At 73.0% G+C, this 56,129-nt stretch carries 52 protein-coding genes (2 of these 52 only partly in view); 27 read left to right on the forward strand and 25 right to left on the reverse strand.

Features of this window, described 5'->3' with window-relative positions:
• Nucleotides 1-760: the 3' portion of an SDR family NAD(P)-dependent oxidoreductase gene (locus EV284_RS02295; RefSeq protein ID WP_130329703.1), read on the forward strand. 155 nt of this gene lie to the left of the window's left edge; the window shows 760 of its 915 coding nt (coding positions 156-915); its start codon lies off the left edge, out of view; its stop codon occupies nucleotides 758-760.
• A gap of 52 nt (nucleotides 761-812) precedes the next feature.
• On the opposite strand, the gene EV284_RS02300 is transcribed toward EV284_RS02295, so the two are convergent.
• The gene (locus EV284_RS02300; RefSeq protein ID WP_242625528.1) at nucleotides 813-1,319 is read right to left on the reverse strand and encodes a MarR family winged helix-turn-helix transcriptional regulator; all 507 of its coding nucleotides are present in this window, start codon (nucleotides 1,317-1,319) and stop codon (nucleotides 813-815) included.
• A 134-nt stretch (nucleotides 1,320-1,453) separates the two neighbouring features.
• On the opposite strand from EV284_RS02300, the gene EV284_RS02305 reads away from it, so the two are divergent.
• From EV284_RS02305 to EV284_RS02320, 4 genes are all read left to right on the forward strand, one after another.
• A complete protein-coding gene (locus tag EV284_RS02305) occupies nucleotides 1,454-2,206 on the forward strand; it encodes an SDR family oxidoreductase (RefSeq protein ID WP_130329707.1) in 753 nt (250 codons plus the stop codon).
• Between the two features lie 12 nt (nucleotides 2,207-2,218).
• A complete protein-coding gene (locus EV284_RS02310; protein WP_130329709.1) occupies nucleotides 2,219-3,127 on the forward strand; it encodes an NAD-dependent epimerase/dehydratase family protein in 909 nt (302 codons plus the stop codon).
• 121 nt (nucleotides 3,128-3,248) lie between these two features.
• Nucleotides 3,249-4,106, forward strand: coding sequence for an alpha/beta hydrolase (locus tag EV284_RS02315; protein WP_130329711.1), 858 nt, complete (start codon nucleotides 3,249-3,251; stop codon nucleotides 4,104-4,106).
• A gap of 73 nt (nucleotides 4,107-4,179) precedes the next feature.
• Entirely contained in the window at nucleotides 4,180-4,551 is a 372-nt protein-coding gene (locus EV284_RS02320; protein ID WP_130329713.1) for a DoxX family protein, read from the forward strand.
• A gap of 157 nt (nucleotides 4,552-4,708) precedes the next feature.
• Here the strand turns inward: EV284_RS02320 and gndA are convergent, their stop codons facing one another.
• Nucleotides 4,709-6,148 (reverse strand): NADP-dependent phosphogluconate dehydrogenase, encoded by a 1,440-nt coding sequence (gndA, locus tag EV284_RS02325; protein WP_130329715.1) that lies wholly within the window; start codon nucleotides 6,146-6,148, stop codon nucleotides 4,709-4,711.
• A gap of 284 nt (nucleotides 6,149-6,432) precedes the next feature.
• Between gndA and EV284_RS02330 the strand changes: the two genes are divergently transcribed.
• Nucleotides 6,433-7,626, forward strand: coding sequence for a transglycosylase family protein (locus EV284_RS02330; RefSeq protein ID WP_130329717.1), 1,194 nt, complete (start codon nucleotides 6,433-6,435; stop codon nucleotides 7,624-7,626).
• A gap of 3 nt (nucleotides 7,627-7,629) precedes the next feature.
• Here the strand turns inward: EV284_RS02330 and EV284_RS02335 are convergent, their stop codons facing one another.
• Complete coding sequence (locus EV284_RS02335; protein WP_207228889.1) at nucleotides 7,630-8,631, reverse strand: DMT family transporter; 1,002 nt, start codon at nucleotides 8,629-8,631, stop codon at nucleotides 7,630-7,632.
• A 203-nt stretch (nucleotides 8,632-8,834) separates the two neighbouring features.
• Here EV284_RS02335 and EV284_RS02340 point away from each other — a divergent pair, with 203 nt between their 5' ends.
• The 8 genes from EV284_RS02340 (at nucleotide 8,835) to EV284_RS02380 (ending at nucleotide 18,609) form a co-directional block, all read left to right on the forward strand.
• Nucleotides 8,835-9,572 carry a (2Fe-2S)-binding protein gene (locus EV284_RS02340; RefSeq protein WP_130329719.1) on the forward strand — a complete coding sequence of 246 codons (738 nt, stop codon included), beginning with the start codon at nucleotides 8,835-8,837 and terminating at the stop codon, nucleotides 9,570-9,572.
• 40 nt (nucleotides 9,573-9,612) lie between these two features.
• Nucleotides 9,613-10,764, forward strand: a complete 1,152-nt coding sequence (glgA, locus tag EV284_RS02345) for a glycogen synthase (RefSeq protein WP_130329721.1) — start codon at nucleotides 9,613-9,615, stop codon at nucleotides 10,762-10,764.
• A 51-nt stretch (nucleotides 10,765-10,815) separates the two neighbouring features.
• Nucleotides 10,816-12,036, forward strand: coding sequence for a glucose-1-phosphate adenylyltransferase (gene glgC / locus EV284_RS02350; RefSeq protein WP_130329723.1), 1,221 nt, complete (start codon nucleotides 10,816-10,818; stop codon nucleotides 12,034-12,036).
• A gap of 124 nt (nucleotides 12,037-12,160) precedes the next feature.
• Complete coding sequence (locus tag EV284_RS02355) at nucleotides 12,161-14,479, forward strand: GH92 family glycosyl hydrolase (protein ID WP_130329725.1); 2,319 nt, start codon at nucleotides 12,161-12,163, stop codon at nucleotides 14,477-14,479.
• 146 nt (nucleotides 14,480-14,625) lie between these two features.
• Entirely contained in the window at nucleotides 14,626-15,957 is a 1,332-nt protein-coding gene (locus EV284_RS02365) for a wax ester/triacylglycerol synthase family O-acyltransferase (RefSeq protein ID WP_130329727.1), read from the forward strand.
• A 136-nt stretch (nucleotides 15,958-16,093) separates the two neighbouring features.
• The gene (locus tag EV284_RS02370; protein WP_130329729.1) at nucleotides 16,094-17,602 is read left to right on the forward strand and encodes an SDR family NAD(P)-dependent oxidoreductase; all 1,509 of its coding nucleotides are present in this window, start codon (nucleotides 16,094-16,096) and stop codon (nucleotides 17,600-17,602) included.
• 297 nt (nucleotides 17,603-17,899) lie between these two features.
• Nucleotides 17,900-18,073, forward strand: a complete 174-nt coding sequence (locus EV284_RS02375) for a hypothetical protein (RefSeq protein ID WP_130329731.1) — start codon at nucleotides 17,900-17,902, stop codon at nucleotides 18,071-18,073.
• A 53-nt stretch (nucleotides 18,074-18,126) separates the two neighbouring features.
• On the forward strand, nucleotides 18,127-18,609 hold the full coding sequence (locus tag EV284_RS02380; RefSeq protein WP_130329733.1) for a GNAT family N-acetyltransferase: 483 nt from the start codon (nucleotides 18,127-18,129) through the stop codon (nucleotides 18,607-18,609).
• Nucleotides 18,610-18,619: 10 nt separating this feature from the next.
• On the opposite strand, the gene EV284_RS02385 is transcribed toward EV284_RS02380, so the two are convergent.
• Nucleotides 18,620-19,963 (reverse strand): amidase family protein, encoded by a 1,344-nt coding sequence (locus EV284_RS02385; protein ID WP_130329735.1) that lies wholly within the window; start codon nucleotides 19,961-19,963, stop codon nucleotides 18,620-18,622.
• An 87-nt stretch (nucleotides 19,964-20,050) separates the two neighbouring features.
• Complete coding sequence (locus tag EV284_RS02390; protein WP_130329737.1) at nucleotides 20,051-21,463, reverse strand: lipase maturation factor family protein; 1,413 nt, start codon at nucleotides 21,461-21,463, stop codon at nucleotides 20,051-20,053.
• 177 nt (nucleotides 21,464-21,640) lie between these two features.
• Here EV284_RS02390 and EV284_RS02395 point away from each other — a divergent pair, with 177 nt between their 5' ends.
• The gene (locus EV284_RS02395; RefSeq protein ID WP_130329739.1) at nucleotides 21,641-23,716 is read left to right on the forward strand and encodes a SpoIIE family protein phosphatase; all 2,076 of its coding nucleotides are present in this window, start codon (nucleotides 21,641-21,643) and stop codon (nucleotides 23,714-23,716) included.
• 42 nt (nucleotides 23,717-23,758) lie between these two features.
• Nucleotides 23,759-24,622 carry a DNA-formamidopyrimidine glycosylase family protein gene (locus EV284_RS02400; protein ID WP_130329741.1) on the forward strand — a complete coding sequence of 288 codons (864 nt, stop codon included), beginning with the start codon at nucleotides 23,759-23,761 and terminating at the stop codon, nucleotides 24,620-24,622.
• Nucleotides 24,623-24,632: 10 nt separating this feature from the next.
• Here the strand turns inward: EV284_RS02400 and EV284_RS02405 are convergent, their stop codons facing one another.
• From EV284_RS02405 to EV284_RS02415, 3 genes are all read right to left on the reverse strand, one after another.
• On the reverse strand, nucleotides 24,633-25,286 hold the full coding sequence (locus EV284_RS02405) for a zf-HC2 domain-containing protein (RefSeq protein WP_130329743.1): 654 nt from the start codon (nucleotides 25,284-25,286) through the stop codon (nucleotides 24,633-24,635).
• Between the two features lie 183 nt (nucleotides 25,287-25,469).
• Complete coding sequence (locus tag EV284_RS02410) at nucleotides 25,470-25,985, reverse strand: hypothetical protein (RefSeq protein ID WP_130329745.1); 516 nt, start codon at nucleotides 25,983-25,985, stop codon at nucleotides 25,470-25,472.
• Nucleotides 25,986-26,120: 135 nt separating this feature from the next.
• Nucleotides 26,121-26,666, reverse strand: coding sequence for a sigma-70 family RNA polymerase sigma factor (locus EV284_RS02415; RefSeq protein ID WP_130329747.1), 546 nt, complete (start codon nucleotides 26,664-26,666; stop codon nucleotides 26,121-26,123).
• 227 nt (nucleotides 26,667-26,893) lie between these two features.
• Between EV284_RS02415 and EV284_RS02420 the strand changes: the two genes are divergently transcribed.
• Nucleotides 26,894-27,994 (forward strand): CapA family protein, encoded by a 1,101-nt coding sequence (locus EV284_RS02420; RefSeq protein WP_130329749.1) that lies wholly within the window; start codon nucleotides 26,894-26,896, stop codon nucleotides 27,992-27,994.
• On the opposite strand, the gene EV284_RS02425 is transcribed toward EV284_RS02420, so the two are convergent.
• Nucleotides 27,995-29,416, reverse strand: a complete 1,422-nt coding sequence (locus EV284_RS02425) for an amino acid permease (protein WP_130329751.1) — start codon at nucleotides 29,414-29,416, stop codon at nucleotides 27,995-27,997.
• Between the two features lie 90 nt (nucleotides 29,417-29,506).
• Complete coding sequence (locus tag EV284_RS02430; RefSeq protein ID WP_130329753.1) at nucleotides 29,507-30,439, reverse strand: LysR family transcriptional regulator; 933 nt, start codon at nucleotides 30,437-30,439, stop codon at nucleotides 29,507-29,509.
• A gap of 110 nt (nucleotides 30,440-30,549) precedes the next feature.
• Here EV284_RS02430 and EV284_RS02435 point away from each other — a divergent pair, with 110 nt between their 5' ends.
• Complete coding sequence (locus EV284_RS02435) at nucleotides 30,550-31,806, forward strand: MFS transporter (protein WP_130329755.1); 1,257 nt, start codon at nucleotides 30,550-30,552, stop codon at nucleotides 31,804-31,806.
• On the opposite strand, the gene EV284_RS02440 is transcribed toward EV284_RS02435, so the two are convergent.
• Nucleotides 31,742-32,215: a universal stress protein gene (locus EV284_RS02440; RefSeq protein ID WP_130329757.1), complete on the reverse strand. Its 474-nt coding sequence runs from the start codon at nucleotides 32,213-32,215 to the stop codon at nucleotides 31,742-31,744. The two genes, EV284_RS02435 and EV284_RS02440, sit on opposite strands and share 65 nt — an antisense overlap.
• A 152-nt stretch (nucleotides 32,216-32,367) precedes the next feature.
• Between EV284_RS02440 and EV284_RS02445 the strand changes: the two genes are divergently transcribed.
• Entirely contained in the window at nucleotides 32,368-33,204 is an 837-nt protein-coding gene (locus EV284_RS02445) for a polysaccharide deacetylase family protein (RefSeq protein WP_130329759.1), read from the forward strand.
• Between the two features lie 25 nt (nucleotides 33,205-33,229).
• On the opposite strand, the gene EV284_RS02450 is transcribed toward EV284_RS02445, so the two are convergent.
• Nucleotides 33,230-33,919 (reverse strand): class F sortase, encoded by a 690-nt coding sequence (locus EV284_RS02450; RefSeq protein ID WP_130329761.1) that lies wholly within the window; start codon nucleotides 33,917-33,919, stop codon nucleotides 33,230-33,232.
• A gap of 333 nt (nucleotides 33,920-34,252) precedes the next feature.
• Here EV284_RS02450 and EV284_RS02455 point away from each other — a divergent pair, with 333 nt between their 5' ends.
• The gene (locus EV284_RS02455) at nucleotides 34,253-35,065 is read left to right on the forward strand and encodes a hypothetical protein (RefSeq protein WP_130330991.1); all 813 of its coding nucleotides are present in this window, start codon (nucleotides 34,253-34,255) and stop codon (nucleotides 35,063-35,065) included.
• A 92-nt stretch (nucleotides 35,066-35,157) separates the two neighbouring features.
• Here the strand turns inward: EV284_RS02455 and EV284_RS02460 are convergent, their stop codons facing one another.
• The gene (locus tag EV284_RS02460) at nucleotides 35,158-35,916 is read right to left on the reverse strand and encodes a DUF4239 domain-containing protein (RefSeq protein ID WP_130329763.1); all 759 of its coding nucleotides are present in this window, start codon (nucleotides 35,914-35,916) and stop codon (nucleotides 35,158-35,160) included.
• Between the two features lie 30 nt (nucleotides 35,917-35,946).
• Entirely contained in the window at nucleotides 35,947-36,075 is a 129-nt protein-coding gene (locus tag EV284_RS33490; RefSeq protein ID WP_278045803.1) for a hypothetical protein, read from the reverse strand.
• Between the two features lie 832 nt (nucleotides 36,076-36,907).
• On the opposite strand from EV284_RS33490, the gene EV284_RS02470 reads away from it, so the two are divergent.
• The 3 genes from EV284_RS02470 to EV284_RS02480 all read left to right on the forward strand — a co-directional run bounded on the left by EV284_RS02470 (nucleotide 36,908) and on the right by EV284_RS02480 (nucleotide 41,024).
• On the forward strand, nucleotides 36,908-37,855 hold the full coding sequence (locus tag EV284_RS02470) for an SCO0930 family lipoprotein (protein WP_130329767.1): 948 nt from the start codon (nucleotides 36,908-36,910) through the stop codon (nucleotides 37,853-37,855).
• A gap of 230 nt (nucleotides 37,856-38,085) precedes the next feature.
• Complete coding sequence (locus EV284_RS02475; RefSeq protein ID WP_130329769.1) at nucleotides 38,086-38,898, forward strand: SAM-dependent methyltransferase; 813 nt, start codon at nucleotides 38,086-38,088, stop codon at nucleotides 38,896-38,898.
• Nucleotides 38,895-41,024, forward strand: coding sequence for an EAL domain-containing protein (locus tag EV284_RS02480; protein ID WP_130329771.1), 2,130 nt, complete (start codon nucleotides 38,895-38,897; stop codon nucleotides 41,022-41,024). The genes EV284_RS02475 and EV284_RS02480 overlap by 4 nt, the downstream gene beginning before the upstream one ends.
• A gap of 42 nt (nucleotides 41,025-41,066) precedes the next feature.
• On the opposite strand, the gene EV284_RS02485 is transcribed toward EV284_RS02480, so the two are convergent.
• The gene (locus tag EV284_RS02485; RefSeq protein WP_242625529.1) at nucleotides 41,067-42,368 is read right to left on the reverse strand and encodes a hypothetical protein; all 1,302 of its coding nucleotides are present in this window, start codon (nucleotides 42,366-42,368) and stop codon (nucleotides 41,067-41,069) included.
• Nucleotides 42,369-42,390: 22 nt separating this feature from the next.
• Nucleotides 42,391-43,275: a LysR family transcriptional regulator gene (locus EV284_RS02490; protein ID WP_130329773.1), complete on the reverse strand. Its 885-nt coding sequence runs from the start codon at nucleotides 43,273-43,275 to the stop codon at nucleotides 42,391-42,393.
• A 119-nt stretch (nucleotides 43,276-43,394) separates the two neighbouring features.
• On the opposite strand from EV284_RS02490, the gene EV284_RS02495 reads away from it, so the two are divergent.
• From EV284_RS02495 to EV284_RS02505, 3 genes are read left to right on the forward strand one after another with little or no spacing between them, the layout of a single operon-like run.
• Nucleotides 43,395-44,066, forward strand: a complete 672-nt coding sequence (locus EV284_RS02495) for a succinate dehydrogenase (RefSeq protein ID WP_130330996.1) — start codon at nucleotides 43,395-43,397, stop codon at nucleotides 44,064-44,066.
• A 2-nt stretch (nucleotides 44,067-44,068) separates the two neighbouring features.
• Nucleotides 44,069-46,015, forward strand: a complete 1,947-nt coding sequence (locus EV284_RS02500) for a fumarate reductase/succinate dehydrogenase flavoprotein subunit (RefSeq protein ID WP_130329775.1) — start codon at nucleotides 44,069-44,071, stop codon at nucleotides 46,013-46,015.
• Entirely contained in the window at nucleotides 46,012-46,761 is a 750-nt protein-coding gene (locus EV284_RS02505) for a succinate dehydrogenase/fumarate reductase iron-sulfur subunit (protein WP_130329777.1), read from the forward strand. The genes EV284_RS02500 and EV284_RS02505 overlap by 4 nt, the downstream gene beginning before the upstream one ends.
• 88 nt (nucleotides 46,762-46,849) lie before the next feature.
• Here the strand turns inward: EV284_RS02505 and EV284_RS02510 are convergent, their stop codons facing one another.
• Together EV284_RS02510 and EV284_RS02515 are read right to left on the reverse strand one after the other, a co-directional pair.
• Nucleotides 46,850-48,604 carry an NlpC/P60 family protein gene (locus EV284_RS02510; RefSeq protein ID WP_130329779.1) on the reverse strand — a complete coding sequence of 585 codons (1,755 nt, stop codon included), beginning with the start codon at nucleotides 48,602-48,604 and terminating at the stop codon, nucleotides 46,850-46,852.
• A 134-nt stretch (nucleotides 48,605-48,738) separates the two neighbouring features.
• Entirely contained in the window at nucleotides 48,739-48,933 is a 195-nt protein-coding gene (locus tag EV284_RS02515; RefSeq protein WP_086694295.1) for an antitoxin, read from the reverse strand.
• A gap of 104 nt (nucleotides 48,934-49,037) precedes the next feature.
• Here EV284_RS02515 and EV284_RS02520 point away from each other — a divergent pair, with 104 nt between their 5' ends.
• On the forward strand, nucleotides 49,038-49,529 hold the full coding sequence (locus EV284_RS02520; protein ID WP_130329781.1) for a hypothetical protein: 492 nt from the start codon (nucleotides 49,038-49,040) through the stop codon (nucleotides 49,527-49,529).
• Between the two features lie 41 nt (nucleotides 49,530-49,570).
• Here EV284_RS02520 and EV284_RS02525 read toward each other — a convergent pair whose 3' ends face one another.
• The 7 genes from EV284_RS02525 to EV284_RS02555 form a co-directional block, all read right to left on the reverse strand.
• The gene (locus tag EV284_RS02525; protein WP_086694297.1) at nucleotides 49,571-49,783 is read right to left on the reverse strand and encodes a dodecin; all 213 of its coding nucleotides are present in this window, start codon (nucleotides 49,781-49,783) and stop codon (nucleotides 49,571-49,573) included.
• 159 nt (nucleotides 49,784-49,942) lie between these two features.
• On the reverse strand, nucleotides 49,943-50,902 hold the full coding sequence (gene egtD / locus EV284_RS02530) for an L-histidine N(alpha)-methyltransferase (RefSeq protein ID WP_130329783.1): 960 nt from the start codon (nucleotides 50,900-50,902) through the stop codon (nucleotides 49,943-49,945).
• On the reverse strand, nucleotides 50,899-51,678 hold the full coding sequence (egtC, locus tag EV284_RS02535) for an ergothioneine biosynthesis protein EgtC (protein WP_130329785.1): 780 nt from the start codon (nucleotides 51,676-51,678) through the stop codon (nucleotides 50,899-50,901). The genes egtD and egtC overlap by 4 nt, the downstream gene beginning before the upstream one ends.
• Complete coding sequence (egtB, locus tag EV284_RS02540) at nucleotides 51,678-53,012, reverse strand: ergothioneine biosynthesis protein EgtB (RefSeq protein ID WP_130329787.1); 1,335 nt, start codon at nucleotides 53,010-53,012, stop codon at nucleotides 51,678-51,680. The genes egtC and egtB overlap by 1 nt, the downstream gene beginning before the upstream one ends.
• Nucleotides 53,009-54,346: an ergothioneine biosynthesis glutamate--cysteine ligase EgtA gene (gene egtA, locus EV284_RS02545; RefSeq protein WP_130329789.1), complete on the reverse strand. Its 1,338-nt coding sequence runs from the start codon at nucleotides 54,344-54,346 to the stop codon at nucleotides 53,009-53,011. Before egtA ends, egtB begins: the two co-directional genes overlap by 4 nt.
• A gap of 375 nt (nucleotides 54,347-54,721) precedes the next feature.
• A complete protein-coding gene (locus tag EV284_RS02550; protein WP_130329792.1) occupies nucleotides 54,722-55,168 on the reverse strand; it encodes a type II toxin-antitoxin system PemK/MazF family toxin in 447 nt (148 codons plus the stop codon).
• A 30-nt stretch (nucleotides 55,169-55,198) separates the two neighbouring features.
• On the reverse strand, nucleotides 55,199-56,129 hold the 3' portion of the coding sequence (locus tag EV284_RS02555; protein WP_130329794.1) for an alpha/beta hydrolase. 71 nt of this gene lie beyond the right edge of the window; the window shows 931 of its 1,002 coding nt (coding positions 72-1,002); its start codon lies off the right edge, out of view; it ends in the stop codon at nucleotides 55,199-55,201.

The following is a 56,129-nucleotide window of genomic DNA, read 5'->3' on the forward strand; positions in this document are numbered from 1 at the left end:
GATCCGTGCGCGGGTGCCCGGCGCGCGGGTGCGTTCGGTCGCCTTGGACCTCGCCGACCTCGGCTCGCTGCGGGGAACCGCGGAGTCCCTGGAGACAGAGCACCTCGACGCGGTCGTCCTCAACGCCGGCGTCCTGCGCGAAGGACTGGAGCGGACGGAGACCCGGGACGGCAACGAGGTGCATTTCGGCACGAACCACCTCGGGCACTTCGCGCTCACCCACTGGCTGCTGCCCCTGCTGGAGGCCGCGCCGAGCGCTCGCGTCGTGACCGTCGGCAGCTTCGCCGCCAAGTCCGAGCGGCTCGACCTGGACGATCCGCAGTCCCGGGCCGGCTACCGGGCCAAGCGCGTCTACGCCCGGTCGAAGCTGGCCCAGATGTACTTCGGCCTGGAACTCGACCGCCGGCTGCGGGCCGGGGGCAGCACGGTGTCGAGCGTGGTGGTCCATCCCGGCGGTGCGCTGGACTCGCTCACCCCGTCCCGGCCGCCGGTCCATGTCCGCAGGGCCGGGACGGTGCTGCGCGGGGCGGCCGCCGCACTCGTCCTCCAGGGCAAGCACGCGGGTGCCCGGCCCGCGGTCCGGGCGGTACTCGACCCCCGCGTCGCCGGAGGTGAGCTGTGGGGCCCGCGCGTCTTCGGACTGCGGGGCAGGCCGCGCCGCGAGCGGCTGTGGGCGCAGCTGGAGGACGCCGATACGGCACGTCGGCTGTGGGAGGCGAGCGCGGAGCTGACCGGCGTCGCGCCGGCCTGCGGGGTGTGACTCGGCACGCCGAGCAGCGGGTCGGTACCGGTGCCGGCGTCCGCCCGCGTGGCTAGCACGCTCCTTCGCCGGGGGCGACGACTTCGCGCTGCGCGGTCTGTGCGACGCGGGCGAGCAGCGTCCGCAGCTGCTCGGTGTCCTCGGGGCCGAGGTCGGCCAGGAGGCGCGCTTCCGCGGCGCCGAGGCTTTCGCGTGCCTGCGCGAGGCGGGCGCGTCCGGTGTCGGTGACGAGGACCTGGCGGGCGCGCCGGTCGCGGGGGTCCGGCCTGCGGGTCACCAGACCGTGGGCTTCGAGGTCGTCGAGGAGGTAGGTCATCACGGTGCGGTCGAGACTCACCTCCTTGGCCAGGGCGAGCTGCGACGGCGGCTCGCCGCCGCCGGCCAGGGCGACCAGGACCAGATAGCCGCGTGCTCCGCCGGGCAGGTCCGCGACCGAGTCGGTGGCGACCCGGCGGAACGCCGTGGAGACCATGCGGATCGCCCAGCCCAGGTCGGTGTCGAGCGCCAGGGACTCCGCCCCGGTGCGCGGCTTCTTGTTCTGGGGCGCGGATGCAGTCACCCGCACATCGTACTGCATGTGCAAGGTGACAGATGTTCTTGCGAACAGAACATCTGCGATGCATAGTGAATGCGGGAAGGGTGCCGGCGAGATCCGTGCCAGGCGCCGAACGCATCACGGCAAGGAAGATCACCATGAGCGCCAGCACCGCTTTGCAGGGCCGCACCGCACTCGTGACCGGAGCCACTTCGGGCATCGGCAAGGCCATCGCGCAGAACCTGGCCGCCCAGGGCGCCGAAGTCGTCCTGCACGGCCGTGATCAGGCCAGGGGGGAAGCCCTGGTCAAGCAGATCGCGGCAGAGGGCGGCCGTGCCCGCTTCGTCGCCGCGGACCTCACCGACGCCGAGGACACGCTGCGCCTGGCAGCCGCGGCCGGAGCGGTGGACATCCTGGTCAACAGCGCGGGCCTGTACGAGTTCGCCCCGACCGCGATGACCGACGCCGCGAGCTTCGACCGGCAGGTCGCGGTCAACGCTCGGGCCCCGTTCCTCCTGGCCGGCGCGCTCGCGCCCGGTATGGCCGAGCGCGGCCGGGGCTCGATCGTGATCGTCGGTTCCAGCGCGGCCCGTATGCCCGCCCCCGTCGGCGCCGCCTACGGCGCCTCCAAGGCGGCCGTCGAGATCCTCACCCGCTACTGGGCGACCGAGTTCGGCCCGTCCGGCGTGCGGGTCAACACCGTCTCGCCCGGCCCCGTGCACACCGAGGGCACCAAGGCCATGCTCGGCGAGCACGCCGCGATGCTGGACCAGGCCACCGCCCGTGGCCGCGCCGGAGACCCCGGCGAGATCGCTGAGATCGTCTCCTTCCTGGTGAGCCCGGCCAGCTCCTACGTCAACGGCGCCGTCCTGTTCGCCGACGGCGGCGAGCTCAGCGCCCTGCCCTCCTGACGGAGCCTCACCATGAAGGTATTCGTCATCGGCGCCACCGGCTTCGTCGGCGGCGCCCTCGCCCGGCACCTGTCCGCCGAAGGCCACACGGTCACCGGCCTGGCCCGCACCGAGGGCGCCGCCGCCGCCCTCGCCTCCCAGGGCGTCACCGCCGTGGCAGGCGACCTGGACGAGCGCCGCCCCATCGTCATCGAGGCGGCCCGGGCCGCCGACACGGTCGTCTACGCCGCCCAGGCCGGACCGGAACAGGAGACCGCGACCGTCCGGGAGCTCATCCGCGCCCTGACCGGCACGGACACGACACTGCTCTTCCTGTCCGGCAACGGAGTGCTGGTACAGCGCACCGCCGGCGCCTGGAGCCCGGACGTCTTCGCCGAGGACGACCCGGTCACGCCCGAACCCCTGGCCGCCTACCGCAAGGCCGCCGAGGACACCGTCCGGGCCGCCGCACAGGACGGCCTGCGCGCGATGGTCATCCGGCCCGGTCTGATCTGGGGGCCCGGCGATCACGGCCATGTGCCGCTGGTCTACCGGTCGGTCGCCGTGACAGGGGCGGCCTGCTACATCGGCGAGGGGCTGAACACCTACAGCCACGTCCACATCGACGATGTGACCCGCCTGTTCTCCCTCGCCCTGGACAAGGGCCGGCCCGGCGGGCTGTACCACGCCGTGGCCGGAGAGACCCCCAACCGCTGGATCGCGGAACGTGTCGCCGCCGACCTCGGCGTCGAGGCACGCAGCCTCACCCTCCAGGAAGCAGCCGACGTGTGGGGCGAGTTCGGCGCCCTCGTCATGGCCGTCTCCGGCCGCATCCGCGCCGTCCGCGCACAGCGGGACCTCGGCTGGCAGCCCCGGCACACCGACATGCTGACCATGATCGGCGAAGAGCGCCTGCGCCGCCTGGCCGTCCCCGCCAGGTAACCGCGACTCCGTCACCGCCGCACGCCACGCGCGGTCGGGAGCCCTCCGCCGCTGAGCACCGCCACACGGGCTTCCCCCAGCACACCCGCTCCGGCCAACTCCTCGACGAAAGGGCCCCGTCATGATCACCGCCGACTGGCTTCCCGACGGCTTCACCGTGCGGCAGGTCGACACCAACCACACCCGCCTCTCGGTCGCCGTCGGCGGCAGCGGACCGGTACTGATCCTGCTCCACGGCTGGCCCCAGACCTCGCGCGCCTGGGCCCGCGTCATGCCCGGCCTCGCCCGGAACCACACCGTCGTCGCTCCCGATCTGCGCGGTACCGGCGACAGCGACCGGCCCGAGGGCGGCTACGCCAAGAGCAACCAGGCCGACGACATACGAGGCGTCCTCACCGCCCTGCACCTCAACGGCCCCGTGGCGGTGGCCGGCCACGACATCGGCTCCATGATCGCCTTCGCCTGGGCCGCCGCCCACCCCGAAGACCTCTCCCACCTGATCCTCATCGACGCCCTCCTGCCCGGCCTCGACCTGGAGGAGGCGATGAACGTCGCCGAGGGCGGCATGTGGCACTTCGGCCTCTTCATGACCCCCCGCATCCCCGAGATGCTCTTCGACGGCCACGAACTGGAGTTCTTCACCGCCACGTTCACCGCCATGTCCAACCCCGGCACCTTCGGCGACCACGACCTCGCCGCCTACGCCCAGGCATACACGGGCCGCGAACGACTCCGCGGCGGCTTCGAGCACTACCGCACCCTGCTGGCCGACGGCCGTGAGAACCTCGCCCTGCTCGCCGAGCGCAAGCTGCCCATGCCGGTCCTCGCCATCGGCTCCGCCCGATCCGGCACCACCAGCGCCCAGGCCCTGGCCCCCCACGCCGACTACGTGCGGGGCGCGGTCGCCCCGACCGGCCACTTCGTCGCGGAGGAGGACCCCGACTGGTTCACCAGGACGGTGACCGGCTTCCTCGCCTGACCTCCGCCCCGCCCGCCCGTCCGTCCGGCCGGGCCGGCTTCCGTGTGCGTGCTCCTTCTCCGAACGGAAAACCATGAACATCGTCCTGTGGGTCATCACCGCTCTGCTCGCGGCGGCCTTCCTCTTCTCCGGCCTCTTCAAGCTGGTCCTGCCCCATGAGAAGTACGTCGCGGCGCAGGACTGGGCCGCGGACGCACCGCGCTGGGCTCCCCGCGCGATCGGCGCGCTGGAGGTACTGGGCGCGATCGGCGTGGTCCTCCCCGCCCTGGTCGGCATCGCGACGGTCCTGGTCCCGATCGCCGCGACCGGCCTGGCCCTCGTGATGATCGGCGCCGTGGCGATGCACCTGCGACGCGGGGAGACACCGGCGCTGATACCCAGCGGAGCACTGCTGATCCTGGCCGTCGCAGTGGCGTGGGGCCGGTTCGGGCCCTACGCGTTCTGATGCGGAGCGACACCGGCACGACCGTGGCCGCGCGAGGTCTCTGAAGGAACCGCGAGGGGAGGGGGCCCGGCCGCCAGACCGCGCAGCCGCCCGACCCCCGACTGCCCGGCCTCGCGGCCGGGGCGCCGGGGGCCGCTTCGCGGTGCTGTCGTGGCCGTCAGGCGCTGACCTCGGTGCGGTCGCCGCCCCAGAGGGTGTGGAAGGTGCCGTCGCGGTCGACGCGGCGGTAGGTGTGGGCGCCGAAGTAGTCGCGCTGGCCCTGGGTGAGGGCGGCGGGCAGGCGGGGGGCGCGCAGGGAGTCGTAGTAGGCGAGGGTGGCGGCGAAGGCGGGGGTGGGGACACCCTGGGTGACGGCGGTGGCGATGACCCCGCGCCAGTCGTCCTGGGCCGCGGCGATCTCGTCGGCGAAGCCCTTGTCGGCCAGGAGGCTGGGGAGGCCGGGCTGGGCCTCGTAGGCCTGGGTGATGCGGTCGAGGAAGGCGGCGCGGATGATGCAGCCGCCGCGCCAGATCGCGGCGACCTTGCCGAGGTCGATGTCCCAGTCGTACTCCTCGCTCCCGGCGGCGATCTGGTGGAAGCCCTGGGTGTAGGAGACGATCTTCGAGGCGTAGAGCGCCTGCTCGACCTGGTCGGCGAAGGCCGCCGCCTCCTCCTTGCCGAGCTTGCGCGGGGAGGGGCCGGCGAGGTGCCGGGAGGCCTCGCGCAGGTCCGCGTGGCCGGAGACGGAGCGGGCGAAGACGGCCTCGGCGATGGCGGAGACCGGCACCCCGAGGTCGAGCGCGATCTGCACCGTCCAGCGGCCGGTGCCCTTCTGCTCCGCCTGGTCCACCACCACGTCGACGAACGGCTTGCCGGTCGCCTTGTCCACGTGGGACAGCACCTCGGCGGTGATCTCGATCAGGTAGGAGTCCAGCCGCCCCCGGTTCCAGGTGCGGAAGATGTCCGCGATCTCGGCGGGCGAGTACCCGGCGACATCGCGGAGCAACTGGTACGCCTCGCCGATGAGTTGCATGTCGGCGTACTCGATGCCGTTGTGGACCATCTTCACGAAGTGCCCGGCGCCGTCGGGACCCACGTGCGTCACGCAGGGTGCCCCGTCGTCCGCCTTGGCGGAGATCTTCTCCAGCATCGGCCCCAGCGAGTCGTACGACTCCACCGAGCCGCCCGGCATGATGCTCGGCCCGTGCAGCGCGCCCTCCTCGCCGCCGGAGATGCCGGTGCCGACGAAGTGGATGCCCTGTTCGCGCAGCTCCCGCTCCCGGCGCCGGGTGTCGGCGAAGTGCGCGTTGCCCCCGTCGATGATCATGTCGCCGGGCTCCAGCAGCGGTGCGAACTCCTGGATCACCGCGTCCGTCGGCTCACCCGCCTTCACCATGATCACCAGCCGGCGCGGGCGCTCCAGCGCCGCCACGAACTCCTTGGCGGTCTCGGCCGGGACGAACTCGCCCTCGTCCCCGAACTCCTCCACCAGCTCGCGCGTCTTCGACGCCGTGCGGTTGTGGAGGGCGACCGTGTAGCCGTTGCGCGCGAAGTTCCGGGCGAGATTGCGGCCCATGACCGCCAGGCCCGTGACGCCGATCTGCGCGTGTGTGCTCATACCGCCTGCTCCCTAGCTGCGTCGTTGCTGCGGCTCCGTCGGTGGGGGCCCTGCGGCCCATCCTGTCGCGCCGCCCCGGCGAGCGCACTTCCGGCTCGCCAGGCATGGGTACGGACGCGGTACCCCGCTCGGCTCACTTCACGGGGCACCGGAAAGCCGCGACCTCAACCGATGCCCGTCTCCGGCCACTTGAACCGGCGACAGGCCGGATTCCGCTCTTGTCCTGGCCTGTTCCCGGCGCTTACTTTTGCCCCTCCTGACGCATGTCGAGGGGATTTCGGACCATGGCCGTACGCGGCCGGCATCGCCGGTACCAGCCGAGCAGGATCAACCGCGCCTCACTCACCGTCACCGCCGGCGGCGCCGGACTCGCCATCCCGCTGGTCGCGGCGGGCACCGCGGACGCGGCGGACGCCTCCACCTGGAACAAGGTGGCGGCCTGCGAGTCCAGCGGGAACTGGAGCATCAACACCGGCAACGGCTACTTCGGCGGCCTGCAGTTCACCCGCTCCACCTGGGAGGCGTACGGCGGCACCCGGTACGCGCCCCGTGCCGACCAGGCCACGCGGGCGCAGCAGATCGCCGTCGCCGAGAAGGTCCTCGACGGCCAGGGCCCCGGGGCGTGGCCCGCCTGCGGCCCGCGCGCCGGACTCGCCCGCGGGGGGAACGCACCCCGCGTCGAGAGCGCGCCGAGCCATCCGGCCAGGTCGGCCGGGAGCCGGGCGAGACCCGCGGCCGCCCAGGACGTACGCCCGCAGACCACCCCGCAGTCCCGGGCCGGCCGCGCCGAGATGTACACCGTGGTACGCGGCGACACGCTGTCCGGCATCGCCGGGGAGCACCGGGTGCACGAGGGCTGGCGCGGCCTCTACGAGGACAACCGCACGGTCATCGGGGCCGATCCCGACCTGATCGTCCCCGGCCAGCGGCTCAGCCTGCACGGCGCCGCCAAGACGCCCGGCACGGCCGCGCCGAAGCACCGGACGCAGCCGCGGAAGACCGAGAAGAAGGCCGCGCCCAAGCCGCAGCGCAAGGCCGCCACCGAGCACAAGACGTCTTCGAGCCACTCCGGCCACACCGTCGTCGCCCCCGTGCACGCCTCCATCGGCACCAGCTACCGCACGGCCGGCTCGCACTGGTCGAAGGGGTACCACACCGGCGTCGACTTCCTGGTGCCCACCGGCACCTCCGTCCATGCCATCTCCGACGGCCTGGTGGTCTCGGCCGGCTGGGGAGGTTCGTACGGCTATCAGGTCGTCGTACGGCACAGCGACGGCCGCTACTCGCAGTACGCCCACCTCTCGGCGATCTCCGTGCGGTCCGGGCAGAGCGTCAGCGCCGGCCAGCGCCTCGGCCGGTCCGGCTCGACCGGCAACGTCACCGGCCCCCACCTGCACTTCGAGGTGCGCACCGGGCCCGGTTTCGGCAGCGATGTCGACCCGGTCGCCTACCTCCGGGCACACGGCGCCCGGCTCTGACGGTCAGGCGCACAGCGGAACGTCGGGCAGGGAGCGGGGGGCGGCGGGGGTGTCCCCGCCGTCCCCCTCCTGTGCGGGCCCGGCGTCCACGGACGTGAGCACCGGGGCGGCCGGGTCCACCGGCCACCGCGCGCCCGGTACCCGCGCCGTGTCCGAAGGGACCGTCCGGTCCGCCGGTCCGCCCAGCCGCTCCGTCGTCAGCAGGATCAGCCCGCCGCACGTCACCACCGCGCAGCCCAGGGCCAGCACCGTGCCCATGGTGCCGTGGCGGAAGGTCTCGCCGAACAGGACGATGCCGACGACGGCGGCCAGCACCGGGTTCACCACGGTCAGGGTGGCCAGGGGTGCGGCGAGCCCGCCGTCCCGGTAGGCCGACTGGGAGAGGAACACGCCGGCCGCCGAGAGGACGGCGATCACCGCGAGGGACGGCAGCCCCGCGAGGCCGGCGCCCGCGCTCCAGTCGACGGCGACCGTCTTGGTGAACACCGACGACATGCCGAACGCCGCACCCGCGCCGGTCGCCAGCAGCACGCTGCGCACCGCCGGATGCCGGTGCGCGGCCCGGGCCGCCACCATCAGCGCGACGATCCCGCCGCCCGTCACCAGCGCCAGCGCCGTCCGCTGCGCCGGGCCCACGGAGCCCGCGTCGGAGGCGCCGACCAGGGAGAGCAGGCCCGCGAGACCGGCCGTCGCCATCACCGCGCCGCGCCAGGCGGTCGCCCCCGCCTTCCGGCCGGCGAACAGTGCCGCCAGGGGCAGCGCGAAGACGATGGTCAGCGCGCCCAGCGGCTGGACCAGGCTCAGCGGGCCGAAGGCCAGCGCCACGACATGCAGCACCCCGCCGAGGCCGTTCAGCCCCAGCGCCGCCCACCACCCCGGCCTGCGCAGCGGGGCGAACCGCTCACCGGAGCAGGAGTCCGCGACGCGCTCCTGCACGACGGCACCGCCCGCGTACGCGACGGCGGAGACGAAGGACAACAGCACGGACAACGCGAGGGCGCTCATCTGCGGCCCCCTCGCGGCAGGCGGGCCCGGCTCCGGGCACGGTCGGCTTCCATGCCGGATACTCTGCCCGCTTCACGCCCGATCGGTCGTCGTCCCTGAGCACGCGATGCGTCCTACTGCCGATGGAGTACGAGGGCGCCCCACTCATCCCCAAGGCGGGTGACCGAACGTCCGTATCGCGGGGACTGGTAGAAGTGCTGACCGTGGAACTCGATCCCGGCCTGACCGCGTTGCGCCCGCTCGGCGGCTTCTTCGTCCTGCGCACCGGCAGCCCCGCCGGCCTGAGCGCACCTCCTCTCGACCGGGCATACGCGGGCGGCCCGGCGGCTGTTCAGACCGACGCCGTCACGGTTCGGATCGCCGTGATCGCGGACCGGCTCGGCGTCCGGGAGCCCCGCGTCTGCGCCTCCCTGGCCCAGCAGGGGCTCGCCGCCCGGCTCTGGTCGGCCGCGCTCGCCTGCGCCGCGCTGTACGGCCGGGTGCCCGACCTCGACCCGCGCCTGCTGCGCTGGGACGCCGCCGCCACCGCCCCCGACGACCTCTGGCTGACCGAGGTCCGCCCCCTGCCCGGCGACCCCGGCACCCTCGCCGACACCGTGCTCCACGCCCACCTGCGGCCCCTGGGGGAAGCCCTGACCCGCCGGTACGGGGTCGCCCCCGGCCTGCTGCGGGGCAACGCCGCCTCCGCCCTCGCCGGAGCGGCCCGGCAACTGGACCAGTGGGCCCGCCTCAACTCCCGTACGGAGGTCGCCCGGAGAGCGGACGCCCTCACCACCGCCCTGTTCGCGCACCCCCTGTTGCGGGACACGGGGGCCCGTTCGGGCACGGGGTTCCGCCGCCGGAGCTGCTGCCTCTACTACCGGGTCCCCGGCGGAGGCGTCTGCGGGGACTGCTGCTTCAGCCGCCCGCCGGGCTCTTCCCCGCGCGCCGCTTCTGGGTGACCATGAAGGGAACTGCCGCCGAAACCCAGGGAGTCACCGGGTGCGAGTGGGACTGCTGACGCGTGAGTACCCCCCGGACGTGTACGGCGGTGCGGGCGTCCATGTGGAGTTCCTCGCCCGCGAGCTGGCCGGGCTCGTGGACCTGGAGGTGCACTGCTGGGGCGAGGGCAGAGGCGTCGGCGTCGTACGGCACCGCCCGTGGCCCATGCTCGACGGCTCCAACGACGCCCTGCGCACCTTCTCCGTGGACCTCTCCATGGCCGCCGCCCTCCAGGGCAGCGACCTCGTCCACTCCCACACCTGGTACGCGGGTCTCGCCGGCCACCTCGCCAAGCTGCTGTACGGCATCCCGCACGTCACCACCGCGCACTCGCTGGAGCCGCTGCGCCCCTGGAAGGCCGAGCAACTGGGCGGCGGCTACGCCCTGTCGAGCTGGGCCGAGCGCACCGCGATCGAGTCGGCGGACGCCGTGATCGCCGTGTCCGGCGCCATGCGCGACGACATCCTCGCCTGCTATCCGGCGCTGGACGCCGACCGGGTGCACGTCGTGCACAACGGCATCGACACCCGCCTGTACCGCCCCGACCCCGGCACCGACGCCCTGCGCCGGCACGGCATCGACCCGCAGCGGCCGTACGTGCTGTTCGTCGGCCGGATCACCCGGCAGAAGGGTGTGCCCCAACTGCTGCGCGCGGTGCGGGAGATCGACCCGGACACCCAGGTCGTGCTCTGCGCCGGCGCCCCCGACACCCCGGAGATCGACCGGGAGTTCCGGGACCGCTTCCGGGAACTCGGCGCCGTCCGGGCCGGGGTGTTCTGGATCCCGCAGATGCTGCCGCGCGCCGAAGTCGTCCAACTCCTCACCCACGCGGCCGTGTTCGTCTGCCCCTCGGTCTACGAGCCGCTCGGCATCGTCAACCTGGAGGCCATGGCCTGCGGAACCCCGGTCGTCGCCTCCCGCGTCGGCGGCATCCCGGAGGTCGTCGACCACGGCCGCACCGGGCTTCTCGTCGACACCGACGGCGACTTCGAGGGCAACCTCGCCCGCGCCCTCGACGACGTGCTCGCCGACCCGGCGGCCGCGCGGCGGATGGGCGAGGCCGGACGGGCCCGCGCGGTGGGGGAGTTCGGCTGGGACGCGGTGGCCCGGCGCACGGCGGGACTGTACGAGGAGATCCGCAAGCAGGCTTAGCCGCCGCCCACCAGGGCATCAGTGGGATCAACCAAGGGGAGGGGAGGCGCCATGCGCCGAGGAGGTCCTTCGGTTCTCGGGATCGTGCTGGCCGGCGGTGAGGGCAAGCGGCTGATGCCGCTCACCACGGACCGGGCCAAACCCGCGGTCACCTTCGGCGGCACCTACCGCCTGGTCGACTTCGTGCTGTCGAACCTGGTCAACGCCGACGTGCTGCGCGTCTGCGTGCTCACCCAGTACAAGTCGCACTCGCTGGACCGGCACATCACCACCACCTGGCGGATGTCCAGCCTGCTCGGCAACTACGTCACGCCCGTCCCCGCCCAGCAGCGTCTCGGCCCGCGCTGGTACCTCGGCAGCGCCGACGCCATCCTCCAGTCGCTCAACCTGGTCCACGACGAACAGCCGGAGTATGTCGCGGTGTTCGGCGCCGACCACGTCTACCGCATGGACCCCCGGCAGATGCTGCGCCAGCACATCGAGGGCGGCGCGGGCGTCACCGTCGCCGGCATCAGAGTGCCGCGGGCGGAGTCCTCGTCGTTCGGCGTGATCACACCGGGCTCGGACGGCCGCATGGTCCAGCGCTTCCTGGAGAAGCCCGCCGACCCGCCCGGCCTGCCCGACGACCCGAACAGCGTCTTCGCCTCCATGGGCAACTACATCTTCACCACCAAGGTCCTCATCGAGGCCCTCCAGCGGGACGCCGAGGACGAGCAGTCGGCGCACGACATGGGCGGCTCGATCCTCCCCCAGCTCACCGGCCGCGGCGAGGCCCAGCTCTACGACTTCCACGACAACCACGTCCCCGGCGAGACCACCCGCGACCAGGGCTACTGGCGGGACGTCGGCACCCTCGACGCCTACTACGAGTCCCACATGGACCTGATCGCCGAGCGGCCCGCGTTCAACCTGTACAACACCCAGTGGCCCATCTACACCCACGCCAACCAGCTCTCCCCGGCCCGGTTCAGCGCGGGCGGCATCGCCAGCGACTCCATCGTCAGCGCCGGCTGCCTGATCCGCGGCCAGGTCAGCCGCTCGGTGCTCTCGCCCGGGGTACGGGTCGACCCCGGCGCGGTCGTCCAGGGCTCGGTGCTGCACGACAACGTGCGTGTCGGCCGGGGCGCGGTGGTGCGGGGCGCGGTGCTGGACAAGAACGTGGAGGTGCCGCCGGGCGCGACCATCGGGGTCAACCCCGCCCGCGACGCCGAGCTGTACACCGTCTCCCGGGGCGGGGTGATCGCCCTGGGCAAGGGCCAGCTCGTCACCTGACCCGCCGCCGGAAACCGGGGGACCCCGCGACGCGCCGCCCTCGAACCATCCCGGATGCCCGGGTTCACGTCGTTCGCCCCGCACGATGCAGGCAACGACGTCGAACCAGCGGAGGTCATCCGACATGAGAGGGACCCGGCGCACCCGGCTGTGCCTGGCCGGGGTGATGGCAGCGTCCGCGCTGGCCGCCACCCCGGCCCGCGCCGCCGAACCGTCCGACGGCCACCTCACCGATCTGGTCAACCCGTTCATCGGGACCCAGAACGAGGGCAACACCTTCCCCGGGGCCGCCGTGCCGTTCGGCATGGTGCAGCTCTCCCCGGACACCGGGCACCGGACGGGCTACGACCACACGCACGACCACATCCGCGGCTTCTCCCTGCTGCACGTCTCCGGCGTCGGGTGCCGCGTCGGCGGCGACCTGCCCGTGCTGCCCACCACCGGCGAGGTCACCGCCACCGACAACGCCCGCTACGCCGCCGCCTTCTCCCACGACGACGAGGAGGCGAGCCCCGGCTACTACCGCGTCGGCCTGGGCACCGGCATCCGCGCCGAACTCACCGCCACCGCCCGCACCGGCGTCCAGCGCTACACCTTCCCGGCCACCACGCAGGCCAACGTCCTGCTCAACGCCGCCCAGTCGCTGCACAAGCCGGGCGGCGCCGAGGTGGAGGTCCTCGACGACCGCACCGTGCGCACGAAGATCTCCGGCCACGGCTTCTGCCGGGACACCGGCCCGTACACCGTGTACACCGTCACCCGGTTCAGCCGTCCCTTCACCGCGTACGGCACCTGGGACTCCGGCGCGGTCACCGCCGGGGCGCGGACCGGGACGGGCGGGGCGTACGTCCGGTTCGACACCACGAAGGACCGTGCGGTCGAGGCGACCACCGGGCTGTCGTACGTCGACGCGCGCGGGGCCGCGGCCAACCTCCGGGCCGAGGGCGCAACTTCCTTCGACAGCGTGCGCCGGCGGGCCCGCGAGGCGTGGGAGAGGCGGCTCTCGGCCGTCCGGGCGCGTGGCGGGGACCCGGCGCTGCGCCGCACCTTCTACTCCGCGCTGTACCGCTCGTTCCTCGCGCCCAACATCGGCAGCGACGCCGACGGCCGCTACCTGGGCTGGGACCGCAAACCGCACCACGCGCGGGGCTTCACCTACTACCAGAACTGGTCCCTGTGGGACACCTACCGCACCCAGGCCCAGCTCCTCGCCCTCCTCGCCCCCCGCGAGGCCCGCGACATGGCCCGCTCGGTGGTACGCATCGACGAGGACGGCGGCTGGCTGCCCAAGTGGGGATACGGGCCCGTCGAGACCAACATCATGACCGGCGACCCGGTGACCCCCTTCCTCACCACCGCCTTCCACCTCGGCCTGCTGAAGGGCTTCGAGGACCGGGCCTACCAGGCCCTGAGGAAGAACGCGGACGGGGTCCCGCCCGCCGCCTACCCGGGCGTCGGCCGGGAGTCCAACGCCGAATACCTGGCCCACGGGTTCGCGCCGTACGTCAAGGGCCGCCCGTACGCCAAGGACGGTGACTCCGACTACCACTTCGGCGCCTCCGTGACCCTGGAGTACGCCCTGTCCGACGCCATGCTCGCCCAGATGGCCCGCGCCCTCGGCCACCCCGACGACGCCGCCCGCTACGCGGCCAGGTCCCGGAACTACCGCAACGTCTTCGACCCCACGACCGGCTTCTTCCGCGCCCGCGACGCCTCCGGCGCCTTCACCGGACCCGCCGACCCCGCCAAGAGCGAGGGCTTCCACGAGGGCACCTCCTGGCAGTACCAGTGGCTCGTGCCCCAGGACCTCCCCGGCGTGATCGGCCTGATCGGCGGCAAGCGGGCGGCCGAACGGCGCCTGGACTCCTTCTTCGCCTACGACAAGCTCCTCGCCGACCCCGAGGCGACCGCCCGCCGGGTGTGGGTGCACGGCAACGCGTACGACTACTACGACGCGGACAAGTACAACCCGCAGAACGAGACCGACCTCATCGCGCCGTACACCTACCTCTCCACCGGCCGGCCCTGGAAGACCACCGACGTGGTGCACGCCGCGCTGACCCTCTTCACCGACACCCCGGACGGCGTGACCGGCAACGACGACCTCGGCACCATGTCGGCCTGGAACGTGCTGTCGTCCATCGGCGTCTTCCCCATCCAGCCCGGCTACGACACCTGGGGCCTGTCCACCCCCGTCTTCGACCGCGTCGACCTCACCCTGGACCGCCGCTACTGGCCCACCGGCGGCCTCACCGTGACCGCCCCCGGCACCTCGGCATCCGACCGCTACATCCAGGGCGTCCGCACCGACCGCACCGCGCACGACCGCACCTACCTGACCACCCGCGCCCTGCGCTCGCTGCGGACCCTGGCGTTCACGGTCGGCCCGCGCCCGTCCGAGTGGGGTACCGGACCCCAGGCGGCGCCCCCGGCACTCAGGTGACCTGAGGGTCTGCCGAGTCCCGCCCTGCTCCGGGGGCGGGACTTTATCCGTTGTTAACTGTGCGTAACCTGATCGCACTTGACCGTAATCGGGGTTCGGGGATTGACTCAGGAAAAGCCCACCCGTCGACGACGCGAGGCACGCCCTTGACTTCCGATCCGCTCGCCCCGCTCGACCTCGCCTTCTGGAACATGGAGTCCGCCCGGCACCCCATGCACCTCGGCGCGCTCGGCGTGTTCGCCACCCAGTCACCCACCGCCGGGGCGCACGCCGCCGACCTGCTCGCCTCCCGCGCCGCCGCCGTCCCCGGCCTGCGCATGCGCATCCGTGACGTCTGGCAGCCCCTCGCCTTCGGCGGCGCCACCCGCGAACCCGCCCCGGACTTCGACCCCCTGGACCACGTACGGCTGCACGCGCCCACCGACGACTTCCACGGCATGGCGGGACGGCTCATGCAGCGCCCGCTGCGGCGCGGACGGCCGCCGTGGGAGGCGCACGTGCTGCCCGGCGCCGACGGCGTGTCCTTCGCCGTGCTGTTCAAGTTCCACCACGCCCTCGCCGACGGCCTGCGCGCCCTGAAGCTGGCCGCCTCCCTGCTCGACCCCGTCGACCTGCCCGACCGCGCTCCGCGCCCCGCCGAGCCCCGGCCCGGCCTGCTCTCCGAGGTGCGCGCGCTGCCCGGCCGCGTCCCCGACCTGGTCAAGGGCGCCGTCGCGGACCTGGGCCGGGCCCTGGACATCGGGGCCTCACTGGCCCGCTCGACCCTCGGCATGAGCCCCGCCCCGGCCCTGACCTCCGCCGCCAGCGGCACCCGCCGCACCGCCGGTGCCGTGCTCGACATCGACGACGTGCACCGGGTCAGGAAGAGTGCCGGGGGCACCGTCAACGACGTACTGATCGCGATCGTCGCGGGCGCCCTGCGCCGCTGGCTGGACGAGCGCGGTGACGGCAGCGAGGGTGTCGCCCCGCGCGCCCTCGTCCCGGTCTCCCGGCGCCGCCCGCGCACCGCCCAGCCACCGGGCAACCGGCTCTCCGGGTACCTGCTGCGGCTTCCGGTCGCCGATCCCGACCCGCTGGCCCGGCTGGAGACGGTGCGGGCCGCGATGGTCCGCAACAAGGACGCCGGTCCCGACCGGGGCGCGGGTGCCGTGGCCCTGCTCGCGGACCACGTCCCGGCGCTCGGTCACCGGCTCGGCGGCCCGCTGGTCGGACAGGCGGCGCGGCTCTGGTTCGACATCCTCGTCACCAGTGTCCCGCTGCCCGGCATCGGCCTGAAGCTCGGCGGCCACGAACTGGCCGAGGTCTTCCCGCTCGCCCCGCTCGCCCCCGGCCAGTCGGTCGCGGTGGCCATCTCCACCTACCGGGGGCGGGTCCACTACGGGCTCGTGGCCGACGCCCGCGCGGTGCCCGACCTCGACGTCCTGGCCCGCGCGCTCACCGCCGAGATGGAGACCCTGCTCACAGCCTGCGAGGTCTGACCTCGGCCGTTCCCGGCCCCCGGGCCGCCCGCCGCCGGTGCGGGTTTGGTCCAGGGGCCCGGCGCTCCGTAAAATTCCCCGGCCGACAGCGGGCGCGCCCATGCCCCGCGCGGGTGATCAGGGAAGCGGCAGCGCGATGACGGTGACAGAGGACGGCGCGGCGTCCACGGACGCGGTGTCCACGGACGAGATGGTCTACGGGCCCGGTATCGACCCGGAGCGGCTGGCCGTCTGCCTCAGCGTGCTGGAGGAGCTGGACCGGATCGACGTCGACCACCCCGACGCCATCCAGGTCCGCCGGGCCACCTCGCACATCTACCGCACGGTCAAGCAGCGCCGCCGCCAGGAGCGCCGGGCCGCCAAGACGGCACACGACCGCAACGTCACCGAGGCCACCGCCACCGGCTCCGCCGAGCGCATCGACGACGAGACCGAGGGCATCCTGCCCACCTCCAAGATCGAGGCCGGCCGGATCGCGGGCATACTCCAGCGCCCCCGCTCCTGCTACATCTGCAAGCAGCGGTACACCGAGGTCGACTACTTCTACCACCAGCTCTGCCAGGGCTGCGCCGCCGAGAACCGGGCCCGCCGCGAGGCCCGCGCCGACCTCTCCGGCAAGCGCGCCCTGCTCACCGGCGGCCGCGCCAAGATCGGCATGTACATCGCGCTGATGCTGCTGCGCGACGGCGCCCACACCACGATCACCACCCGGTTCCCCAAGGACGCCATCCGCCGCTTCAAGGCGATGGAGGACTCCGCGGACTGGCTGCACCGCCTGGAGGTCGTCGGCATCGACCTGCGCGACCCGGCCCAGGTCGTCGCCCTCGCGGACCGGGTCGCCGAGGCCGGCCCGCTGGACATCCTGATCAACAACGCGACGCAGACCGTGCGCCGGCTGCCCTCCGCCTACGCCGCGCTGGTCGACGGCGAGAGCGCGCCGCTGCCCGCCGGTGAGCTGCCCGCCCACCAGGTGATCGGCGCCTTCAACTCCGGCGCGGTGGACGGACTGGCCGCGCTGCCCGTCGGCACCAGCGGCCTGGAGGCCCAGAAGGTCGCCGACCTGGCCCTGGTCGCGGGCAACGCCAGCGTCGCCCGGCACCTGGACGGCACCGCGATCGACGCGGGCGGCCTGCTGCCCGACGTGGTCGACACCAACACCTGGGTGCAGTCCATCGAGCAGATCTCCCCGGTGGAGCTGCTGGAGACCCAGCTCTGCAACTACACGGCGCCGTTCATCCTGATCAGCAAGCTCCGCCCGGCCATGGCCGCCGCCGCGAAGCAGGCTCCGAAGGGGCGGGCGTACGTCGTCAACGTCTCCGCCATGGAGGGCGTCTTCGCCCGTGGCTACAAGGGCGCGGGCCACCCCAACACCAACGCGGCCAAGGCCGCGATGAACATGGTGACCCGGACCAGCGGCCAGGAGATGTTCGACACCGACCGCATCCTGATGACCTCGGTCGACACCGGCTGGATCACCGACGAGCGCCCGCACTACGACAAGCTGCGCCTGGCCGAGGCGGGATTCCACGCCCCGCTGGACCTGGTCGACGGCGCGGCCCGCGTGTACGACCCGATCGTGCGCGGCGAGCAGGGCGAGGACCTGTACGGCGTCTTCATGAAGGACTACGCGCCCGGCAAGTGGTGACGCGACCGCTCTCCCGTACCTGACGGCGCGGCACCGGACCTCGGTCCGGTGCCGCGCCGTCGTATGACGGGGCATCGGCCGGGCAGACGCATGGCTGGGCCGAGTGGGTGAATCGACGGCCCCCGCAACGGATGCGCTTTGCGGTAAACGGCCCCATATTAAGGGGGATTGAGGGGGCGGCGGGCGGGCGGAAGTTACGTCTTGTTTGCACTCCCTATCGAGCGCGGGTCCGCTCATTTGGTTACCCTGGAGGTCCGGGACGCCCCCCAGGGTGATCCGACACATAAGGAGTGCGCGGTGACACCGGAGAAGACGACCAGCGAACAGGGCCCCGACGAACGCACGGAGCGATCCCGCCGCAGGCCCAAAGAACTCGGCAGCCTGGACGTGTGGGCTCGCTCCGCCCCGATCCGCCTGGCGGGCTACGAGGACGACCTCGCGGAGCCCCACATCCTGCCCAGCGTGGACTGACCCCTACCGCACCCCGCGACCGTCGGGCGCATGGGCGTGACAGACTCACGCCCATGCCGATCAGAGAAGCCGGGGCCGGTGACTGGCCCCGGATCTGGCCCTTCTGGCACCGCGTCGTCGCCGCCGGTGACACCTACACCTGGGACCCGGGCACCCCCGAGGAAACCGCCCGCGCCCTCTGGATGAGCCCCGCCAAACGGGTGTACGTGGCGGAGGACGCCGACGGCACCCTGCTCGGCTCGGCCTACCTCACCCCGAACTACGGCGGCCCCGCCGCGCACGTGGCCAACGCCGGCTTCATGGTCGACCCCGACCATGCCGGACGGGGCACCGGCCGGGCACTCGCCGAGCACGTCCTCGCCGAGGCGAAGGCCCAGGGCTACCGCGCGATGGTCTTCAACGCCGTCGTCGAGACCAACCCCGCCGTCCGCCTCTGGACCTCCCTGGGTTTCACCGTCCTCGGCACGATCCCGGACGCCTTCGACCACCCCCGCGACGGGCTGGTCGGGCTGCACGTCATGCACAAGGCGCTCTAGGCGGGACCTCCTAGCCCAGCGGTGCCGTACGCGCCCACGGCCGCAGGCGTTCCAGGTCCTCCGCCACCGCCAGCAGGTCCGCCTCCGTGCCCGGGCGGCCCACGAGTTGGACCGCGGCCGGGGCGCCGCTGGGCAGCGCGCCGAAGGGGACCGACATCGCGGGCCAGCCGGTCAGGTTCCAGACCGGGGTGAAGGGCGAAGTGGCCGTGTTCACCGCGATGTTGGCGGCCCAGCTCCGCTCGTGCCAGGGTGCGGCGGCGGGGGCGCGGCGGGCCAGCGCCGGGGTGAGCAGTACGTCGTACTCGGTGAGGAACGGCAGCAGGCGGGCGCGGAGCCTCTCGCGGGCGGTGCCGGTGCGCACCGAGCGGACGAAGCGGCGGCCGACGGCGGCGTGCGTGCGGGTGCGCGGGGCCAGCCGAGCCGGGTCCAGTTCGGCCGAGTCCACCGCCGTGCCCGCCGTCCAGGTGCGCAGCGCGGTCAGGCCCAGGTCGAGCGGATAGGGCGGCTCGGCCCGCCGTACCGTGTGCCCGGCGCCGTTGAGCAGGCCCGCCGCCTCGCGGACCGCCGTGCGGAACGGCTCGCTCACCGTGACCCCGGCCAGCGGGCTGCGTACGGCGGCCGCGATACGGCGGGGCGTGCGCTCCCCGGGTGCCGGGAACGCGGTCTCCGCGAGGACGGCGAGCATCAGGCGCAGGTCCTCGACGGTGGTGGCCAGCGGGCCGTTCTCCGACATGCCGAACCAGTCGCCGTGGCCGATGTCCGCCGGGACCACGCCGTGGCCCGGCTTCAGCGTCACCAGACCGCAGGCCGCCGCCGGGATGCGCAGCGAGCCCATGCCGTCGTTGCCGAGCGCCAGCGGGACCAGGCCCGCCGCGACCGCCGCCGCGCTGCCCCCGGACGAACCGCCCGCCGTGCGGGTGAGGTCCCACGGGCTGCGGGCCGTGCCGTACACGCCCTCGGTGGTGCCGAACACGCACAGCTCGGGCACGTTGGTCAGACCGACCACGACCGCGCCCGCCGCGCGCAGCCGGGCCACGGTCACATGGTCCGCGGCGGCCGGGGTGTCCGGGGTCGCGGCGGAACCGTTGCGGGTGGACTCGCCGCGTACGCCGAGATTGTCTTTGACCGCCACCGGCACGCCCGCCAGGGGGAGTTCGGCCAGGTCCGGACGGGCGCCGACCTCGTCCGCCTCGGTCAGGGCCGCTTCCGCTCGCACGGTGCGGAACGCTCCGACCCGCACGTCCAGCTCCGCGATCCGCGCGAGATGCTCCGCCACCACCTCCCTTGGGGTGACCCGCTTCTCGCGGACGGCGGCGGCGATCTCGGCGGCCGTACGGCCGACCCACGTACTCAACGGCACTCCTCGGGGACTCCGGGCGCGCGGACGGCGCGCACGGGAGCACTGTGCCCGCTCCCGCGCCCGGAGTCGAGAGGGGACGGTTCACCGGGTGCCGCTGAGCCGGGTCGGGCGCAGGAAGTCCCGTACGTAGGTCCGCTCCCAGCAGGCGCCCGTCTCGCGCAGCTCGCGCCAGGTGGTGAAGCGGTAGCGGAAGAGGCGGGCCCGGACGAAGCGGGGCGGGGCGCCGGGCGGGAAGGGGGAGGCGCGCAGCAGGCGCAGGGTGTCGCGGTCGTCCTCCAGCAGCTTCTCCACCAGCTTGCCGAACCAGTCCCCGGCGTACGCCGGCGACAGCGCGGCGAACCACATCAGCCAGTCCAGGCGCAGATGGTAGGGCGCGAACTGGCGCGGCCAGCGGCGGGGATCGCCGGGCTTGCCGTGGAACTCGTACGCACGCCAGTCGCCGTCCTCGCTCGGGCGCTCGTCGGCGGTGCCCTCGATCACCACCTCGTAGCGGTGCCGGCTGACGCTGCCGAACGCGCCGTAGGTGTTGACCAGGCGCAGCGGGTCGAAGGAGCGGTTCATCACCTGGCGCCGGGAGACCATGTTCAGCACCGGGCGGGAGCTGAGCGCCAGCAGGACCACGCCGACGGCGAGCACCAGCACCTCGTACCAGAGCGGCGCGGCGGGCACGGCGGGCGCTTCGGCGGGGAGCCGGAGCGCGGACAGGGCCAGCACGATGGTGACCCAGTTCAGCCAGGCGAAGTTCCCGGAGAGCACCAGCCACAGCTGGGTCACGATCATCAGCGCGGCGGCCGCCGAGGCGATCGGCTGCGGGGTGAACAGCAGGACCGGGACGACCAGTTGGGTGAAGTGGTTGGCGGCCACCTCCACCCGGTGCAGGGGTCTGGGCAGGTGGTGGAAGAACCAGCTCAGCGGGCCCGGCATCGGCTGGGTCTCGTGGTGGTAGTCCAGACAGGTCAGCTTGCGCCAGCAGGCGTCCCCGCGCAGCTTGATCAGCCCCGCGCCGAACTCCACCCGGAACAGCACCCAGCGCAGCAGGAACAGCACCACCACGGGCGGCGCCACCTCGTCGTTGCCGAGGAACGCCGCCAGGAAGCCCACCTCCAGCAGCAGGGTCTCCCAGCCGAACGCGTACCAGGTCTGTCCCACGTTCACGATCGACAGGTACAGCGCCCACGGCACCAGCCACAGCAGAATCCCGGCCCACAGCGGCAGAGCCGAGTCCGCCCCCGCCAGCAGCGCCGCCGACACCGCGCAGCCCGCCCAGGCGCACCCGGCGAAGAAGCGGTCCGAGTAGTACGCGTGGAAGAGGCTGGGCGACTCCTTGAAGGGCACCCGCGCCAGATAGCGCGGTACGGGCAGCAGTCCGCGCTCGCCCAGCAGCGGCCGGAACTGGCGTACCGCCACCAGGAACGCCACCAGATAGAGCGCGGCGAGCCCGCGCTGGAGCACCAGCCGGCTCAGCCAGTAGTCGGGGGCGGTGAACCACTCCATCGCGCTCGCGCTCCTGCCTTTCACGGCGGCCGCCCGGCCGGGGCCGCTCCCCGCCCGTCGCGCCCGCCCGGTCCTCCGGGTACCGCGCCGCGGGCCCGCATAACCCGTACGGGCCGGGCGGGCACACCCTGCCACGCCCCACTCGAAGATTCGGACATTTGCTGGCAAGGTGGCCCCATGGCTGATCGGGGTGCGAGTGCCCTGTCACTCCCGGATAACCGGCCCGCCGCCCCGGACACGATCCTGGCGCTCAACCACATGGGCAGCTTCGACTGGGACCTGGACGCGGGCCTGTTCCACATGGACGCGGGGGCTCACGAGATCTTCGACCTGCGCCCCGAGGAGTACGACGGCCGGGCCACCTCGCTGGCCCTCCGGGTCCCCCCGCCGGACGCGGCGCGGCTGGACGCGGCGGTCGCCCGCGCCATCAAGAACGGCAGCGAGACCTACGGCGCCTACTTCCGCGTCCGCCGTCGCGACGGCGCCATCCGCTGGGCGCACAGCCAGGGCGCCATCCGCCGCGACGCCTCCGGCCGCCCGTACCGGGTCGTCGGCCTCGTCCGCGACGCCACCCGGGAACTCGCCGACAGCCCCGCCCGTGCGCCGCGCACCGCGCAGGAGGAGGCGTTCCGCCAGCAGGCCGGCATCGTGGAGGCCGTCTCCGCCGCGCTCGCCCACGCCCGCAGCGTCCAGGACGTCATCGACGCCCTCAAGGACACCCACGGCATCCGCCACCTCGGCGCGGCCAGCGTCGTCATCGGCCTGGTGGAGGCCGGGCGCATCCGGCTGGTCGCGGAGGGTCCCACGGAGAGCTTCGTGCCCGGCACCCGCATCACCCGGATCGACGAGCCCTACCCGATGAGCGAGGTCGTGCGCACCCTCGTCCCCCGGTTCATCGAGTCGCCGGAGGAGTTCGCCGAGGAGTACCCGATCCTCTGGCCGCACATCACCGAGCTGCACATCACCTCCGCCGCCTACCTCCCGCTGATCGCCCAGGGCCGCCCGCTCGGCGCGATGGGCCTGCTCTACAACGACCGGCGCGGCTTCTCCGCCGAGGAGCGCGCGGTCCTGATCGCCCTCGGCAGCAGCATCGCCCAGAGCCTGCAGCGGGCCATGCTCTACGAGCAGGAGAAGGACCTCGCCCAGAGCCTCCAGCAGGCGATGCTGCCCCGCACCATCCCCAGGGTCCGGGGCGCCGACGTGGCCGTGCGCTACCGCTCCGGTGCCCTCGGCCGGGACATCGGCGGCGACTGGTACGACCTGATCCCGCTGCCCGGCGGCCGGGTCGGCGCGGTCATCGGGGACGTCCAGGGCCACGACACGCACGCCGCCGCCGTCATGGGCCAGCTCCGGATCGTGCTGCGCGCCTACGCCGCCGAGGGCCACACCCCGGCCACCGTCATGGCCCGCGCCTCGGTCTTCCTCGACGAACTGGACACCGACCGCTTCGCCACCTGCCTCTACGCCCAGGCCGACCTCTCCACCGGCGTCGTCCAGGTCGTCCGCGCCGGCCACCTCGACCCCCTGCTCCGCGAGGCCGACGGCACCACCCGGCGCCTGGACCTGGAGGGCGGGCTCCCGCTCGGCCTCTCCGCCGAGTTCGGCCGCCTGGAGTACCCCGTCGCCACCCTGGAGCTGGACCCCGGCCACACCCTGCTGCTGTGCACCGACGGCCTGGTCGAACAGCCCGGCGCCGACCTGGACGACGGCATGCGGGACCTCGCGGAACTCTTCGCCCAGGGCCCGGACGACGTACGCGAACTCGCCGGGCGCCTGATCGCGATGGCCGAGGAACGCGGCGGCGAGGACGACGTCGCCCTGCTCCTGCTGCGCCGCCGGGAGCCCGAGGAACCCGGAGCGCGCGGCCGGCTGCGCCAGCACGTCGCCCCCGGCGATCCCGACGCCCTCACCCGCGCCCGGCACCTCATCGGCGCCGAGGTGCGTGCCTGGGGCGCCGGGGAGCGGGCCGACGAGATCGAACTCGTCGCCGACGAACTGATCACCAACGCGCTGATGCACACCGAGGGCTCCGCCACCGTCACCCTGCGCCTGACGACCGGCGGCGAGCGACGGCTGCGCGTCGAGGTGGAGGACTCCTCCAGCGCGCTGCCCCGCCGCCGCGAACCGCAGGACGACGGGGTCTCGGGGCGCGGGCTGCTCCTGGTCGACATGCTGGCCGACGCCTGGGGCGTGGAGGCGCGTGGCGGCGGCAAGGCCGTGTGGTGCGAGTTCCGGACGGACCCGGACGGCTGACCGCCGCCTGTCGCCGCGGCCCGCCGGTGGCACCCTGGACACATGCCGGAACTGCCCGAGGTAGAAGCGCTCAAGGACTTCCTCACCGAGCACCTGGCCGGACGCCGGGTGACCCGTGTGCAGCCGCTCGCCATCAGCGTGCTCAAGACCTACGACCCGCCGGTCACCGCCCTGGAGGGCACGGAGATCACGGCCGTGCGCCGGTACGGCAAGTTCCTGGACCTTCGAAGCGACGGCGGCCTGCACCTCGTCACCCACCTGGCCCGGGCGGGCTGGCTGCACTGGCGCGACCGCCTGCCGGACACCCCGCCGCGCCCCGGCAAGGGGCCGCTGGCGCTCAGGGTGGCGCTGGAGGGCGGCGAGGGCTTCGACCTGACCGAGGCCGGTACGCAGAAGCGGCTCGCGGTGTACGTGGTGCGCGACCCGGCCCAGGTGCCGGGGATCGCCCGGCTGGGCCCCGACCCGCTCGCCGACGACTTCGACGAGGAGCGCTTCGCGGGGCTGCTGAAGAACGAGCGGCGCCGGCTCAAGGGCGCGCTGCGGGACCAGTCGCTGATCGCGGGGGTCGGCAACGCCTACAGCGACGAGATCCTGCACGCGGCGAAGATGTCCCCGTACAAGCTCGCCGCCTCCCTCACCCCCGAGGAGACCACCCGTCTCCACACCGCCCTGCGTACCACGCTCACCGAGGCGGTGGAGCGCTCGCGGGGGATCGCGGCCGGGCGGCTGAAGGCGGAGAAGAAGAGCGGGCTGCGCGTCCACGGCCGTACCGGCGAGCCCTGCCCGGTGTGCGGGGACACCATCCGCGAGGTCTCCTTCAGCGACTCCTCGCTCCAGTACTGCCCCACCTGCCAGACCGGCGGCAGACCGCTGGCCGACCGCAGGCTGTCCCGGCTGCTGAAGTGACCCGCGCCGGTCAGCGCGCGGGCAGGGTCACCAGCCGCTCGCCCTTGTCCGTGCGCACCTCGTAGTGGTCGATGTCGTCCGGGTCGAGCGAGGAGCCGGCCGTGGTGGCGGTGGTGCCCTCGTCGTGCGCGCCGACCGTCCAGCCGCCCGCCACCTGCTCCGAGCCGTCCCGCCCGACCACGACCAGCCGGCAGGAGTGCGGACCGGCGCTGTCCCGCACCTCCAGGCGCAGCCCGCTGCCCCAGCGCTCGCCCTCGGTGGTGACCCGCGCCCACACCCCGGTACCCGGATCGGTCGCCGCCGTGACGTGGGACGCGGGCTGCCCGTGCCCGGCGAAGGCCATCACCGAGGGCCCGGCCACCGCCAGCACCACCGAGGCGGCGAGCCCGTAGAGGACTCTGCGGCGCCGGGCCCGGTGGCGTACGGTGATCTCGCCGAGCAGCCGGTCCAGGAGCCGGGGGCCGGGCTGGACCAGCGCGGGCACGAAGGCGGGCGTGGCCTCCCGGTACAGCATCAACTGCCGTGCCGTAGGGCCGAATTCGGCCGCGTCGGTCGCGCACCGGGGGCACTCGGCGAGGTGGTCCTCGAAGCGGAAGGTCTCCGCCTCGTCCAGCACGCCGAGCGCGTACGCGCCGACGGCGCGATGCCTTTCCAGGGACCTCATGCCGAATCCTCGTGCCTATGGGTGCGGGTGGGGTTACGCGGTGCACCCATTGGTACGCACCGGACGCCGGAATCACTCAAGCCGCACGCAGAAACCCGATGGGGATTCGGAGCGGCCGGGGCCCCGGATTGGTCCGAGTTCCACGTGGCCGGAAAAGGTGCCGGATTCGGCGCCGGAACGGGCTCAGAACAGATGGATGGCCAGGTGTCCGAGCGGCAGGCCGAGCCGCCAGGCCGGGGTCCACACCTTCGGCCCCTCGTCCTCCCCCCAGACCGCGCCGCCGCCCGGCACCGCGTCCAGGTCGGGCGCGAGCAGCTCGGTCTCCTCCAGCCAGCGCCAGGCGTCCCCCGCGAGCGCCAGGTCCGGGTCGGGAGTGTCCGACGTGGCCGCCTCGGCCGTCAGTTCGGCCATCCGGCCGCCGATCCACTCCCGCCACGGCTGGTCGTACGCCGTCAGCGACAGCCAGGTCTCCAACTGCGAGACGACCCGGACCCCGGAGAGTTCCCCCTCGGTGTCGGACAGGAAGACGGTGAGCGCCAGCGCGTCCCGGCCCGCCCGGAACTCGAAGGACGTCGGTGGCATCAGATCGCCGGTGCGCAGCAGCTCGTCGGCGATGTACTCGGCGTAGAACCAGGCCATCGGGACGGTGAGTTCACCGCCGCCGGCGCCGCTCGTGTGCTCGTGACCTCTGTGGAGCATCCCTGCCTGCCTTCCTCCGGTGCGTGCGCGTCGCCCGAACCCGGCCCCCCGCCCGGAACACGGATGAGGACAGCTCATGGCCCCGACGGGGGTCACGGCAAGGCGCTTTACCGAGGCTTGACCAGGCGCCCGGTTTCACCGCAGGTCAGTCGCGTATCCCGGAAGAACCTGGCGCAGGGCGCGCAGTGCGTAGTACGCGCGGGACTTCACGGTACCGGGTGGAATGCCCAGGATCTGAGCGGTCTCCGCCACGCTGGCCCCGCGGAAGTACACGAGTACGAGCACGTCACGGTGGTGCGGAGTGAGTGTCTTCACAGCCTCGCGCACGTCGAGCGCGGCGGCGGCCCGCTCGGCGTGGTCGGCGGTCACGCGGGCGTTCTCCGGTACCTCGTCCACCACCTCCGGCGGCCGGGCCCGCCGCGCCCGCCGGGCGTCTATGGCCAGTCGCCGGGCGACGGTCAGCAGCCACGGGCGGGCCGAGGCGAAGTTCTCGGCGCGCAGCGCCTCGGGATGCTGCCAGGCCCGCACGAGGGTCTCCTGCACCAGGTCCTCGGCGCGCTGCCGGTCCCCGTCGCTCAGCCGCAGCAGCAGCGCGAAGAGGGGCCGCCCGTGCTCCCGCGCCAGCGCGGCGAGTTCGTGTTCGGCGGTCGTCGTCCCTGGGGCAGTGGTCCCGGCCGTCATGGCCGTATGGCAGCGCAGCCCGCTCCCGGGCGACACCCCGCGCGCACGCCGGTGCGACGGGCGGTCGCCAGGGCTCGGTGAACGGTCGGACGAGCGGTCACCGGGCGGCCCGACAGCACCGGATGGGCTAGGGGCTGTTTGCGCGGCTGGTCAGCTTCATACCCATATGCCCGTCAGAGTTTGTCTGTCAATACGACAAGTCCCGCCGACAATCCTGGGGTGAGTTGATGATCGGACGCAGGCACCAGGTGGCCCTCGCGCTGACCGCCGCGCTCGCGGCGGTGGCCGCCTGCCAGCATCAGGACCGGGCCGGGTCCGGCGCCGGGCAGCCCGCGCCGGGCGCCGGGAAGGGCTTCACCCTCGTCGCCGCCGGTGCCGTCCACCCGTACGCGTCCGCCGCCGACCGGGCGGGCTTCGACGCCTCCGGCGGCGGACACGACTTCCGCCCCATGCTCGCCGGGGCCCGCCCGGCGGTGTCCGGCGCCGACCTGGCGCTGTGTCACCTGGAGCCGGTCCAGGGCGCCGACGGCGACCCGGCCGTCGCCGCGCTGCCCCCGCTCGCCCAGGGCCTCGCCGCCACCGGCTACGACAGCTGCTCCACCGCCTCCCCGCAGGCCGACGGCGCCGGGATCACCCGCACGCTGAACGCCCTCGACCAGGCGGGCGTACGGCACGCCGGGACCTCCCGCACCGACGCCGAGGCCCGCACCGTCACCCTGCTGCGCGCGGGCACCGCCAAGGTCGCCCATCTGTCGTACGCCTACGACACCACCGGGCAGTCCGGCGCCGTGGACCCGGCCGACGCGGGCCGGATCGCCGCCGCCGCGCGGGCCGCCCGGAAGGCGGGCGCCGACGTGGTCGTGCTCTCCGTCAACTGGGGCTCCGCCGGTCAGGACGCCCCGGACGCCGGGCAGGTCACCCTCGCCAAGCAGCTCACGGCCGCCAAGACCGGCGGGCGCCCCGACATCGACCTCGTCCTCGGCGACCACGCCCAGGTGCCCCAGCCCTACGAGAAGGTCAACGGCACCTGGGTGGTGTACGGCATGGGCGACCAGATCGCCGACGGCGGCGCCGGCACGGGGGAGTGGCGCGGCAACGAGTCCACCCTCGCCCGCTTCACCTTCGCCCCGCCCGCCAGGGCCGGCGCCCGCTGGGACGTGCGCCGCGCCGAGTTCCTGCCCCAGGTGTACGACCTCGACGCCGGCCGGGCCATCGACGTGAACCGCGCCATCGCCGCGGGCGCCGACCTCGACGCCACCCGCGACCGGGTCCGCAACACCGTGCTCAGCCGGGGCGCGGCCAAGGCCGGGCTCACCATGGGGCAGTGATCACCCGGTCGGCGGCCGCCGGGCCAGTACCGAGTGGCGGTAGGAATAGCCGAAGTAGACGACACAGCCGATCAGGAACCAGATGGCGAACCGCACCCAGGTCTGCCACTCCAGGAAGGTGACCAGCCAGAGCGAGAACAGCGCGCCGAGCGCCGGGACGAACGGCATCAGCGGGGTACGGAAGCCGCGCGGCAGGTCCGGCCGCCGGTAGCGCAGCACGATCACCGCGACGCAGACCACCACGAACGCCAGCAGGATGCCGATGTTGGTCAGCTCGGCCGCCTCGCCGATCGGCACGAACCCGGCGATGGCGGCCGCCCCCGCGCCCACGATCCAGGTCACCCGGGTCGGCACGCGCCGGGTGGGGTGCGTCTTGGCGAACCAGCGCGGCAGCAGCCCGTCGCGGGCCATCGAGAACCAGACGCGGGTCACGCCCAGCATGAAGGTGAACATCACGGTGAGGATGCCGATGATCGCGCCCACCGCGATCACGTCGGCCAGCCCGCCGAGGCCCACCGACTTGAAGGCCGAGGAGAACCCGCTCTCCGGGTCGATGTCCTTGTAGTTCTGCATGCCGGTCAGCACCAGACAGGCCGCCACGTACAGCACCATCGAGATGACCAGCGAGTAGATGATCGCCTTCGGCATGTGCCGCTGGGCGTCCTTGGACTCCTCCGCCGCCGTCGACATCGCGTCGTAGCCGAACACCGCGAAGAACACCGTGGCCGCGCCGGTGAAGGCGCCGCTGATGCCGAAGGGGAAGAAGGGGTGGTAGTTCGCGGTGTCGATGTGGAAGAAGCCCACCGCGATCACCAGCAGCACCACCAGCACCTTCAGCGCCACCACGAACGTCTCGAACCGGGCCGCGCTCTTCATGCCCAGGTTCAGCAGCCAGGCGATCAGCAGGCAGAGGATCGCCGCGAACAGGTCGACCCGGTGGCCCGAGCCGGTCCCGGGCGCGCCCAGCATCCACGCGGGCAGGTCCGCGCCCGCCTCCTCCACCAGGAAGCTGAAGTAGCCGGAGATGCCGATGGCGACCACCGCCACGATCGCGGTGTACTCCAGCAGCAGGTCCCAGCCGATGAACCAGCCCACGAACTCGCCCAGCACCGCGTACCCGTAGGTGTACGCCGACCCCGCCTTCGGGATCATGCCCGCGAACTCGGCGTACGACAGTGCCGCGCAGGCGCTCGCGAAACCGGCGATCAGGAACGACACCACCACGGCGGGGCCGGCCTTGCCGTTGGCGACGGTGCCGGCGAGCGTGAAGATGCCCGCGCCGATGATGCCGCCCACTCCGATCGCGGTGAGCTGCCACAGGCCGAGCGAACGGTCCAGACCGCCCTCGGCCGCCTCGGACTCCTCGATGTGTTCAATGGGTTTGCGACGGAGAATCCCCTCACCCGAACGGATCTTGGCCACACGCCTCACCTCTTCCCCGGCGGCAAACGGCTGACGGCGGATCATGATGGCTCAGCACCGGCCGGTTCGGAAGACGCCACGCACGACGCCTCAGGCCACGGCCCAGTCCGGTACCCAGGTGCCGGAGACGCGCGGCGCCTCGGAGCCGCCGGCCAGATGCGCGCGCAGGGCAGCGAGGCCCGGGTGGGCGTTGGCCCGGTCCCAGATCAGGGAGTGCGGATAGACCGGCGTCGGTCCGGTGACCGGAATCCGCCGCAGATCGTGCCCGGCGGGCCAGGCGAGCCGGGGGTGCTCACCCATGAACGTCGCCAGCTCCGGTGACCCGGCGATCCGGTCCAGCATCGCGGTGCTGCCGAAGTTGGGACCCGCCGAGTCGATGGTGAGCCCGAACTCCGCCGCCAGGGAGGCGTAGTACGCGGCCCACTCCACGCCCTCCACGATGCTCGGCATCCAGATCCGGTGCCCGGCCAGCCCGGCCGGGGTCACCGAGTCCGCGTCGGCGAGGGCGTGCTCCGGGCCGGTGAGCAGATGCAGCGGCTCGTCCAGCACGCGGGCGCTCGCCAGGCTCTCGGGCAGCGGCCTGCCCGGCATGCCGACCGCGCGGAAGGTCGCGTCGACCCGGCCCGCCCGCACGGCGGCCACGGCGGTGTCCGCGTCGAACAGCGTGACCACGTCCAGTTCCACCCCCGGATGCGCCTCGTGGAAGCCGCGCAGCAGGACGGCCGGGGCCACCCTCGGGCCGATCACGTCCACCCGGAGCGCTCGGCGCCCCGGCCGGACCGAGGCGGCCGCACGCTCCTCGGCCAGCAGCAGTGCCCGCGCGTGCGGCAGGAACGCCCGCCCGTCCAGCGTCGGTTCCGCGCCCCGCGCGGTCCGGGTGAACAGCCGCACCCCGAGGTCCCGCTCCAGCGCCGCGATCCGTTTGGACACCGCCTGCTGGGTGATGGCGAGCACGGCGGCCGCCTCCTGGAACTGCCCCGTGTCCGCCACGGCGACGAAGGTGCGTACGGCCTTGAGGTCCATGGCCGACAGGGTAGTCGTACAACCAGTGGTTGTGCCGGTGTGGGATCTGGTTGTTTGCTCCCGTCCTGCCCCGGCGGATTTCATGACCTCGGTCAACGAGAGGTTGTGCGATGAAGCTGGGGTCGCGGTTCGGGTGGCTGTGGGCGGCGTACGCCGTGAGCGCGGCCGGGACCTGGCTGGCGTTCGACGCCTTCGCGCTGATCGCGCTCCTCGTGCTGCACACGGGCCCCGCCCAGGTGGCCCTGCTGGCATCCGCCGGACCGGCCGTGGGCGCGGTGCTGGCGGTGCCGCTCGGACCCTGGATGGAGTTCCGCCGCAAGCGACCCGTCATGATCATGGCGGACCTGGTCCGGTGCGCCGCCCTGCTCGCCGTCCCCGCGGCCCACTTCCTCGGGGTGCTCGGCTTCGGCCAGCTGCTGCTCGTCTCCATGGTCGTGGCCGCCGCCGACCTCACCTTCACCGCGGCCTCCGGCGCCCAACTGAAAAGCCTCGTCCCGCCCGCCGGGCTGCTCACCGCCACCAGCAGGTTCGAGTCCACCACCTGGACCGCCACCGTGCTCGGGCCCCCGCTCGGCGGCGCCGCCGTCGGCCTGTTCGGGCCCGTGGTGACGGTCGCCGCCAACGCCCTGAGCTTCCTGCTGTCCGCCCTCGGCATCCGTGCCGTCAAGGGCACCGAGACCGCCCCGGAACGCCCGCCCCGCGACCCGGCGCGGCCGCGCGCCGCCGGTCTGCTCGACGGCTGGCGGCACCTGCTCGACAGCCCCGAGCTGCGTCCGCTGTTCCTCAACACGGTCCTGGTGAACGGACTGATCATGGCGCAGGCCCCGCCGCTCGCCGTCCTCATGCTCGGCCCGCTCGGCTTCGCACCCTGGAGTTACGGCCTCGCCTTCGCCGTGCCCTGCCTCGGCGGACTTCTCGGCTCCCGGCTCGCCCGCCCCCTCGCCGCCCGCTACGGCAGGCGCCGCGTGCTGCTCACCTCGGGCGTGCTGCGGGCCTGCTGGCCGGTGGGACTGGCGTTCGTCCGGCCCGGTGTGGCCGGCCTGGTCCTCGTCATGGCGGTCGAGCTGTGCCTGATCACCTGCGCGGGCGTGTTCAACCCGGTGCTGGCCGCCGAGCGGCTGGAGCGCACCCCCGACGACCGCCTGGCCCGTACGCTCTCCGCCTGGTCGGTCTCCACCAAGACCGGTACGGCCGCGCTGACCGCGCTGTGGGGCCTGCTCGCCTCGCTCACCGGCCCGCGCACCGCCATCGCCGCGGCCGGGGTACTGCTCCTGGCGACCGCGCCGATGCTGCGGCCCCTGGCTACGGGACGACGGTCACCGGCCACCGCCCCGCCTTCACCAGCCGGATCGCCACCGACCCGATGATCCGGTGTCCGGCCTGCTCCGAGGCGCCCACGACCACCGCGTCCGCCTTCAGCTCGCCGGCCGCCTGCACCAGGCCGTTGAAGGGGTCGCCGCGGAAGGTGTGGAACTCCCAGCGCACCTCGAATATCCCCTTCACCCGCTCCGCCGCCTCCCTGATCTGCGCGATCAGGTCCTCGGCGATCTCGTCCGTGGCCTGCGCCACCGGCACCCCGAGCGCCGCCCCGGCCGCCAGCACCGGCTGCACGTACACCACCGCCAGGAGCGCCCCCTGGCGCCGGGCCAGACCGCCCGCGTAGGCGGCCGCCCGCAGCGAGGAGTCGGAGCCGTCCACGCCGACGACGATGACCTTGGGACCGTCCGTGCCCCGCTCGAACCGGTGCCGCTCGTGCTCTGCCTGCTGTTCCGTCACGGCGGTGAGGCTATCGGAAGCCGCCGTTCCGTCCAGTGCGCGGGCAGCGGTGCCTTCGGAATCGGGCCGCCACTGGGCCGACCGGGTGGACCGGACCCGCCGCACCGGTGTCGGTGCGGTGCGGCGCGGGGCCGGCGGGCGACTGATGGTTCATGGAGAAGGATCAGTTGTTCACACGGCGCCGGATGCTCCTCGGATCGGCCGCCGTCCTCGGCGCCGCGGGCGCCGGGGGAGTCCTCATGTCGGGCGGTGGCGACGAGGCCGCCCGCACCACCGCCGGCCTCGCCGGGCCCCAGGCCCGGCAGGCCCTCAAGCCCTCCGCGTTCCGCCTCCAGCCCCTCATCGGCTCCGGCAGCCCGCACACCGCCCCCGGCAAGCTGAAGGTGCGTCACCAGCCCATCCTGCGCCTCACCGGCAGGGGCCGGAACATGATGCTCACCTTCGACGACGGCCCCCACCCCGACTACACCCCGCACATCCTGGACACCCTCGCCAAGTACGACGTACGCGCGATGTTCTTCGTGTGCGGGGAGATGGCCGTCGACAACAAGGAACTCCTGGCCCGGATGGCCGAGGAGGGACATGTGGTCGGCAACCACACCTGGACCCACCCGCTGCTCACCGAGATGTCCCGGCGTGACATCCGCGACGAGATCGAGCGGACCAGCGACGTCATCGAGGACGCCTACGGGGACCGCCCGCAGTGGTTCCGCGCCCCCTACGGCGCCTGGAACCGGGCCACCTTCCAGCTCGGTGCCGAGATGGGCATGGAGCCGATGGCCTGGACCGTCGACACCACCGACTGGATGACCCCCGGCACGAGCACGGTCGTCAAGCGGGTCGAACACGGCGCCGCCCCCGGCGTCGTCATCCTCTCCCACGACGCCGGGGGCGACCGGACGCAGAGCGTCCGCGCGATCCGCGAGTACCTGCCCTATCTGCTCGACCACGGCTACCACCTCACCGTCCCGCCCCGCCGCATGACCTAGACCGTCCGCCTCCGGTCGCGGGGGCTCAGGCTCCCGTGACCAGGCGGGCGAAGACGACCACGTTGCCGTCGTAGCCGTTCTGCTTGGAGAAGCCGCCACCGCAGGTGATCACCCGCAGTTCCGGGGTGCCCTTGGAGCCGTAGACGCGGTCGCCGGGGAACTTGCTCTTCTCGAAGACCTCGACCCCGTACACCTCGAACACCGCGGTCCGGCCGTCCTGCCGGGCCACCTCGACCCGGTCGCCCTTCTTCAGTGCGCCGAGCCCGTAGAAGACGGCCGGCCCCCGGGTGTTGTCGACATGGCCGACGATCACCGAAGTGCCCTTCTCGCCGGGGGAGACCGCGCCGGTGAACCAGCCGGCCAGGTTCGGGTCCTCGGGCGGGGGCGCGCCGACCCAGCCGTCCGCGTCCAGGCCCACCGGGGTGACCGGGGCGTCGACCTGGATCGCCGGGATGCGGACCCGGTCCGCGGGGGAGAACGACAGGCCGACCGGGGCCGAGGCGGGCGCGGGCCCCTCGGTGCTCGGTGCGGACCTCGTGTCGGGGGCCGGGGCGGCGGCCGCCGCGGGTTGCGGGGGGCCGACGTCGAACTCGCCGGACCCGTTCCGGATCAGCGCCACACCGGTCAGCAGCACGAGCGCCAGCACGCCCCAGGGGGCGCGTCTTCTGCGCCGCTCCTCCCGTTCGCTCCACTCCGCCAGCTCGGACGCAGACATTCGCCATCCCCTCTCGACGCGGCTGTCACCACGTCCGTCGCGCATGGGAAAACGCTAAGTCCCGAGCGGAGGGGCGGCGACGGGGCGGCGGGCGAACGGGTGGCGGCCCCGCTTTCCGGTGCGCCATCCGAGTTGCAGAGCGGAGATAATTTCTGACGGGGTGTGACCTGCGGCGATATCCGATTGTGTGGTTGTCGGACAGGAGGGGTCCTCACCAGGACGGACCATTCTCGACATGCGGGCGTGTTCCTTGCGGCCGAGGGTTCTGTCGGGAGGCGCTTTCTCGCCGATCGACCGGGGACCGGCCCCGGCGTGCCTCTCGCGGAGGAACACATGCGTAACCAGCGTGCCTTGGCGGCCACGTGCGCCGCGATCGCCGTGCTCGGTCTCGCCGCCCCCGTCGCCGTCGCGGACGGCATGGGCAACGGGAACGGCACCACCACCGTGACGGGCGTCAGCCCGAACACCGGGGTCTTCAACGGGAACGGCAATTTCAACGGCAACTTCAACAACGGCAACGGGAACTTCAACGGCAACGGCAATTTCAACGGGAACGGGAACTTCAACGGGAACGGCAACGGCAACTTCAACAACCACGGGAACTTCGGGAACGGCAACGGGAACGGCAACTTCAACAACGGCAACCGGGGCAACGACAACTTCGGCAACGGCAACGGCAACGGCAACGGGCACGGGAACGACAACTTCGGCGGTGGCGACGGCAACGGCGGTCACGGCGGCGGTGGCAACGACGGCAACCTCCGCAACATCCTCGTCACCCCCAGCGTCCTCCCCGCCGGCGGGCGCCTGACCATCGCCGTCGAGGGCTGCCGCGGCGGCACCGTCACCTCGCGCGCCTTCCGCGCCGCCCGGCTGCAGGGGAACGGCAGCGCCTCCCGCGTCACCGTCACCGTCGACCGCAACGCCCGCCCCGGCCGCTACGACATCACCGTCGAATGCGGCGGCCGCACCCTGACCCGCCCCAACGCCTTCACCGTGATCGGCGGTGTCAACGGCGGCCTCGGCGGCAGCACCACCTCCGGCGCCACCCGCGCGGACATGGCCATCGGCGGCGGCCTCGTCGCCTCCGCCGCACTCGGCGGCGGCGCCGTCTGGCTGCGCCGCCGCACCGAGAAGCGCGCCTGAGTCACGTCCCCGCGTCCTCGCCGGCGCGGGAGATGCCCGCACAGGCCCTCGTCCCACCCCTCGCCGGGCCGGGACGAGGGCCTCCGGCATTCCTAGGCGTGCGGGAACAGCGTCAGGAACGGCTCCGCCGTCACCGCGATGCCCCGGCTGAAGGGGGCGTCGAAGTCCCAGATCAGGAACAGCATGAACGCGATGGTGGCCGAGAACAGCCCCGCGAGGACCAGTTCCCGCGCGGTACGCCGGATCTGGAGGGCGAACACCATCCCCACCGTGATCACGGCCCCGGCGAGCAGCCCCCACCACACCACGGGCGGCATGGTCGGGCCGGTGGAGTCGGCGCGGGCGTTGCGGGCCTGGTCGGCCGCGGCCACCTGGTCCACCAGCGGCTGGTACGCCTGCGCCTCGAAGTCGCTGCGCGGCTGGTAGTCCGTCACGTCCTGCCGCACCGTGTCCAGCAGCCGCGAACCCCGCGCGGTGACCTCCCCCTTGTCCGTCATCGACTTCCACTCGGTGTCCACGACGTACGAGACGTACGCGTCGATGTCCGCGCGGACCTGGTCACGTACGTCCGCCGGGTACACCCGGACGCGCTCGGACACCTCGTGGAGTGCCTGCGCCTCGGCCTGGACGGTGTCCCCGGCCGCGCTGCGCGCCTCCCAGACGCCCGCGATGGCGAGGCCCAGCACGATGGCGTACACCACCCCGATCCACATCGTCATGTACTCGATGACGTCGGGCGTCTCGCTGGGGTCCTCGTCCTCCGGCGCCCGCCGGTGCCGGACGAGGGTGATCAGCACCACCACGGCACAGGCGCCCAGCATGGCCAGGACGAGAACGAGCCAATCCGACAACGGATACCTCCAGGGGTGGGTGCGGCCGCGTCACCGCGGGCGCAGCGCCGCGACGGCGACGATCGCGGGGATGGTGACGAGCAGGACGTAGCGGACCGGCGAGGTGTGGGAGCGGGCGATGTGCCGGGCGGGACGGGCGTGGTACGCCGGGTAGCTCACCGGGGTCACCGTCGGCCGGGGGGTGGGCTTCGGCGGCTTCGGCGCCGGCCGGAGTGGCGGCGGTTCGGGTGCCGGGGCGGGCGGGGGCGGTGGGGTCGGGGCCGGGCGCGGTGCCGGTGGCGGCGCCGGCCGGACGGGGGGCTCGGGAGCGGGCGGCGTCGGCCGCGGCTGCGGCTTGGGTGGCGGCGGCTTGGGCGGCGGCGGAGCGGGAGGCGGCGGAGCGGGGGTCGGAGTGGGAGTCGGCGTCGGTGTCGGGGTGGGCGGGGGCGGTGGTGGAGGTGTCGGGGTGGGCGTGGGAGTCGGGGTAGGGGTCGGCGTGGGCGTGGGCGTCGGCGGGCACGGGGGCGGGGGTGGCGGATGGCAGGGCGGGGGGCCGGGATGGTGGTTTCCGGCCACCGCCACGGCCACCGTGCCGTCCGGGCCCGTGGAGGCGTAGGCGCAGGCGTCGGCCGACGCCGTGCCGACCGGGCAGCCGACCACGCTCCACACCACCGCGAGCAGCGCCAACGCCCTGGTGGCGACCGCGCATCGGGTTGCTTGGGGACCTTGCACGAGCGAGATCATGGAGGGCTCTGCGAGGCCCCGGCCGCCGTTCGTACGGCAATTGGTCCGAAGGAGGGACAACGCGCTCCGCCTGGTTTGACATGCCGGGCGACCCCGCCGGACGGATGGGTACGCCCGTACGCACCGCCACCCCCTCGGCACGCCCCGTCGCGCACCGCCGAAAGTTTTTCGCCGCCCCGTTGAACGCTCCGCCCCCCGCGCCCCGTACCCATGGCCGTGCGGTGCCTCAGTGGCGCCGCAACAAACTGGCGAAAATGGGGAGTTGAGGATGAAGACCTCCTGGCGGACCGCCGCACTGGTGGCCACGGCCGCTTCGGTGCTGGCGCTGACCACGGCGTGCGGTCAGGACAACGTCACGCCCCCGGCGGCGGCCCAGAACGTGGGAGCGTCGGCCAGCGCAGCCGGTATCGGCACCGGAGTCGCCGCGGGCAACGGCTACGGCGCCGACGGAGCCCAGAGCAGCGCCTCCCCGACCCCCGCCGCCCCCGCGGGCAAGCTGACGGTGGCCACCAACCCGCAGCTCGGAAACGTGCTCACCGACGGTTCGGGCCTCACCCTGTACCGCTTCGACAAGGACACGGCCGAGCCGCCGAAGACCAACTGCGACGGCGACTGCGCCACCACCTGGCCCCCGGTCCCCGCCGACGACGCCAACGCCGGGGCCGGTATCGACAAGGCCATGCTGGGCGAGGTCACCCGCGCCGACGGCAGCAAGCAGCTCACCATCGGCGGCTGGCCCGCGTACCGCTACGCCAAGGATCTCAACTCCGGCGACGTCAACGGCCAGGGTGTCGGCGGCAAGTGGTTCGCGCTCGCCCCCAACGGCAAGAAGGCGTCCCTGACTTCGCTGCCCGGCCTCTCCGTCCGCAAGGACCCCAAGCTCGGTGACATCGTCGTCGACAAGAACGGCCGCACGGTTTACCGCTTCCTCAAGGACAAGGCGTGGCCCAAGTCCGTCTCCAACTGCACCGGAGCGTGCCTGGAGAAGTGGCCGGCGGTCGCGCCGGTGAGCGCCGACGACACCCAGGGCGTCAAGAAGAAGGGCCTGATGCCCTTCACCCGCCCCGACGGCGTGAAGCAGATGTCGGTCAACTGCTGGCCCATCTACACCTTCTCCGGTGACAAGGCGCCGGGTGACACCAACGGCCAGGGCGTGGGCGGCACTTGGTACGCCGTATCACCCGAGGGCAAGCCGATCGGCGCGCCCGCCCAGTAGCGGTCACCGCCCCGCGCAGGGCCCGCACCGTCCGTGTCACACGGAGGGGGCGGGCCCTGCGCCGTGCGCCCGGGCAGTCACCCAGCGGGGTCGGACGGGTACTTCCCGCAGGCGGTGACCGGGAACGGATGGTCAATTTCCGTTTCGGGTCGCCCCTTTGGCGGGCGATCAGTAGCCTCAGCTCGAACACCGGCTCGCCCGTCCCTGCCGCCTACGCCTTGGAGTGATACATGGAGCGCCCCGCCTGGGCCCCCCGGAGCATCGACATCTCGGTGCCGAGCGTCTCGCGCATGTACGACTACTACCTGGGCGGTTCGCACAACTTCGAGGTCGACCGGGAAGCGGCCCGCAAGGCGATGGAGTTCCTCCCCGGCCTGCCCAAGATCATGCAGGCCAACCGGGCGTTCCTGCGCCGGGCCGTGCGGTTCGCCGCCGAGCAGGGCATCGACCAGTACCTCGACGTCGGCTCCGGCATCCCGACCTTCGGCAATGTCCACGAGATAGCCCAGGCCGCCCGGCCCGGCGCCCGCGTCGTCTACGTCGACCACGACCCCGTCGCCGTCGCGCACAGCCAGGCGGTGCTCACCGGGAACGAGGACGCCGGGGTCGTCGCCGCCGATCTGCGCAAGCCGCGGGAGATCCTCACCAGCCCCGAGGTGGCCCGGCTGATCGACCTCGACCGGCCGGTGGCCCTGCTGCTGGTGGCCGTGCTGCACTTCCTGGAGGACGCCGACGAACCCCACCGCGCGGTGGCCGAACTGCGCGCCTCGCTCGCGCCGGGCAGCCTGCTGATCCTCACCCACGCCTCCTACGAGGGCATCCCGCTGGCCGAGGAGCGCGCCGAGGGCGCGGTGGACGTGTACCGGGACATCCGCAACCCGCTGGTCATGCGCTCGCGCGAGGAGATCGCCCGCTTCTTCGACGGCTTCGAGCTGCTCGACCCCGGACTGGTCCATCTCCCGGACTGGCGGCCGGAGTCGGCGCGCGAGGACGAGGACGACTTCGCGTTCTCCGGGTTCGCCGGCGTGGGGCGTACGGCGTGAGCGCGGAGCCGGACGGCCCGGAAGGCAGAGTGCGGCGGCTGACGACGATCTGGAGCCGGGCCGTCTACCCCGTCACCTCCACGTCGCTCACCCGCGCCGAGTTCGAGGAGCGGCTGCTCCCCCTCGCCCACCGACTCAGCCTGGCGCTCAGGGCGAGGAGCTTCGACGCCGGGGAGGCGCGGGCGGTCGGCGCCGCGCTGGTCGAGGCGCACGGCACCGATCCCGAGGTGCTCGTCCGCACCCTGGACTGCGTCGACGCCTACCTCGTCCTGTACTGCGGTGACGACAGCCCCCAGGACCAACTCCGGATGCGTTCCTCGCGGTTGCAGCACGCCATGGCCGCCGGGTACGCCCAAGCGCTGCGCGAGCGCACCCGTGCCGAGCAGGAGGCCATCGCGCAGGCCGCGCTCCGTGCCCAGGGCGTGGTCGCCGAGGCCCTGCACGCCAGCGAGGCCCGCTTCCGCGCGGTGTTCGAGGGCGCGGCGATCGGCATCGGCATCGCCGACCTCGACGGCAACGTCCTCCAGGTCAACGGCGCCCTGGTGCGCATGTTCGGCGTCTCCGAGGCCATGATGCGGGGGCGGAGGGTCCGGGACTGGACCCACCCCGAGGACGCGCCCCAGACCTGGCGGCTGTACGACGAACTCGTCCGCGGCGAACGCGACCACTACCACGTGGAGAAGGCGTTCAACCGGACCGACGGCACCGCGCTGTGGACCAACCTCACCGTCTCCCTGCTCCGTGACGCCGACGGCACCCCGCAGTACCAGATGGCGATGCTGGAGGACACCACCGAGCGCCGGCTGCTCCATCTCCGGCTGCGCTACGAGGCCACCCACGACGCCCTGACCGGGCTGCCCAACCGGACCCTGTTCTTCGAGCGGCTGGAGAAGGCGCTCGCGGCGGGCGAGGGACAGCGCTTCGGGCTGTGCTACCTCGACCTCGACGGCTTCAAGGCCATCAACGACAGCCTCGGCCACGCGGCCGGCGACCGGCTGCTGGTGGAGGTCGCGGACCGGCTGCAGTCCTGCACCACCGCGCCCGGCGAGATGGTCGCCCGGCTCGGCGGCGACGAGTTCGTGGCCCTCACCACCGGCCGCGACACCGAGCGCGGGGTGGAGGAGCTGGCCGAACGCATCACCCACGCGCTGCTCACCCCGGTCGGCATCGACGGCCGCGACCTCCTGGTGCGCGGCAGCCTCGGCATCGTGGAGGGCCCGGCGGGGGAGCGTACGGCGGCGGAGGTGCTGCGCAGCGCCGACATCACGATGTACCGGGCCAAGTCGGCGGGCGGCAACCGGGCCGAGCTGGCCGACCCGGAGGCGGACGCCCGCGCGATCACCCGGCACGGGCTCACCACCGCGCTGCCGAGCGCGCTGGAACGCGGCGAGTTCTTCATCGAGTACCAGCCCCTGGTCCATCTCGGCGACGGCACCGTGAACGGAGCGGAAGCCCTGGTCCGCTGGCTGCACCCGCAGCACGGGGTGCTCGGTCCGGACCGCTTCATCCCGCTCGCCGAGCACACCGGGCTGATCGTGCCGCTGGGCCGGTGGGTCCTTGAGGAATCGATCCGGCAGGCCCGTGCGTGGCGGGAGAAGACGGCCGGCCCGCTGCGGATCAACGTCAACCTCTCCCCGTGCCAGCTCACCCACCCCGGGCTGGTGCAGGACACCGTCGACATCCTGGAGCGCGCCGGTGTCACCCCGGACGCGCTGTGCCTGGAGGTCACCGAGTCCGCGCTGATCGGCGCCGACGACGGCCTCCTGAAGCCGCTGCGCCGGCTCGCCGAGATGGGCGTCGACATAGCCCTGGACGACTTCGGCACCGGCTACTCCAACCTCGCCAACCTCCGCCGCCTCCCGGTCAGCGTCCTCAAGCTCGACCGCTCCTTCACCCAGGGCATGCAGCAGTATCCCGCCGACCCGGTGGACCTCAAGATCGTCGAGGGCATCGTCTCCCTCGCCCACAGCCTCGACCTCGCGGTCACGGTGGAAGGCGTGGAGACCAGTGCCCAGGCCGACCAGCTCCGCCTCCTCGGCTGCGACACCGCCCAAGGCTGGTACTACGCCCGCCCGGGCCCCCCGGAACAGCTCCACACCCTGGCACTGGCGGACGCGACGGGCTGAGCGGACGGGGAGCCGGGCAGGACACCCGGCTCCCCGTACCGGTCAGCTGGGGGTGTGGACCGAGAAGACCACCCGCTTGCCGTCGGTGTAGTTCGCCCGTTCGTTGATGCCCCAGAGCCGCCCCGCGAGCGGGGACCACGACAGGTTCTGGGTCAGCGGCGGGGCCTCCGTCAGTACGTGCGGCGCCTCGCCGGGCTTCGCCCGGTGGACGCAGTACGGGACGTCGGCGTCGGTGCTGCCCGCGTAGTCGGGGCACTCGCCGCTGAAGTAGTAGTACGTGCCGTCGGTCGCGGCGCCCTGCACCTTCCAGATCGGTACCCGGTAGGCGGCGGTGGCCGTCACGGTGCCCGTGCTGTTGCCGGCCGTGTCCGTCTCCAGCAGCCCGTTGGAGGAGAGCGGCCAGCGGACGACCGGGCGGCCGCCGGTGGCGTTGAACTCGGAGGTGACCAGGCCGTCCGCGCCGGTGCGGTCCAGGCTCAGCGACGTCAGGCAGGGGTTGGTGTCCGTGCACCCGTCGCCCGGCCTGCCGTTGGAGTACATGCCGATCATCGGCAGCGCGTAGTTGAAGTACCGCGCGGAGGACGCGCCGTTCTGGATGCCGACCGACGCCGAGGTGTTGCCGCTCATCTTCCACAGATGCCGCAGGTCGTAGACCTGGATCTGGTGACCGGTCGCCAGGAAGAGCTTGTTGCCGTACCAGGAGATGCCGTCCGCGTGTCCGCCGGGCGCGGGGGACGCCGGGGAGGAGGGGTCGCCGACCGCCCGGAAGTTCGCCGAACCACCGCTGCCGTACGGGTCGACCAGCATGATGTGGTTGTACGTGGTGGGGGCGCCTGGGCTGTTGTCCACCACCGTGATGCGGGCGAAGGTGTTGTCCTTGAAGTGCCAGGACGCGATGTAGACGTAGTGGCCGCGCCAGGTGCCGTCCGGTGAGGCGTCGTGGGAGCCGGTGAGGCCCTGGGGCGTCCAGTCGGCTGAGGTGTCGTCGCCGTGGTCCCAGCAGAAGCCGTCGGGGGAGTAGGCGGAGTTCAGGTTGGTCGGGTGGCACAGGCCCCGGCTGCCCGTGTGCCCGTTGCCGGTCAGCAGGGGGCCCAGCGCGTCCTGGTCCGGGTCGTAGTAGCTGGTGACGGCGCCGCCCGCCTCGATGGCGTCGATGGCGTTCCAGCGGCTCTGGAAGTCGCCCGCCGTCAGCTTCATCACCGACGCGTTCATGGGCGCCAACGGCGTGGCGGCGGAGGCCGGCTGGGGGTTGGTGAGGAGCAGGGCCAGGGCGCCGCACACGGATGCGCAGGCCAGCGAGGTTCTGCCGGACCATATCCGGCGCAGCGTTCTCGGTAGCGACATCGGCCGAGTGTAGCGGCGTTGATCACCGCTCCAGCAGCATCCGCTGGAGCTCCCTTGCCCCCCGTGGCGGAGCCACGTCGCTGCGGTGGGCCAGGGCGATGGTGCGGGACAGGCCGGGGCGCGCGAGCGGGGTCACCCGGAGCCCCCGTCCCGCCCGGGCGGCCACCATCCGGGGTACGACGGCCACGCCCAGACCCGCCCGGACGAAACCGAGGACCGCGTCCATCTCGCCTCCCTCGACGGCGAACTCCGGCTCGAAGCCGGCGGAACGGCAGGCGTTGACGGTGAGTTCGCGGAGGTCGTAGCCGTGGCGGAACATCACCAGGCGCTCGTTCTCGAGGTCGGCGATCTCGACGGAGCGGCGGCCGCCGCCGGGTGCGGGCGCCTCGGGGGAGGAGACCACCACCAGGTCTTCGCGCAGCAGCTCGACCGTGGTCAGGGCGGGCGCGGGCGCCGGGAGGGGGAGGACGATCAGGGCGAGGTCGAGGGCGCCGCGGGCGAGTTCGCGGACCAGGTCCCGGGAGCCGCTCTCCTGGATCAGGAGCTGGATGCCGGGGTAGCGGTCGTGGAAGGCGCGCAGGACGTCCGGCAGCAGGCCCGTGCAGAGGCTCGGGGTCGCGCCGAGGCGTACCCGGCCGCGCCGGAGCTGGACCAGTTCCTGCACCTCCTGCCGGGCGGTGTCCGCGTCCGCGAGGATGCGGCGGGCCAGCGGGAGCAGCGCCTCGCCCGCGTCGGTCAGCGCGATGTTGCCGCGCGCCCGGACGAACAGGTCCGCGCCCAGCTCCCGCTCCAGCGCCCGGATCTGCTGGGAGAGCGAGGGCTGGGCGACATGGACCCGTTCGGCGGCACGGGTGAAGTGCCGGGTCTCGGCCACGGCGACGAAGTACTGGAGCTGCTGGAACTGCACGCCTCAATGATAGCGAGAGGCTATGGAAACGAGCCGATCCATGTCTTGGACCGATCGGGTTGCCCGGTCGTAACGTCCTGTCCATGGCTCTGGCAACGCGGACGGACCGACGGCCGTCGATGGCGCGCACGGTCTGGGACAGTTCCGTCGGCAAGAAGACCGTGATGGCCGTCAGCGGCATCGTGATGCTGCTGTACCTGGTCGCGCACATGATCGGGAACCTGAAGATCTTCTTCGGGGCCGGCGAGTTCAACAGCTACGCCCACTGGCTGCGCACGGTCGGTGAGCCGTTCATGCACTACGACTGGACGCTCTGGCTCATCCGGGTCGTCCTGGTCGTCGCCGTGGTCGCCCACGCCACCGCCGCCTACCAGCTCAGCCGCCGTGACATCAAGGCCCGGCCCAGCAAGTACGTGCACAGGAAGGCACGCACCAGCTACGCCACCCGGACCATGCGCTGGGGCGGCGTCATCCTCGGCCTCTTCATCGTCTGGCACCTCCTGGACCTGACCACCGGCACCGCACACCCTGGCGGCTTCCAGGAGGGCCACCCGTACCAGAACGTGGTGGACACCTTCTCCACCTGGTACGGCAACGTCGTCTACATCGTGGCGATGCTCGCCCTCGGCCTGCACATCCGGCACGGCTTCTGGAGCGCCGCCCAGACCCTCGGCGCCGGCGGCCGGACCCGCGAACGGGTCCTGAAGACCACCGCCAACGTCCTCGCGCTGCTGCTCACGGCCGGCTTCATCGCCGTACCCGTGGGCGTCATGACCCAAGTGGTGAGCTGACCATGACCTACACCGACTACACGACCGGCGATCCGGTCGCCGACACCAAGGCCCCCTCCGGCCCGGTCCACGAGCGGTGGGACACCCGCCGCTTCGAGGCCAAGCTGGTCAACCCGGCCAACCGGCGCAAGCACACCGTCATCGTCGTCGGCACCGGCCTCGCGGGCGGTTCGGCGGGCGCCACGCTGGCCGAACAGGGCTACCACGTCGTCCAGTTCTGCTACCAGGACTCTCCGCGCCGCGCCCACTCCATCGCGGCGCAGGGAGGCATCAACGCGGCGAAGAACTACCGCAACGACGGCGACTCCGTGCACCGGCTGTTCTACGACACCGTCAAGGGCGGCGACTTCCGCGCCCGCGAGTCCAACGTGCACCGCCTCGCCCAGATCTCGGTGGAGATCATCGACCAGTGCGTGGCCCAGGGCGTGCCCTTCGCCCGCGAGTACGGCGGCCTGCTGGACACCCGTTCCTTCGGCGGCGTCCAGGTCTCCCGCACCTTCTACGCCCGGGGCCAGACCGGCCAGCAGCTGCTCCTCGGGGCCTACCAGGCGCTGTCCCGGCAGATCGCGGCCGGGAACGTGGAGATGCACCCGCGCACCGAGATGCTCGACCTGATCGTGGTCGACGGCCGGGCACGCGGCATCGTCGCCCGCGACCTGGTCACCGGGAAGATCGACACCTACTTCGCGGACGCGGTGGTGCTGGCGAGCGGCGGTTACGGCAACGTCTTCTACCTGTCGACCAACGCCATGAACTCCAACGCCACCGCCGTCTGGCGGGCGCACCGGCGCGGCGCGCTGTTCGCCAACCCCTGCTTCACGCAGATCCACCCCACCTGCATCCCGCGCACCGGCGACCACCAGTCCAAGCTGACCCTGATGAGCGAGTCGCTGCGCAACGACGGCCGTATCTGGGTGCCGAAGGCGCAGGGCGACACCCGTCCGCCCAAGGAGATCCCCGAGGACGAGCGGGACTACTACCTGGAGCGGATCTACCCCTCCTTCGGCAACCTGGTCCCGCGCGACATCGCCTCCCGCGCCGCCAAGAACGTCTGCGACGAGGGGCGCGGTGTCGGCCCCGGCGGCCAGGGCGTCTACCTGGACTTCTCCGACGCCGTCGCGCGCATGGGCCGCAAGGCGGTCGAGGCCAGGTACGGCAACCTCTTCGACATGTACCAGCGGATCACCGACGAGGACCCGTACGAGGTGCCGATGCGGATCTACCCCGCCGTGCACTACACGATGGGCGGTCTCTGGGTCGACTACGACCTCCAGACCACCGTCCCCGGACTCTTCGCCATCGGTGAGGCCAACTTCTCCGACCACGGCGCCAACCGGCTCGGCGCCTCCGCGCTGATGCAGGGCCTGGCCGACGGCTACTTCGTGCTGCCGGCCACCCTCAACGACTACCTGGCCCGCCACCCGCACCAGGAGCCGCTGACCGACGGACACCCCGAGGTGCGGGAGGTGCTGGCCGAGACCGAGGACCGGGTCGACCTGCTCCTCGCCGTCGACGGCGACCGCACCCCCGACTCCTTCCACCGTGAACTCGGCGAGCTGATGTGGGAGTTCTGCGGCATGGCCCGCAACGCCGAGGGCCTGCGCAAGGCGCTCGCCGAAATCCCCCGCATCCGCGAGGAGTTCTGGCGCCGGATCAAGGTGCCCGGCACCGGCGAGGAGTTCAACCAGTCCCTGGAGAAGGCCAATCGCATCGTCGACTACCTCGAACTGGCCGAGCTGATGTGCCTCGACGCCCTGCACCGCGCCGAGTCCTGCGGCGGCCACTTCCGCGAGGAGTCCCAGACCCCGGACGGAGAGGCGGCCCGCCGCGACGACGAGTTCGGCTACGCGGCCGCCTGGGAGTTCACCGGCACCGGCGAGGCCCCCGTCCTGCACAAGGAAGACCTGGTCTTCGAGTACGTCCATCCCACCCAGCGGAGCTACGCATGAGGCTCACCCTGCGCGTCTGGCGCCAGCGGAACGCCGACACCGACGGCGCCATGTCCACCTACGAAGTGGACGGAATCTCGCCCGACATGTCCTTCCTGGAGATGCTCGACGTCCTGAACGAACGGCTCATCCTTCAGGGCGAGGACCCCGTCGCCTTCGACCACGACTGCCGCGAGGGCATCTGCGGCGCGTGCAGCCTCGTCATCAACGGCGACGCCCACGGACCCGAGCGCACCACCACCTGCCAGCTCCACATGCGGTCCTTCCGCGACGGCGACACCATCGACATCGAGCCCTGGCGGGCCGCCGCCTTCCCGGTGATCAAGGACCTGGTGGTGGACCGGTCCGCCTTCGACCGGATCATCCAGGCCGGCGGCTACGTCACCGCGCCCACGGGCGCCGCCCCGGAGGCGCACGCGACGCCGGTGCCCAAGCCCGACGCGGACTTCGCCTTCGAGCACGCGGAGTGCATCGGCTGCGGTGCCTGCGTGGCCGCCTGCCCCAACGGCGCCGCGATGCTCTTCACCTCGGCCAAGGTCAACCACCTCAACGTCCTCCCGCAGGGCGCGCCCGAGCGGGAGACGCGGGTGCTGGACATGGTGGCCCAGATGGACGCGGAGGGCTTCGGCGGCTGCACCCTGGCCGGCGAGTGTGCCACCGCCTGCCCCAAGGGCATCCCGCTCTTCTCCATCACCGGCATGAACAAGGAGTGGCTGCGCGCGACCCGCAAGGCGGGCAAGCGGTAGGGAACTCGAGTGACGTTCGCCAAGGGGCGGACGGGCGGGGCCGGGAGTGGTGCTCATCCCCGGCCCCGTCTGCCTGTCCGGCGAGGGGTCAGATACGGCGGACGGTGTGCAGGGACGTGGCGTAGGTGCCGGTGCCGTCCAGGAGGGACGCGCCGCCCAGGTCGGACATGGTGGGACCGTCGACCGTCTTCCGGCTGGACAGGAAGCGGCGCTTGCCGTCGGCGTCCGGGCCCAGGTAGATCCCGACGTGGTCCACGGTGACCGTCGGGTGGTCGTCACCGGAGTCGGCGTTGAACAGCACCAGGTCACCGGGCTGGAGCAGCGCGGCCACGGGCGGCGCGGTCCCGTTCGTCCGGTCGACGACGACACCGGGTGCGTAGTCGGCGATGTCACGCGACTTGCGCGGTATCCGCGTCCCCGAGGTGTCCGCGCCCGCCGCCAGCGGTACGCCCAGGTGGTAGCCGTACACCATCCGCGTGTAACCGGAGCAGTCCAGATTGCCGGCCTGCTTGCTGGACGGCCCGGTGTGGGCGCCGTCGGGGAAGGTCCAGCCCACGTTCATGTACTCGTGGAAGTCGGCGCCCTCGTAGCGGTAGCCCTGCGGATCGAGGTAGCCGTAACCGGCCTCGCCCAGCACCTGCCCGCCCTGCGCCGGCCCGTCCCCGGCGGTGACCGCCGGGGCGCCGCCGAGGAACATCGCCGCGTACGCGAGCACGTCCGGCGCCGTCGACCCGGCCCAGCCGCGCACCGTGCGCTCCAGGTCGGCCGTCCAGGTGCCGTCGAAGGGCTCCGGCAGCACACGCACCCAGTCGCCGTGGGTGACCGTCGGCGGGGTGTCCCAGTTCGCCGCGTCCACTTCGAAGCGGCTCACCTGGAGCCTGACCGGCAGGTTGGTGCAGCCCTGGTTGGCGAGCGCCCGCAGGCCCACCCGGCCCGCGCCGAACGTGGCGTCCGTGACGTCCACCGCCCAGCCGGAGGGCTCCGCCGTGCTCGTACGCCATGCCCTGACCCTGGTCCGGGAGCCCTCCCGGCGCACCCGGATGGTCCAGTCGGTGCCCGCCGGGACGCCGGTGGCGAGGGTGGCGGCCGTGGCGAGCTGGGTGACCGTGTCGGCGACCTCCTTCTCGACGCGCAGTTCCACCGCGCCGCTGGTCAGGAAGGAGAGCCTGGCCCGGTAGCCGTTGTGGGTGTCCTGGTAGCCGAAGGAGAGCGCGTAGGAGCATGCCTGGCCGGTGGGCACCTTGTCGAAGCGGGCGGTGGCGCGCACGTCCACGTCGGTGATCCGGTCGTCCCGCAGCGTCGCGTGACGGCTGGCGTAGTCCGTGGTCAGCGCGATGACACCGGTGCCGGGCAGTACCGCGTAGTCGGTGTCCGCAGGTCCCAGCGTGGACCAGCTCCCGCCGCCCGGAGAGGTCCCCCAGTACGAGCGGTCCGCGGCCGGGAGCGAGGTGTCCGGCAGCGTGCGCCCGAAGTCGTCCACGAAGGGCCGCTTGTTCTCGGCGAAGGTTCTTCGCGGGCCCGGCACCAGCACGGTGCGCGCGCCCCGGGTGAGCAGCGCGACGCGTCTGCCGCCGCTGGTTATCTCGGTGCGGGCCGGGGTGCCGGGCAGCACGGTGGCGGTGAGCGGCGCGGCGAGGGTCAGCTGGGAGAAGTAGGAGGCGTCCAGCGGCGGCAGGGTCACCGAGGAGCGGGCCGAGGTCAGCCCTGCCGGGGCGGGCAGCGGGTCCACGGGGGCCGGGAGGGCGTCGGCCCGCGCGGGGGTGGTGGCCAGGACGCCCAGGGGCAGGGAGGCGGCGGTGACGGCGAAGGCGGCCAGCAGGCCGCGGCGTGACGTGTCGATCATGGGATGCATGATCCCGCAACCGGCCGCGCACACGACCGCGTCCGGCTCGGATCTGTTCCGAACCGGACGCGGTCCTGTGCCTGGTCAGGAGCTCCGCCCGGCGTCACACCGGTACGGGCCGTCCCCGCGGGGTCCTAGGAGTGCGGCGGGTTGTCGCGGTGCTGCTGGGAGCCGAACTGGTCCCTGAGCTTCTCCTGGGCGGTGTCCACCTGCGACTGATGCTTGTTGCCGGTCCGCTGGTCGAGGTAGTCGCCACCCCTGTCGATGCCCTTGTCGGCCATGTCTTCGTGGCCCTTGAGCATTCCCTTGATCTTGTCCATAAAGGACATGGCAGCCCTCCTGGTCGCTTGAGGCTTCCCCTCCCAGGGTCACCGGCCCCGCCCGGCTTCGCATCTTGAACGCCCGGCGGGCACGGCCGCCCTACAGTGGGCCCGTGGCACACAGCAGCGAACGGCCGGTGACCGTCTTCGACCTCGACAACACCCTCGCGGAGACCGCGCACCGGCAGCACTTCCTTCAGCGGCACCCGAGGGACTGGGACGGGTTCTTCGCCGCCGCGCCCCTCGACCCGCCGCTGGTGGAGGGCGTGGCGATGGCCCGTACCGCCGCCCGCACCTGCGACCTCGTGTACCTCACCGGGCGCCCCGAGCGGTGCCGCCGGGACACCCTCGACTGGCTTGCCCTCCATCAACTCCCGGACGGCGAGCTGCACATGCGTCCCAGCCACGACCGCAGGCCCGCCCGGACCACCAAGCTGGAGATCCTGCGCGGTATCGCCCGGCGGCGTGAGGTGCTGGTCGTGGTGGACGACGACGAGCTGGTCTGCGACGCGGCCGAGCGGGCCGGCTTCGCCGTCGTGCGGGCCCGCTGGGCCGAATCCTCGGCCGCGCTTCAGCAGGCCCAGGAGCAGGAGGGCCGGACCTGAGCCGGCGGTGCCGCGCGGACGGCTCAGCCCTCTCGGCCCTCTCAGACGTCTTCCAGGCGGAAGCCCACCTTCAGGCACACCTGGTACTTCTCGATCCGCCCGTTCTCGATCTGCCCCCGGACCTGCGTGACCTCGAACCAGTCCAGGTTGCGCAGGGTCTGGTCGGCACGGCCGATGGCGTTGCGGATGGCCTGGTCGACACCGTCGGTGGAGGTGCCGACGATCTCGCTGACCCGGTAGGTGTGGTTCGACATGGGCGGGTGCTCCTCTTCGCCGTACGGCAGGGTGACGGCGCCCGGATGCCCTGATCGGTCCGGTTTGTCGCGCCGTAGTCCACCGTGCCGCATCCCCGCCCGGCGCGCGAGAGATCGCCCGCCGGGCGGGGAGACGGGCGTCCCGAAGCCCGCTGCCGCTCAGCGCGCCACGCTGAGCGACAGCGCGAAGCGGTCCTCGGAGTCCGTCCACCAGTGGGTCAACTCGAGCCCCGCCTTCTCCAGTTCGGAGCCGACCCCCTCCCGGCGGAACTTCGCCGAGACCTCGGTGCGCATCTCCTCACCGGCCGCGAAGTCCACGACCATGCCGAGCGCCGGGATCTTCACCGTCTGCGTGGTACGCGAGCGCAGCCGCATCTCGATCCACTCCCGCTCCGGGTCCCAGCGGGCCACATGGTCGAAGGCGTCCGGGTCGAAGTCGGCGCCCAGCTCGCGGTCGAGCACACCGAGCACGTTCTTGTTGAACGCGGCCGTCACCCCGGACGCGTCGTCGTACGCCCGGACCAGCACCGCCTCGTCCTTCACCAGGTCGGTGCCGAGCAGCAGCCCGTCGCCCGGCGCCAGCATGGCGCGCACGCCGGCCAGGAAGCCGGACCGCTCGGCGGGCAGCAGGTTGCCCAGGGTGCCGCCGAGGAACGCGATCAGCCGGGGTCCCGGCGTCTCGGGCAGCGTCATCGGTCCGGTGAAGTCCGCGATCAGGGCGTGCACCGCGAGAGAGGGCCGCTCCTCGGTGAGCGCCCGCCCCGCCTGCACCAGCGCGCTCTCGCTGACGTCGACCGGGACGTACGCCTCCAGCGAGGTCAGGGCGTCGATGAGATGGCGGGTCTTGGTGGAGGAGCCCGACCCCAGCTCGATCAGGGTGCGGGCGCCGCTGGCCTCGGCGATCTCACCGGAGCGGGTCTGGAGGATCTCCCGCTCGGCACGGGTCGGGTAGTACTCGGGCAGCTCCGTGATCCGTTCGAACAGTTCGCTGCCGCGTGCGTCGTAGAACCACTTGGGCGGCAGCGTCTTGGGGTCGGCGGACAGGCCGTCGAGGACGTCGGCGCGCAGCGCGGCGTCGGTCGCGTCCTCGGGGAGGGTGCGGGTCACGTGCAGGCTCACGTGCAGGGCTCCTTCGGTGGTACGGACACGAGGTCCTCGACGGGGGCGAGCCGCACCTCGGTACGGCTCGCGGTGACCACGGTGCGGTCGGGGACCTCCCGCCACAGCGGTTCGTCGTCGTACGGCTCGGAGGCGACGATCACGGCGTGGCCCGGTTCCGCGCGGTACCAGAGGCTGTCGCCCCAGGCGGTCGCGGTGACGGTCTCGCCGTCGGTCAGCAGCAGGTTGAGACGGGAGGCGGGCGCGGCCTCGGCCAGTTGGCGGACCGTCGCGGCCAGGGCGTGTTCCGCAGCCTCGCCCGACCTGAGCCGGTGCAGGACCAGCGCCCAGACGAACGCCGAGTCGGTGCGCGCCTGGAGCGACAGCACGTCGACCGGGGGCAGCAGGGAGACCAGCGGAGCGGCCGAGTCGGGCCAGCCGGCGACCGCTCCGTTGTGGCTGAACAGCCACCGCCCCGAGGCGAACGGCGCCGCCGCGGCCTCCGCGTCCGCCCCCGTCAGCGTGGCGTCGCGTACCGCGGCCAGCACCGCGCGCGAGCGCACCACGCGGGCCAGGTCCAGCAGTGACTGGTCCGCCCAGATCGGCCCGGAGCGCCGGTAGCGGGCCGGTACCGGGTCGCCGTCCGCGTACCAGCCGACACCGAACCCGTCCGCGTTCACCGTGCCGTTGCGCTGGCGCCGGGGCGCCCAGGACTGCCGGTACAGGCTGTGCGGCGGGTCCAGCAGCAGGTGCTTCAGCGGCTGCTCGGGGCCCAGGTAGGCCAGGTGGCGGCACATCAGGCGGACTCCGAGCGCGCGGTGCGGAACCCGGCGAAGATCTGCCGCCGGATCGGGTAGTCCCAGTTGCGGAACGTCCCCCGGCAGGCCACCGCGTCCACGGCGAAGGAGCCACCGCGCATCACCTTGTACTCCGGCCCGAAGAACACCTCCGAGTACTCCCGGTACGGAAACGCGGTGAACCCCGGATACGGTTCGAGGTCGCTCGACGTCCACTCCCAGACGTCACCGATCAGCTGCCTGATCCCCAGCGGCGATCCACCGGCCGGGTAGCTGCCGACCGGGGCGGGGGAGAGGTGCCGCTGGCCCAGGTTGGCGTGCTCCGGTCCCGGCTCGGCGTCGCCCCACGGATAGCGGGTGGAGCGGCCGGTGGCCGGGTCGTGCCGGGCCGCCTTCTCCCACTCCGCCTCGGTGGGCAGCCTGCGCCCGGCCCAGCGGGCGTACGCGTCCGCCTCGTACCAGCACACGTGCAACACCGGCTCCTCGGGCGGTACCACCTCGGTGACCCCGAACCGGCGCCGCAGCCACTGGCTGCCCTCCCGGCGCCAGTACAGCGGCGCCGTCAGCGAGTTGCGGCGTACGTGCGCCCAGCCATCCGGGGTCCACCAGCGCTCGGTGTCGTAGCCGCCGTCCGCGATGAACGCCTGGTAGGCCGCGTTCGTCACCGGCACCGTGTCGAGCCAGAACGGCGCCACCTCCCGTACGTGCGCCGGGCGTTCGTTGTCCAGCGCCCACGGTTCGGTGGAGGTGCCCATGGTGAACGGGCCGCCGGGGACCAGGATTTCGTCCGGGCCGGTGTACGGCGGCACCGGCTCGTGGGCGGGCGCGGTCAGCGCGGCCGGACCGGTGCGGAGCTGATGGGTGATCAGCATCGTCTCGTCGTGCTGCTGTTCGTGCTGGGCGATCATCCCGAAGGCGAACCCCGCCTCGGTGAGCCGGCTGCCACCCTCGAAGTCGGCGCCCGCCAGCAGGTCCAGCGCCCGCCCGCGCACCTCGGCCGCGTACTTCCGCGCCTCCTCGGGCGGGAGCAGCGGCAGCGAGGGGCGTTCGGAGCGCGGATGCTCGAAGGCGTCGTACAGCACGTCGATGTCGGGCCGCATCGCCTCCCGGCCGCCGACGTTGCGCAGCAGCCACAACTCCTCCTGGTTGCCGATGTGCGCGAGGTCCCAGACCAGGGGCGACATCAGCGGGGAGTGCTGGGCGGTGAGGTCCGGGTCCTCGACGCAGCTCGTCAGCAGGGTGGTGCGGTCGCGGGCGGTGACCAGCGAGGCGAGCAGCCGCTCGCGCAGCGTCTCGGTGCCGGCCGCCGTCGTCCCGCTCTCCTGGGCGGTCATGAGCGGATGTCCTTCCTCGCGTGGGCGCGCGGGTCCGTGGCGCCGGCGCCGGCCGACAGGTCGTCGGCCGGGCAGCGGCCCCGCAGGACGTAACGGTCCAGATACCCCGCCACCGCGTCCGACACCTCGGGCGTGGCACCGAGCCGGGGCAGCGCCGCGAGCGCCGCCGTGAAGCAGGCGGTGGCGGCCTCCCGCAGCCCCGGATCGGCGAGGCCGAGCCGGGCCGCGTCCGACCACAGCGGGTTGTGCGGGGCGGGCCGGTCCAGCGTGCGCTCCGTCAGCGGCTTCACCGCCCGGTGCGCGGCCTCGGCCGCCTCCGGGTCGTCGAAGAGGGCCGCCGTCACCGCGAGCGGCACGATCCAGCCGTCGTCACCGGGCTGGGCGTCGATCATCCGCAGCTCCAGATGACCGCGCGGCCGGACCGGCGGGAACAGCGTGGTCAGGTGGTAGTCGAGATCCGCGCGGGTGGGCGGGCGCGGGACTTGTGACCTGGTCCACTCGCGGAAGGTCAGCCCCTCCGGCACGTCCCAGGGACCCTCGTCGCGGCGGACGCACATCACCGGGGAGTCCAGCACGTGCCGGGCCCAGTCGGCGCGCGGCTCGCCGTCGGTGGAGGGAGCCCCGGCCCGGCCGGGGCCGATCTCCATCCAGTGCAGCTGCCGGGTGGAGCGCCAGCCGGTGGGCCGGCGTGAGGTGAGCGGGGAGTTGGCGAACGCGGCCACCAGGACCGCGCCCAGCTGGTGCGCCAGCCACCAGCGCCGTTCGTAGCCGAGCGGGCCCGGCTCCTCGTACCCGGCGTCCACGCAGACCTGCACGGAGGCCGAGGCGCACATCATGTGGCGGCCGGCCCGGCCGGTGCGGTCCAGGCACGCCTCCATGGCGTCGTAGCGGGGTTCATGGAGGAAGCGGCGGGGCTCCTGCCAGGGATCGTGGCCGACGCCGAGGAGGGCGAGGCCGTGCCCGGCGAGGACCTTGCGGACCGCGACCAGGTCGGCGGAGACGGAAGTGACGCACTCCGTCAGTGAGGCGGCGGGCAGCGAGCTGAGCTCCAGCTGACCACCGGGCTCGACCGTGAGCGGCGAGTCCAGAGGGACGGTGCGCACGGCCGCGTAGGCCGCTTCGAGCCGTTCGGGCGGTACGGGGAGCCAGGGCCGCTCCGGGTCACGGACCAGCCACTCCACCTCCACCCCGAGGGTGCGGGGCGGGCCGGTCTTGAAGCAGATGCCCCGGATCAGGGCGTCCACCTCCGCCTCGGTGACCGCCGCGCGGTGCCGGGTGCAGTCGTGTTTCGTGCAGTGGTGCTCCGTACAGTCACCACTCGATGCGTCAGACATGTCGGGTTTCTCCTGGGATTCCAGCGTGCCGACGGAGCCCGGCCGGGCGTGTGCCGGGCAGAGACGCGTTCCACCCAAGACCCTCGCACCGAATCGCACAAGAGCGCCCAATGGGACGTCCGGGATCGTTCATCTCCGTCTCCTCGCGCGTTTCCTCCCGTACCGGCTGTGACCGGTTTCCGGGCGCCTTCGCGGCACCCCACCAGCATTACCCCGGCGAGGCGTGGAGGCACGGCGGGGAGAGCGGTGAGCGGGGACGGTCCGGGCAGCTCAGGAGGGCTCGGGGGTGGTCCGGGCGGGGCTGCTCCGACCGGGTGAGTCCGCCGCGGGCACGCGAGAGGCCCGCCCCGGCCGGGGGCGGGCCTCAGGAAACGGTCAGGTCCAGCCGTAGCGCTCGTACAGCCGCTGCCGGACGAGGTTGAAGCGCATCCGGTCCAGCGCGCACGCCTCCCGGCGCATCCCGTCGTCGTGCAGCCGCAGCACCCGCTCCACGGACACCCAGGAGTCGCGGCCGGTGCGGTCCCAGGGGCCCTGGCCTATCGCCACCCACTCCCGCTCGCCGGTGTGCTCCTTGCTGGACAGCTGCACGGCGAGGAAGGTGCCGGCGGCCTCCCGCGCGACGACCAGCACCGGGCGGTCCTTGCCCCGGCCGTCGTTCTCCTCGAACGGCACCCAGGTCCAGACGATCTCGCCCGGATCGGGATCACCGTCACGCTCGGGCGTGTACTCGGTGGCGACCGGGCCGACCTCGCGCGGGTCGGCCTCGGTGGTGGCGTGGGGGCCGAAGCGGCCGGGGACGTTCTCTTCGCTGTACGTGCTCACGCCGTGCACCCTAACGGCGGCCAACGGACGTCAGGACCTCGGGGTTTGCTCCGTCCGGTCGGCGAGCAGCCGCTCCAGCCAGCCCAGTTGGGCCGCGCGGGCCGCCTGCGAGAGGGCGGCCTGGGGCGCGAAGGCGTCGAAGCCGTGGAACCCGCCCGGCCAGACGTGGAGTTCGGCCACCCCGCCGCTCCGCCAGATCCGGGACGCGTACTCCACCACCTCGTCCCGGAACGTCTCCGCCGAGCCCACGTCGAGGAAGGCCGGGGGCAGCCCGGACAGGTCCGTGGCGCGGGCCGGGGCGGCGTACGGGGAGACGTCCGGGCCGCCTGCGCCCCCGCCCAGCAGGGCGTTCCAGCCGGTCTCGTTGGCGGTGCGGTCCCAGACGCCGGTGCCGGCCATCTGATGGCTGGAGGACGTGTCGTTGCGGTCGTCCAGCATCGGGTACCGGAGCAACTGGCCGAGCACGGGCGGCCCCTGGCGGTCCCGCAGCATCAGGGCCACCGCGGCCGCCAGACCGCCGCCCGCGCTGGCGCCCGCGAGGACGATCCGTTCCGGGTCGCCGCCCAGCTCCTTCGAGTGCTCCGCCGTCCACAGCAGCCCGGCGTACACGTCCTCGACCGGCGCCGGATGCGGATGCTCGGGGGCGAGCCGGTACTCCACGGAGACGACCACCGCGCCGCCCAGATCCAGCGCGAGGGACAGCGGTGCGTCCACGCCCGCGCGGTTGGTGCCGAGGATCATGCCGCCGCCGTGCACGTAGTAGATCACCGGCAGCCGGGCGCCCGGAGGGGTGGCGGCGGGGCGGCAGATGTACAGGGAGACGTCCGGGGCCCCCGGCGGCCCCGGCACCTCGCGGTCCTCGACCTCGAAGGCGCCGTCCATGGTGAGGTCCAGCGAGCCGAACACCTCCATGGCGGCGTTCTCCCGCGCCGCCTCGATGCCGTCCGGGGTCAGGCCCGGC

The sequence above is a fragment of the Streptomyces sp. BK022 genome (genome assembly GCF_004217355.1).
Taxonomy (GTDB): Bacteria; Actinomycetota; Actinomycetes; order Streptomycetales; family Streptomycetaceae; genus Streptomyces; species Streptomyces griseoluteus.

What these genes read in the sequence shown, in the direction of transcription:
- EV284_RS02500 (WP_130329775.1), top strand. Translation starts at nt 44,069, where the DNA reads ATGACCTACACCGACTACACGACCGGCGATCCGGTCGCCGACACCAAG.
- EV284_RS02355 (WP_130329725.1), top strand. Translation starts at nt 12,161, where the DNA reads ATGAGAGGGACCCGGCGCACCCGGCTGTGCCTGGCCGGGGTGATGGCA.
- EV284_RS02420 (WP_130329749.1), top strand. Translation starts at nt 26,894, where the DNA reads ATGATCGGACGCAGGCACCAGGTGGCCCTCGCGCTGACCGCCGCGCTC.
- EV284_RS02405 (WP_130329743.1), bottom strand. Translation starts at nt 25,286, where the DNA reads ATGAGGTCCCTGGAAAGGCATCGCGCCGTCGGCGCGTACGCGCTCGGC.
- EV284_RS02445 (WP_130329759.1), top strand. Translation starts at nt 32,368, where the DNA reads ATGGAGAAGGATCAGTTGTTCACACGGCGCCGGATGCTCCTCGGATCG.
- EV284_RS02400 (WP_130329741.1), top strand. Translation starts at nt 23,759, where the DNA reads ATGCCGGAACTGCCCGAGGTAGAAGCGCTCAAGGACTTCCTCACCGAG.
- EV284_RS02310 (WP_130329709.1), top strand. Translation starts at nt 2,219, where the DNA reads ATGAAGGTATTCGTCATCGGCGCCACCGGCTTCGTCGGCGGCGCCCTC.
- EV284_RS02515 (WP_086694295.1), bottom strand. Translation starts at nt 48,933, where the DNA reads ATGTCCTTTATGGACAAGATCAAGGGAATGCTCAAGGGCCACGAAGAC.
- egtA (WP_130329789.1), bottom strand. Translation starts at nt 54,346, where the DNA reads ATGTCTGACGCATCGAGTGGTGACTGTACGGAGCACCACTGCACGAAA.
- EV284_RS02475 (WP_130329769.1), top strand. Translation starts at nt 38,086, where the DNA reads ATGGAGCGCCCCGCCTGGGCCCCCCGGAGCATCGACATCTCGGTGCCG.
- egtB (WP_130329787.1), bottom strand. Translation starts at nt 53,012, where the DNA reads ATGACCGCCCAGGAGAGCGGGACGACGGCGGCCGGCACCGAGACGCTG.
- EV284_RS02455 (WP_130330991.1), top strand. Translation starts at nt 34,253, where the DNA reads ATGCGTAACCAGCGTGCCTTGGCGGCCACGTGCGCCGCGATCGCCGTG.
- EV284_RS02485 (WP_242625529.1), bottom strand. Translation starts at nt 42,368, where the DNA reads ATGTCGCTACCGAGAACGCTGCGCCGGATATGGTCCGGCAGAACCTCG.
- EV284_RS02335 (WP_207228889.1), bottom strand. Translation starts at nt 8,631, where the DNA reads ATGAGCGCCCTCGCGTTGTCCGTGCTGTTGTCCTTCGTCTCCGCCGTC.
- EV284_RS02305 (WP_130329707.1), top strand. Translation starts at nt 1,454, where the DNA reads ATGAGCGCCAGCACCGCTTTGCAGGGCCGCACCGCACTCGTGACCGGA.
- EV284_RS02450 (WP_130329761.1), bottom strand. Translation starts at nt 33,919, where the DNA reads ATGTCTGCGTCCGAGCTGGCGGAGTGGAGCGAACGGGAGGAGCGGCGC.
- EV284_RS02495 (WP_130330996.1), top strand. Translation starts at nt 43,395, where the DNA reads ATGGCGCGCACGGTCTGGGACAGTTCCGTCGGCAAGAAGACCGTGATG.
- EV284_RS02415 (WP_130329747.1), bottom strand. Translation starts at nt 26,666, where the DNA reads ATGACGGCCGGGACCACTGCCCCAGGGACGACGACCGCCGAACACGAA.
- EV284_RS02390 (WP_130329737.1), bottom strand. Translation starts at nt 21,463, where the DNA reads ATGGAGTGGTTCACCGCCCCCGACTACTGGCTGAGCCGGCTGGTGCTC.
- EV284_RS02370 (WP_130329729.1), top strand. Translation starts at nt 16,094, where the DNA reads ATGACGGTGACAGAGGACGGCGCGGCGTCCACGGACGCGGTGTCCACG.
- gndA (WP_130329715.1), bottom strand. Translation starts at nt 6,148, where the DNA reads ATGAGCACACACGCGCAGATCGGCGTCACGGGCCTGGCGGTCATGGGC.
- EV284_RS02380 (WP_130329733.1), top strand. Translation starts at nt 18,127, where the DNA reads ATGCCGATCAGAGAAGCCGGGGCCGGTGACTGGCCCCGGATCTGGCCC.
- EV284_RS02505 (WP_130329777.1), top strand. Translation starts at nt 46,012, where the DNA reads ATGAGGCTCACCCTGCGCGTCTGGCGCCAGCGGAACGCCGACACCGAC.
- EV284_RS02435 (WP_130329755.1), top strand. Translation starts at nt 30,550, where the DNA reads ATGAAGCTGGGGTCGCGGTTCGGGTGGCTGTGGGCGGCGTACGCCGTG.
- EV284_RS02430 (WP_130329753.1), bottom strand. Translation starts at nt 30,439, where the DNA reads ATGGACCTCAAGGCCGTACGCACCTTCGTCGCCGTGGCGGACACGGGG.
- EV284_RS02525 (WP_086694297.1), bottom strand. Translation starts at nt 49,783, where the DNA reads ATGTCGAACCACACCTACCGGGTCAGCGAGATCGTCGGCACCTCCACC.
- EV284_RS02395 (WP_130329739.1), top strand. Translation starts at nt 21,641, where the DNA reads ATGGCTGATCGGGGTGCGAGTGCCCTGTCACTCCCGGATAACCGGCCC.
- EV284_RS02470 (WP_130329767.1), top strand. Translation starts at nt 36,908, where the DNA reads ATGAAGACCTCCTGGCGGACCGCCGCACTGGTGGCCACGGCCGCTTCG.
- EV284_RS02330 (WP_130329717.1), top strand. Translation starts at nt 6,433, where the DNA reads ATGGCCGTACGCGGCCGGCATCGCCGGTACCAGCCGAGCAGGATCAAC.
- EV284_RS02320 (WP_130329713.1), top strand. Translation starts at nt 4,180, where the DNA reads ATGAACATCGTCCTGTGGGTCATCACCGCTCTGCTCGCGGCGGCCTTC.
- EV284_RS02510 (WP_130329779.1), bottom strand. Translation starts at nt 48,604, where the DNA reads ATGATCGACACGTCACGCCGCGGCCTGCTGGCCGCCTTCGCCGTCACC.
- glgC (WP_130329723.1), top strand. Translation starts at nt 10,816, where the DNA reads ATGCGCCGAGGAGGTCCTTCGGTTCTCGGGATCGTGCTGGCCGGCGGT.
- EV284_RS02410 (WP_130329745.1), bottom strand. Translation starts at nt 25,985, where the DNA reads ATGCTCCACAGAGGTCACGAGCACACGAGCGGCGCCGGCGGCGGTGAA.
- EV284_RS02315 (WP_130329711.1), top strand. Translation starts at nt 3,249, where the DNA reads ATGATCACCGCCGACTGGCTTCCCGACGGCTTCACCGTGCGGCAGGTC.
- egtC (WP_130329785.1), bottom strand. Translation starts at nt 51,678, where the DNA reads ATGTGCCGCCACCTGGCCTACCTGGGCCCCGAGCAGCCGCTGAAGCAC.